Annotated in this window: 53 protein-coding genes and 1 tRNA gene (1 of these 54 cut by a window edge); 23 read left to right on the plus strand and 31 right to left on the minus strand. The window is 69.4% G+C overall.

All coding sequences use genetic code 11. The features are described 5' to 3' along the window. Positions 1 to 289, plus strand: the 3' end of a protein-coding gene (locus IE660_RS11605) for a hypothetical protein (RefSeq protein ID WP_203568513.1). 383 nt of this gene lie to the left of the window's left edge; 289 of the gene's 672 nt are visible here — the last part of the coding sequence; its start codon lies beyond the left edge, outside the window; the stop codon is at positions 287 to 289. Between the two features lie 3 nt (positions 290 to 292). Here the strand turns inward: IE660_RS11605 and IE660_RS11610 are convergent, their stop codons facing one another. Further along, a complete protein-coding gene (locus tag IE660_RS11610; RefSeq protein ID WP_203568514.1) occupies positions 293 to 3,694 on the minus strand; it encodes a pyruvate carboxylase in 3,402 nt (1,133 codons plus the stop codon). A gap of 57 nt (positions 3,695 to 3,751) precedes the next feature. Continuing rightward, on the minus strand, positions 3,752 to 5,299 hold the full coding sequence (locus IE660_RS11615; protein ID WP_203568515.1) for an NCS2 family permease: 1,548 nt from the start codon (positions 5,297 to 5,299) through the stop codon (positions 3,752 to 3,754). A 91-nt stretch (positions 5,300 to 5,390) separates the two neighbouring features. Here IE660_RS11615 and IE660_RS11620 point away from each other — a divergent pair, with 91 nt between their 5' ends. Continuing rightward, on the plus strand, positions 5,391 to 5,666 hold the full coding sequence (locus IE660_RS11620) for a DUF2530 domain-containing protein (RefSeq protein ID WP_203568516.1): 276 nt from the start codon (positions 5,391 to 5,393) through the stop codon (positions 5,664 to 5,666). Between the two features lie 154 nt (positions 5,667 to 5,820). On the opposite strand, the gene IE660_RS11625 is transcribed toward IE660_RS11620, so the two are convergent. Together IE660_RS11625 and IE660_RS11630 are read right to left on the minus strand one after the other, a co-directional pair. Continuing rightward, the gene (locus IE660_RS11625) at positions 5,821 to 6,630 is read right to left on the minus strand and encodes a DUF3027 domain-containing protein (RefSeq protein WP_203568517.1); all 810 of its coding nucleotides are present in this window, start codon (positions 6,628 to 6,630) and stop codon (positions 5,821 to 5,823) included. Then, entirely contained in the window at positions 6,627 to 7,016 is a 390-nt protein-coding gene (locus IE660_RS11630) for a cold-shock protein (RefSeq protein ID WP_203568518.1), read from the minus strand. The genes IE660_RS11625 and IE660_RS11630 overlap by 4 nt, the downstream gene beginning before the upstream one ends. A 149-nt stretch (positions 7,017 to 7,165) precedes the next feature. Between IE660_RS11630 and IE660_RS11635 the strand changes: the two genes are divergently transcribed. Then, the gene (locus IE660_RS11635) at positions 7,166 to 8,560 is read left to right on the plus strand and encodes an MFS transporter (protein WP_203568519.1); all 1,395 of its coding nucleotides are present in this window, start codon (positions 7,166 to 7,168) and stop codon (positions 8,558 to 8,560) included. Positions 8,561 to 8,585: 25 nt separating this feature from the next. On the opposite strand, the gene nagB is transcribed toward IE660_RS11635, so the two are convergent. Beyond that, positions 8,586 to 9,374 carry a glucosamine-6-phosphate deaminase gene (gene nagB, locus IE660_RS11640; RefSeq protein WP_203568520.1) on the minus strand — a complete coding sequence of 263 codons (789 nt, stop codon included), beginning with the start codon at positions 9,372 to 9,374 and terminating at the stop codon, positions 8,586 to 8,588. 127 nt (positions 9,375 to 9,501) lie between these two features. Between nagB and IE660_RS11645 the strand changes: the two genes are divergently transcribed. The 3 genes from IE660_RS11645 to IE660_RS11655 are packed head-to-tail and all read left to right on the plus strand — an operon-like array spanning position 9,502 to position 14,076. Beyond that, positions 9,502 to 10,302: a hypothetical protein gene (locus IE660_RS11645; protein ID WP_203568521.1), complete on the plus strand. Its 801-nt coding sequence runs from the start codon at positions 9,502 to 9,504 to the stop codon at positions 10,300 to 10,302. Positions 10,303 to 10,352: 50 nt separating this feature from the next. Continuing rightward, positions 10,353 to 12,389, plus strand: a complete 2,037-nt coding sequence (locus IE660_RS16440) for a helicase-associated domain-containing protein (RefSeq protein ID WP_203568522.1) — start codon at positions 10,353 to 10,355, stop codon at positions 12,387 to 12,389. Between the two features lie 40 nt (positions 12,390 to 12,429). After that, entirely contained in the window at positions 12,430 to 14,076 is a 1,647-nt protein-coding gene (locus IE660_RS11655; RefSeq protein WP_203568523.1) for a DNA repair helicase XPB, read from the plus strand. Here the strand turns inward: IE660_RS11655 and IE660_RS11660 are convergent. Further along, positions 14,042 to 14,635 (minus strand): NUDIX hydrolase, encoded by a 594-nt coding sequence (locus IE660_RS11660; RefSeq protein ID WP_203568524.1) that lies wholly within the window; start codon positions 14,633 to 14,635, stop codon positions 14,042 to 14,044. The two genes, IE660_RS11655 and IE660_RS11660, sit on opposite strands and share 35 nt — an antisense overlap. A gap of 13 nt (positions 14,636 to 14,648) precedes the next feature. Further along, the gene (locus tag IE660_RS11665; RefSeq protein WP_203568525.1) at positions 14,649 to 15,164 is read right to left on the minus strand and encodes a ferritin; all 516 of its coding nucleotides are present in this window, start codon (positions 15,162 to 15,164) and stop codon (positions 14,649 to 14,651) included. Between the two features lie 39 nt (positions 15,165 to 15,203). Between IE660_RS11665 and IE660_RS11670 the strand changes: the two genes are divergently transcribed. Further along, the gene (locus tag IE660_RS11670) at positions 15,204 to 15,506 is read left to right on the plus strand and encodes a MarR family winged helix-turn-helix transcriptional regulator (protein WP_203568526.1); all 303 of its coding nucleotides are present in this window, start codon (positions 15,204 to 15,206) and stop codon (positions 15,504 to 15,506) included. A 133-nt stretch (positions 15,507 to 15,639) separates the two neighbouring features. Here IE660_RS11670 and IE660_RS11675 read toward each other — a convergent pair whose 3' ends face one another. After that, positions 15,640 to 16,221, minus strand: coding sequence for a DUF1349 domain-containing protein (locus IE660_RS11675; RefSeq protein ID WP_203568527.1), 582 nt, complete (start codon positions 16,219 to 16,221; stop codon positions 15,640 to 15,642). A gap of 36 nt (positions 16,222 to 16,257) precedes the next feature. Beyond that, positions 16,258 to 16,944 carry a PhzF family phenazine biosynthesis protein gene (locus tag IE660_RS11680; protein WP_203568528.1) on the minus strand — a complete coding sequence of 229 codons (687 nt, stop codon included), beginning with the start codon at positions 16,942 to 16,944 and terminating at the stop codon, positions 16,258 to 16,260. A gap of 65 nt (positions 16,945 to 17,009) precedes the next feature. On the opposite strand from IE660_RS11680, the gene IE660_RS11685 reads away from it, so the two are divergent. Beyond that, complete coding sequence (locus IE660_RS11685; RefSeq protein WP_203568529.1) at positions 17,010 to 18,557, plus strand: ATP-dependent DNA ligase; 1,548 nt, start codon at positions 17,010 to 17,012, stop codon at positions 18,555 to 18,557. Here IE660_RS11685 and IE660_RS11690 read toward each other — a convergent pair. Continuing rightward, positions 18,540 to 19,970, minus strand: coding sequence for an MFS transporter (locus IE660_RS11690; protein WP_203568530.1), 1,431 nt, complete (start codon positions 19,968 to 19,970; stop codon positions 18,540 to 18,542). The genes IE660_RS11685 and IE660_RS11690 overlap by 18 nt on opposite strands. Next, entirely contained in the window at positions 19,967 to 21,388 is a 1,422-nt protein-coding gene (locus IE660_RS11695; RefSeq protein WP_203568531.1) for a glycoside hydrolase family 5 protein, read from the minus strand. Before IE660_RS11695 ends, IE660_RS11690 begins: the two co-directional genes overlap by 4 nt. 39 nt (positions 21,389 to 21,427) lie before the next feature. Here IE660_RS11695 and IE660_RS11700 point away from each other — a divergent pair, with 39 nt between their 5' ends. Beyond that, the gene (locus tag IE660_RS11700; RefSeq protein WP_203568532.1) at positions 21,428 to 22,333 is read left to right on the plus strand and encodes a polysaccharide deacetylase family protein; all 906 of its coding nucleotides are present in this window, start codon (positions 21,428 to 21,430) and stop codon (positions 22,331 to 22,333) included. 90 nt (positions 22,334 to 22,423) lie between these two features. After that, positions 22,424 to 24,478: a HelD family protein gene (locus tag IE660_RS11705; RefSeq protein ID WP_203568533.1), complete on the plus strand. Its 2,055-nt coding sequence runs from the start codon at positions 22,424 to 22,426 to the stop codon at positions 24,476 to 24,478. Here the strand turns inward: IE660_RS11705 and IE660_RS11710 are convergent. From IE660_RS11710 to IE660_RS11730, 5 genes are all read right to left on the minus strand, one after another. After that, on the minus strand, positions 24,435 to 25,352 hold the full coding sequence (locus tag IE660_RS11710; protein WP_203568534.1) for a phosphotransferase family protein: 918 nt from the start codon (positions 25,350 to 25,352) through the stop codon (positions 24,435 to 24,437). The genes IE660_RS11705 and IE660_RS11710 overlap by 44 nt on opposite strands. Then, a complete protein-coding gene (locus IE660_RS11715) occupies positions 25,349 to 26,188 on the minus strand; it encodes an ABC transporter permease (RefSeq protein ID WP_203568535.1) in 840 nt (279 codons plus the stop codon). Before IE660_RS11715 ends, IE660_RS11710 begins: the two co-directional genes overlap by 4 nt. After that, positions 26,185 to 27,036: an ABC transporter permease gene (locus tag IE660_RS11720; protein ID WP_235997781.1), complete on the minus strand. Its 852-nt coding sequence runs from the start codon at positions 27,034 to 27,036 to the stop codon at positions 26,185 to 26,187. Before IE660_RS11720 ends, IE660_RS11715 begins: the two co-directional genes overlap by 4 nt. Beyond that, positions 27,029 to 27,961 carry an ABC transporter ATP-binding protein gene (locus IE660_RS11725; protein WP_456237016.1) on the minus strand — a complete coding sequence of 311 codons (933 nt, stop codon included), beginning with the start codon at positions 27,959 to 27,961 and terminating at the stop codon, positions 27,029 to 27,031. Before IE660_RS11725 ends, IE660_RS11720 begins: the two co-directional genes overlap by 8 nt. A 68-nt stretch (positions 27,962 to 28,029) precedes the next feature. Further along, the gene (locus tag IE660_RS11730) at positions 28,030 to 28,737 is read right to left on the minus strand and encodes a copper homeostasis protein CutC (protein ID WP_203568537.1); all 708 of its coding nucleotides are present in this window, start codon (positions 28,735 to 28,737) and stop codon (positions 28,030 to 28,032) included. Positions 28,738 to 28,827: 90 nt separating this feature from the next. Between IE660_RS11730 and IE660_RS11735 the strand changes: the two genes are divergently transcribed. Beyond that, the gene (locus IE660_RS11735) at positions 28,828 to 29,298 is read left to right on the plus strand and encodes a hypothetical protein (protein WP_203568538.1); all 471 of its coding nucleotides are present in this window, start codon (positions 28,828 to 28,830) and stop codon (positions 29,296 to 29,298) included. A gap of 3 nt (positions 29,299 to 29,301) precedes the next feature. On the opposite strand, the gene IE660_RS11740 is transcribed toward IE660_RS11735, so the two are convergent. The 4 genes from IE660_RS11740 to groL form a co-directional block, all read right to left on the minus strand. Further along, complete coding sequence (locus IE660_RS11740) at positions 29,302 to 29,916, minus strand: YbaB/EbfC family nucleoid-associated protein (protein WP_203568539.1); 615 nt, start codon at positions 29,914 to 29,916, stop codon at positions 29,302 to 29,304. A gap of 104 nt (positions 29,917 to 30,020) precedes the next feature. Next, entirely contained in the window at positions 30,021 to 30,731 is a 711-nt protein-coding gene (locus IE660_RS11745; RefSeq protein ID WP_203568540.1) for a hypothetical protein, read from the minus strand. A 12-nt stretch (positions 30,732 to 30,743) separates the two neighbouring features. Continuing rightward, positions 30,744 to 31,025 carry a type VII secretion target gene (locus IE660_RS11750; protein WP_203568541.1) on the minus strand — a complete coding sequence of 94 codons (282 nt, stop codon included), beginning with the start codon at positions 31,023 to 31,025 and terminating at the stop codon, positions 30,744 to 30,746. 156 nt (positions 31,026 to 31,181) lie between these two features. Then, positions 31,182 to 32,804, minus strand: a complete 1,623-nt coding sequence (gene groL, locus IE660_RS11755; protein WP_203568542.1) for a chaperonin GroEL — start codon at positions 32,802 to 32,804, stop codon at positions 31,182 to 31,184. A gap of 207 nt (positions 32,805 to 33,011) precedes the next feature. On the opposite strand from groL, the gene IE660_RS11760 reads away from it, so the two are divergent. Further along, entirely contained in the window at positions 33,012 to 33,551 is a 540-nt protein-coding gene (locus IE660_RS11760; protein ID WP_203568543.1) for a hypothetical protein, read from the plus strand. On the opposite strand, the gene IE660_RS11765 is transcribed toward IE660_RS11760, so the two are convergent. Continuing rightward, a complete protein-coding gene (locus tag IE660_RS11765; RefSeq protein WP_235997783.1) occupies positions 33,472 to 33,759 on the minus strand; it encodes a DUF3263 domain-containing protein in 288 nt (95 codons plus the stop codon). The genes IE660_RS11760 and IE660_RS11765 overlap by 80 nt on opposite strands. An 83-nt stretch (positions 33,760 to 33,842) precedes the next feature. On the opposite strand from IE660_RS11765, the gene IE660_RS11770 reads away from it, so the two are divergent. Together IE660_RS11770 and manA are read left to right on the plus strand one after the other, a co-directional pair. Next, positions 33,843 to 34,931, plus strand: a complete 1,089-nt coding sequence (locus IE660_RS11770; protein WP_203568545.1) for a Gfo/Idh/MocA family protein — start codon at positions 33,843 to 33,845, stop codon at positions 34,929 to 34,931. Continuing rightward, positions 34,928 to 36,115, plus strand: coding sequence for a mannose-6-phosphate isomerase, class I (gene manA, locus IE660_RS11775; protein ID WP_203568546.1), 1,188 nt, complete (start codon positions 34,928 to 34,930; stop codon positions 36,113 to 36,115). The genes IE660_RS11770 and manA overlap by 4 nt, the downstream gene beginning before the upstream one ends. A gap of 1 nt (position 36,116) precedes the next feature. Here manA and IE660_RS11780 read toward each other — a convergent pair whose 3' ends face one another. Beyond that, entirely contained in the window at positions 36,117 to 37,139 is a 1,023-nt protein-coding gene (locus IE660_RS11780) for a hydroxyacid dehydrogenase (protein WP_203568547.1), read from the minus strand. A 110-nt stretch (positions 37,140 to 37,249) separates the two neighbouring features. Here IE660_RS11780 and IE660_RS11785 point away from each other — a divergent pair. Beyond that, positions 37,250 to 37,322 (plus strand) — tRNA-Thr (locus IE660_RS11785). A gap of 1 nt (position 37,323) precedes the next feature. Next, positions 37,324 to 37,947 (plus strand): class I SAM-dependent methyltransferase, encoded by a 624-nt coding sequence (locus tag IE660_RS11790; protein ID WP_328701941.1) that lies wholly within the window; start codon positions 37,324 to 37,326, stop codon positions 37,945 to 37,947. 13 nt (positions 37,948 to 37,960) lie between these two features. Here the strand turns inward: IE660_RS11790 and IE660_RS11795 are convergent, their stop codons facing one another. Continuing rightward, entirely contained in the window at positions 37,961 to 38,620 is a 660-nt protein-coding gene (locus IE660_RS11795) for a response regulator (RefSeq protein WP_203568548.1), read from the minus strand. After that, the gene (locus IE660_RS11800) at positions 38,614 to 39,867 is read right to left on the minus strand and encodes a sensor histidine kinase (protein WP_203568549.1); all 1,254 of its coding nucleotides are present in this window, start codon (positions 39,865 to 39,867) and stop codon (positions 38,614 to 38,616) included. The genes IE660_RS11795 and IE660_RS11800 overlap by 7 nt, the downstream gene beginning before the upstream one ends. A gap of 140 nt (positions 39,868 to 40,007) precedes the next feature. Here IE660_RS11800 and IE660_RS11805 point away from each other — a divergent pair, with 140 nt between their 5' ends. Both IE660_RS11805 and IE660_RS11810 read left to right on the plus strand, forming a co-directional pair. After that, positions 40,008 to 40,730 (plus strand): ABC transporter ATP-binding protein, encoded by a 723-nt coding sequence (locus tag IE660_RS11805; protein WP_203568550.1) that lies wholly within the window; start codon positions 40,008 to 40,010, stop codon positions 40,728 to 40,730. Continuing rightward, entirely contained in the window at positions 40,727 to 41,635 is a 909-nt protein-coding gene (locus tag IE660_RS11810) for a hypothetical protein (protein ID WP_203568551.1), read from the plus strand. Before IE660_RS11805 ends, IE660_RS11810 begins: the two co-directional genes overlap by 4 nt. 91 nt (positions 41,636 to 41,726) lie before the next feature. Here IE660_RS11810 and IE660_RS11815 read toward each other — a convergent pair whose 3' ends face one another. Genes IE660_RS11815 through tdh form a run of 5 tightly spaced genes read right to left on the minus strand, consistent with a single transcriptional unit; the run spans position 41,727 to position 46,326 of the window. Further along, positions 41,727 to 42,431 (minus strand): DUF4336 domain-containing protein, encoded by a 705-nt coding sequence (locus IE660_RS11815; RefSeq protein WP_203568552.1) that lies wholly within the window; start codon positions 42,429 to 42,431, stop codon positions 41,727 to 41,729. Beyond that, complete coding sequence (locus tag IE660_RS11820) at positions 42,428 to 43,189, minus strand: DedA family protein (protein ID WP_407929018.1); 762 nt, start codon at positions 43,187 to 43,189, stop codon at positions 42,428 to 42,430. The genes IE660_RS11815 and IE660_RS11820 overlap by 4 nt, the downstream gene beginning before the upstream one ends. A gap of 41 nt (positions 43,190 to 43,230) precedes the next feature. After that, a complete protein-coding gene (locus IE660_RS11825) occupies positions 43,231 to 44,061 on the minus strand; it encodes a shikimate dehydrogenase family protein (RefSeq protein WP_203568553.1) in 831 nt (276 codons plus the stop codon). Next, positions 44,058 to 45,251 carry a glycine C-acetyltransferase gene (locus tag IE660_RS11830; protein ID WP_203568591.1) on the minus strand — a complete coding sequence of 398 codons (1,194 nt, stop codon included), beginning with the start codon at positions 45,249 to 45,251 and terminating at the stop codon, positions 44,058 to 44,060. Before IE660_RS11830 ends, IE660_RS11825 begins: the two co-directional genes overlap by 4 nt. Continuing rightward, positions 45,244 to 46,326, minus strand: a complete 1,083-nt coding sequence (tdh, locus tag IE660_RS11835; RefSeq protein WP_203568554.1) for an L-threonine 3-dehydrogenase — start codon at positions 46,324 to 46,326, stop codon at positions 45,244 to 45,246. Before tdh ends, IE660_RS11830 begins: the two co-directional genes overlap by 8 nt. A gap of 468 nt (positions 46,327 to 46,794) precedes the next feature. Between tdh and IE660_RS11840 the strand changes: the two genes are divergently transcribed. The 5 genes from IE660_RS11840 to tviB are packed head-to-tail and all read left to right on the plus strand — an operon-like array spanning position 46,795 to position 52,254. Then, positions 46,795 to 48,555: a polysaccharide biosynthesis protein gene (locus tag IE660_RS11840; RefSeq protein WP_203568555.1), complete on the plus strand. Its 1,761-nt coding sequence runs from the start codon at positions 46,795 to 46,797 to the stop codon at positions 48,553 to 48,555. Next, a complete protein-coding gene (locus IE660_RS11845; RefSeq protein WP_203568556.1) occupies positions 48,552 to 49,709 on the plus strand; it encodes a DegT/DnrJ/EryC1/StrS family aminotransferase in 1,158 nt (385 codons plus the stop codon). The genes IE660_RS11840 and IE660_RS11845 overlap by 4 nt, the downstream gene beginning before the upstream one ends. Beyond that, entirely contained in the window at positions 49,696 to 50,328 is a 633-nt protein-coding gene (locus tag IE660_RS11850) for a sugar transferase (RefSeq protein WP_203568592.1), read from the plus strand. Before IE660_RS11845 ends, IE660_RS11850 begins: the two co-directional genes overlap by 14 nt. Beyond that, a complete protein-coding gene (locus IE660_RS11855; RefSeq protein WP_203568557.1) occupies positions 50,321 to 50,989 on the plus strand; it encodes a NeuD/PglB/VioB family sugar acetyltransferase in 669 nt (222 codons plus the stop codon). The genes IE660_RS11850 and IE660_RS11855 overlap by 8 nt, the downstream gene beginning before the upstream one ends. 20 nt (positions 50,990 to 51,009) lie before the next feature. After that, positions 51,010 to 52,254, plus strand: a complete 1,245-nt coding sequence (tviB, locus tag IE660_RS11860; protein WP_328701942.1) for a Vi polysaccharide biosynthesis UDP-N-acetylglucosamine C-6 dehydrogenase TviB — start codon at positions 51,010 to 51,012, stop codon at positions 52,252 to 52,254. A gap of 18 nt (positions 52,255 to 52,272) precedes the next feature. On the opposite strand, the gene IE660_RS11865 is transcribed toward tviB, so the two are convergent. Further along, positions 52,273 to 53,418, minus strand: coding sequence for a glycosyltransferase family 4 protein (locus IE660_RS11865; RefSeq protein ID WP_203568559.1), 1,146 nt, complete (start codon positions 53,416 to 53,418; stop codon positions 52,273 to 52,275). Positions 53,419 to 53,710: 292 nt separating this feature from the next. Further along, on the minus strand, positions 53,711 to 54,737 hold a 1,027-nt coding region (locus IE660_RS11870), incomplete at its 5' end, for a polysaccharide pyruvyl transferase family protein (RefSeq protein ID WP_203568560.1).

Raw genomic sequence — 54,737 nt, forward strand, 5'->3', positions numbered from 1 at the left:
CGGCATGCCGTCGCGCTACGGGCTGCGCAAGCTGATGGCCGACGACCCGCAACTCACCATCCGCCCCGGCACCGGCATGCGGGTGGGTTACTCCAAGAACCAGCACGTGCTGGCCACGCTGGCCAGCCTCGAGCAGGTCGTCGACGAGGTGGACGAGTCGCACCGCCCGATCGCCCAGGGACTGCGTGACTTCCTCGCCGACATCCCGCGCTGGACCGCCGAGGCGACCGAGCTCAACCGCCCCGCACCCGACCTGTTCGTGGTCTGGCGCGACGACATCAGGGGCTGAACCTCAGCCCCCGATCACCACGATCAGGTCGCCGCCCTCGCACTGCCGGGTGCCGACCAGCACGGTGCGCTCGACCGTGCCGGCCTTGGGCGCGTTGATCGAGGCCTCCATCTTCATCGCCTCGATCGTGGCCACCTGCTGGCCCGCCTCGACGCGGTCGCCCTCGTTCACCACGACGGTGACCGCACCGGCGAACGGGGCGGAGACGTGGCCGGGGTTGGTGATGTCGGCGCGCTCAGCCGCCTGCACCTCGGCCTTGATCGAGCGGTCGCGCACCCGCACCGGCCGCAACTGTCCGTTGAGGGTGCACATCACCGTGCGCTTGGCCTTCTTGTCGGGCTCCGAGATCGCCTCGAGCGCGGCGATCAGGGTGACGCCCTTGTCGATGGTGACCAGCGACTCCTCCCCCGGCTTCATGCCGAACAGGTAGGGAATCGTCGGCATCTGCGACAGGTCGCCGAACTCCTCGCGGGCGGCTTGGAACTCCTTGGTCGGTCCGGGGAACAGCAACCGGTTCAGGGTCTCCTGGCGGGTGCGTCCGGGCTGCTCGAGCAGGACGAGGTCAGCCTCGTCCACCTCGGTGAGCCGGGGCGGCTGACGGCGTCCGACCAGGGCCTTCGAACGGAACGGCTCGGGCCAGCCACCCGCCGGTGAGCCGAGTTCACCGTTGAGGAAGCCGATCACCGAGTCGGGGATGTCGAAACGCTGCGGGTCGGCCTCGAACTCGGCCGGGTCGGCGTCGACAGCGACCAGGTGCAGGGCCAGGTCGCCGACGACCTTCGAACTCGGGGTGACCTTGGTGGGGCGTCCCAGGATCTTGTCCGCGGCGGCGTACATCTGCTCGATCTGCTCGAACCGGTCGGCCAGACCCAGGGCGATCGCCTGCTGGCGAAGGTTCGACAACTGCCCGCCGGGGATCTCGTGGGTGTAGACCCGTCCGGTGGGGCTGGGCAGGCCGGACTCGAACGGCGCGTACACCCGGCGCACCGCCTCCCAGTAGGGCTCGAGGTCGGCGACGTGGCGGGCATTGAGTCGGGTCTGGCGCGGGCCGTGCTGCAGGGCCATCACCAGCGACGAGGCCGAGGGCTGGCTGGTCGTCCCCGACATCGGCGCAGCAGCCACGTCGACCGCGTCGACGCCGGCATCGATCGCCCGCAGCAGGGTGGCCAACTGCCCCCCGGCGGTGTCGTGGGTGTGCAGGTGCAGCGGAAGGTCGAACCGCTCGCGCAGGGCGCTGACCAGGGTGCGCGCGGCAGGGGCGCGCAACAGTCCGGCCATGTCCTTGATCGCCAGCACGTGCGCCCCGGCCTCGACGATCCGTTCGGCCAGACGCAGGTAGTGGTCGAGGGTGTAGATCTTCTCGTCCGGGTCTGACAGGTCAGAGGTGTAGCACAGCGCCACTTCGGCGACCGTGGTGCCCGTCTCGAGCACGGCCTCGATCGCCGGACGCATCTGGTCGACGTCGTTGAGGGCGTCGAAGATCCGGAACACGTCGACCCCGGTGGCGGCGGCCTCGTGGACGAAGGCCCGGGTCACCTCGGTGGGGTAGGGGGTGTAGCCGACGGTGTTGCGACCACGCAGCAGCATCTGCAGCGCCTGGTTGGGCATCGCCTCGCGCAGCCTGGCCAGCCGCTCCCAAGGGTCCTCGCCGAGGAAGCGCAGGGCGACATCGAAGGTGGCACCGCCCCAGCACTCCACCGACAGCAGCTCGGGCGCCATCCGCGCCAGGTGCGGGGCGACGATGGCCTGGTCGCGGGTGCGCACCCGGGTGGCCAGCAACGACTGGTGGGCGTCGCGGAAGGTGGTGTCGGTGACCTCGACGTGGTCGGAGTCGCGCAACCACCGGGCCCAGCCGGCCGGGCCGAGCTGTTCGAGCCGCTGTCGCGAACCGTCGGGGACGGGCCCGCTGATGTCGAAGTCGGGCAGCTTGGCCTCGGGTTCGAGGGTGGTGCGCGCCTCACCGTTGGGCTTGTTGACGGTGACGTCGGCCAACCAGCGCATGAGCTTGGTGCCGCGGTCCGACGGGGCCCGTGAGGTGAGCAGGTGGGGACGCTCGTCGATGAACGAGGTGGAGATGTCTCCGGCCTCGAAGTCAGGGTCGTCGAGCACGGCTCGCAGGAACGGGATGTTGGTGCTCACCCCGCGAACTCGGAACTCGGCCAGTGCCCGGCGGGCGCGCGACAGCGCCATGTGGTGGTCGCGTCCGCGGGCGGTGAGCTTGACCAGCAACGAGTCGAAGTGGCCGCTGACCTCGACACCGGTCGAGACGGTGCCGCCGTCGAGGCGAATGCCGGCACCCGAGGCGGACCGGTAGGCGGTGATCAGCCCGGTGTCGGGACGGAAACCGTTGGAGGGGTCCTCGGTGGTGATTCGGCACTGCATGGCCATGCCGCGGATGGCGACCGTCTCCTGCGACAGCCCGAGGTCGGTCAGCGTCTCGCCGCTGGCGATCCTCATCTGGGACTGGACGAGGTCGACGTCGGTGATCTCCTCGGTGACGGTGTGCTCGACCTGGATGCGCGGGTTCATCTCGATGAAGACGTGTTGACCGGCGCGGGGTCCCTCGGTCTCGACCAGGAACTCGACGGTGCCCGCGCAGGAGTAGTTGATCGAGCGGGCGAAGTTGACCGCGTCGCGGGTCAGCGCCTCGCGCAGTTCGTCGGAGATGTGCGGTGCGGGCGCGATCTCGACCACCTTCTGGTGGCGGCGCTGGATCGAGCAGTCCCGCTCGAACAGGTGCATGACGTTGCCCTGCTGGTCGGCCAGGATCTGCACCTCGATGTGGCGGGGACGAGCCACCGCCTGCTCGATGAAGACGGTCGGGTCGCCGAAGGCGGTGGTCGCCTCGCGCATGGCAGCGTTGAGCGATTCGGGCAACTGTTCGGCGGTGTCGACCCGGCGCATTCCTCGTCCGCCACCGCCGGCGACGGCTTTGACGAACACCGGGAAACCGATCTCGTCGGCCGCGGCGACCAGGGCATCGACATCGGTCGAGGGGGCGCTGGAGGCCAAGGTGGGCAGCCCGGCCGCCCGAGCGGCCTCGATCGCGCGCACCTTGTTGCCGGCCAGTTCGAGCACACTGGCCGGGGGCCCGACGAAGACCAGGCCGTTGGCGGCGCAGGCCTCGGCCAGGTTGGGGTTCTCGCTCAGGAAGCCGTAGCCGGGGTAGACAGCGTCCGCCCCGGCCAGCTTCGCGGCCCGGATGATCTCGTCGATGTCGAGGTAGGCCCGCACCGGGTGGCCCACCTCACCGATCTGGTAGGCCTCATCCGCCTTGATCCGGTGCACCGCCTTGCGGTCCTCATAAGGGAAAACGGCCACGGTCCGGCATCCGAGCTCATAGGCAGCTCGGAATGCACGGACCGCGATCTCGCCGCGGTTGGCCACCAGAACCTTCGCAAACATGGTCGAACTCTAGTGGCATGCGCAGCGGGCGCTCGACCTCAGCCAGACGGGCGGACCTCAGTCGAGCAGGCTGAACAGGATGCCCTGGGCGAAGTAGACGACGAACAGGATCGCCACCGCCCACAGCAACGGGTGCACCTGCTTGGCCTTGCCGAGCAGCAGCTTGATGAAGACCCAGAGCACGAACCCGGCACCGATGCCGACGGTGATCGAGTAGGTGAAGGGCATCAGCACGATGGTGAGGAACGCGGGGATGCCGTCCTCGACGTCGTCCCAGTCGACGTGGATGACCTGGCTCATCATCAGGAAGCCGACGAAGGCCAGCACCGGGCCGGCGGCCTCGGAGGGGACGATGTTGACGATCGGGGCGAGGAAGATGGCCAGCAGGAAGGCGATACCGGCCACGACCGAGCTGAAGCCGGTCCGGGCGCCCTCGCCGACGCCGGCTGCCGACTCGATGTAGGAGGTGTTGGACGAGACCGAGCCCAGACCACCGGCGACCGCGCCGAGCGAGTCGACCAGCAGGATCTCCTTCAGGTGCGGCGGGTTGCCGGCCTTGTTGAGCAGCCCGGCCTCAGAGCCGACCGCGACCACGGTGCCCATGGTGTCGAAGAAGTCAGCCAGCAGCAGCGAGAAGACCAGCAGCAGCAGGCCGAGGAAGATGGTGATGCTGAACCGGCCGTCGGGGGCGAAGGCGCCGAACATGTCGATCTTGCCGAGCAGGCCCAGGTTCGGGGTGACGAAGTCCTTGGCCTCGGGCAGCGTGGGCACGTTGAGCATCCAGCCCGTGGGGTTCTCGGCACCGATCTTGGGGCCGATGTGGAAGATCCGCTCGACGATCAGGCCGACCACCGAGGCGGTCAGGATGGCGATCAGCATGGCGCCCTTGATCTTGCGGACGTACAGCCCGATCAGCAGCAGGAAGCCGAAGATGCAGACCGCGATCGGCCAGCCCTGCAGCGAGCCGTTGACCCCGAAGCTCAGCAGTGGCGAGCCGGGGCGCACGATGCCTGCGTCGGCGAGACCGACCAGGGTGATGAACAGGCCGATGCCGATCGAGATGGCGGTGCGCAGTGCCGGTGGGACGGCACGAAAGATCGCCGACCGCACACCGGTGAGCACCAAGACGGTGATCAGGATGCCCTCCCAGACCACCAGCCCCATGGCCTGCGGCCAGGTCATCTGCGGGGCGATGGTGTAGGCGAGCAGCGCGTTGAGGCCCAGACCAGTGGCCAGAGCGACGGGGAAGCGTCCCCAGACACCCATCAGGATGGTGAGCACACCGGCGACCAGCGCCGTGGCCGCGCCGACCATCAGCTTGGTCTCGTCGATCGCCTCGTTGTTCAGCTGGGTCTTGGCGGCGTCGAGGAACATCGGCTGCCCGTTGAGCAGGTTGCCGTTCTTGTCGGTGGCCGTGCCGATGATCAGCGGGTTGAGCACGAGGATGTAGGCCATCGTCAGGAAGGTGACGAGGCCGCCTCGGATCTCGCGCGAGCGGTTCGAGCCGCGGGCGGTGATGTGGAACCAACGGTCGAGGCCGTCGAGGGACTGCACGGGGGCACCGGGGGGCGGAGCCGGTGCCGCCTTGGGGGAGTTCTGGACCATGGGCGACATGCTAGGGCCAGTGCGCAGCCTCGACGACAGCGGACTACCTGTCAGACGCGGACGGCCCTGCTGGGCTCCTAGACTGGGCCTCGTGCCCGAGACCCACCACCAACTGACGCAGGCTCCTGTCCAGCCCCTGGACGTCGACGGCGTCGGCATCGCCGGCATCGGCACGGCACTGTTCGCCGTGGCCACGGTGGTGTTGTGGTTCGGACGAGGCTCCTGGTTGGACGAGGGCCGTGGCTGGTGGTTCTGGGTCGGGCTGGCCGGCACCATGCTGGGGCTGGCCGGTGTCGCCTACACCCGCTGGCGAGTGGCGCGGCGTCGCAACCAGCCACCGGCACGAACGGACGACGACCTCAGCTGACGCGGGTGGGACGGACTCGTCGAGTGTCGCTGAACGCCAGCGCGAGCAACGCCATCAGTGCGAGCAGGCTGGTCAGGGTGTTGGCGCTGGTGACGGCGACCTTCACGTTGCTGTTCGCCCGCGAGCCTGGCTGACGCTCAGTCGAACCGACCCTTCAGTCGAACAGCGCGTCGTCGGTGCTGATGGTGTCGTGCACCGGGTCGTCCAACTCGATGCCGCGTTCCTCGGCGGCGACGTCGGAGTGCCCCCCACAGCCGTGGTCGATGCTGACCACGTGCCCGTCGGAGGGTGAGAACTCGTTGGTGCAGGCACCGAAGGTCGTGCCGAGCCCACCCTGCAGGCGGACGAAGTACCCGCAGGTGCGACACGGCGCTGGAGCCTGGCGGGCCAGCGGCACCTCGGGGCCACCGTTCCCGTGCAACCAGCGGTCGGCCGCCAGCTCTCGTCCCTCACGCGACAGCACCCGCTCGCGGCCCAGCCCGAGCTCAGCCACCACGACACGGGTCATCGCGGCCTCGGCGGGGTCGGTGTCGGGGGCCTGGTCGGCGCCGGTGAAGCCCGGCTCAAGACGCGGGTCGTTGTCAGGGGTCGGCAGCAGCACCCCGGGAGCGAGGTCCCCCGCTTGGATGCGGTCGGTCCACGGCACCCACGGGCGGGCCAGCAGCGCGTCGGCGCTGGGCAGCAGGACGACCTCGTTGACCGTCGGGATCCGGGCACGGGACGCCCGGACCAGGGTGACCGCCCAGCGCCAGTCGACGTAGGCCGGGTGCGGGCAGGCGAACAGGTGGGTGACCACCCGGTCGCCCTCGACCACGACGCCGAGGTGCTCGCCGACGCCGAAGTCGGCGGCAGCCTCCTCGGCGGCCTGACGGGCGAGGTCGACGGCGGCCGCCGTCACCGCGTCCGCCTTGGCTGCTCGCGCCGATCTGGTGGTGCTGGGGGTGGTGAGGCTGGGGGTACTCAACTCGACAGGTCCAGTTCGTCAGCGACCGCTCGAAGCACCTGGGCGATCTTGCCGGCGTGCTTGGCGTCAGGGTGGCGGCCGTGGCGGTAGCCGTTGCCGACGCTGTCGAGCATCTTGATCAGGTCCTCGATCAGCGGGGCCATGGCGTCGGGCTTCTTGCGCAGCGACTTGGCCACCGAGGGCGGGGCATCGATCAGCTGGATCGACAGCGCCTGCTCGCCGCGGCGGCCGGTGGCGACGCCGAACTCGACCTTCTGCCCCGGCTTGAGGGTTGTTACGCCGGGCGGCAGCGCACTGGAGGGGATGTGGACATCCCCGCCGTCCTCCTTGGTGAGGAAACCGAACCCCTTCTCCGCGTCGTAGAAACGCACCTTGCCGATGGGCACCAGAACTCTCCTGTGTCAGCCGGTCACCCGGCAGCGGTCGTCCGACAAGCCTATCGGCCGCACCCGGGCATTCCCAACAGATTCGTCGAGGCTCGCACGAGATCGGACGACTCCGGCCGGTCCCTTCCACTAGCGTGGCTCTCGTAGCCATGACTGCATCCACCCTCCCCCCTGCCCCACCCGCCACTGCACGCGTCCCCCTGTGGCGTCGCGGCGTCCTCGGCAACCCCGGATACCCCCGCTACGTCATCGCGATGATGCAGGGCGCCACCGGGTGGTGGATCAGCCGCATCGCCCAGGACTGGCTGCTGCTCGAACTCACCGGAGACCTGACCGCCATGGGCCTGGCCACCTCGCTGCAGTTCCTGCCGCTGCTGGTCTTCGGTCTCTACGGCGGCGTGCTGGCCGACAAGTTCAACGTACGCACCCTGCTGGTGCTGTCACAGGTCGGCATGGTGGCGGTCAGCGCCACCTTGGCGGTGCTGGCCATCAGCGGGACGATCCTGCCGTGGCACATCTTCGTCGCCGCCGGCCTGACCGGCATGATGCAGGTGATCGAGCAGCCCGCCCGTGCCTCGACCATCGCCCAGCTCGCCGGTCCGCACATCGGGCAGGCCCTGTCACTCAACTCCATCGCCTTCCAGTTGGCCGGCTTCTGGGGCCCCGGCCTGAGCGCGGCCGTCGTGGCCTCGCTGGGCCCGGGGTGGGCGTTCGCCGCCAACGGCCTGGGCTGCGCGATCACCATCGCCCTGCTGTGGCGCATCCCCACCAAGGACCCCGAGCCCACCGCGGCCCGAACCGTGAGCCTGCGCCGGGGGTTGGCCTCGATGCGCGACACCACCGAGATCGGCTGGACCATGGTGCTGGCGGCCATCCTCGCCCTGCTCGCGTTGAACATGCCGCTGATCTACGCCGACATGGCCAACCGTCAGTTCGGCACCGGGGTCGAGGGCTACTCGCTGTTCAACTCGGTCGGCGCCGTGGGTTGCATCGTCGGCGCCCTGGTCTCGGCGCGGGTGTCGACCAAGCCTCGGCTGCGATGGCTGACCGCCCTGCTGGCCGCTCTCGCGGTCATCCTGCTGGCAGCCTCGATGAGCCCGGGATGGATGGTGTTCGCCGCCATGGTGGCCGCGCTGAGCGCGGTCTCGCTGACCTTCCAGTTGCTGTCGAACGCCCTGGTGCAGCTCGCAGTCGACCCAGAGGCCCGCGGCCGGGTGATGGGCCTGTACACCCTGATCGTCTTCGGCGGCATGTCGCTGGCCGGACCACTGGTCGGTGCGGTGGTGCAGCGCATCGGTGGGCGCGACACCCTGGTCATCATCGGCGGGCTGCTGCTGATCATGACGATGGTCACCGCGATGCTGATCGCCCGGTTTGCCGGGCAGCGACTGACCCTGAGCAGGCAGGGCGTCACCATCTCGGAGCCCGCAGTGCCTCGCCACGTGCGGCTCGCCGAGCACGCGCTCAGCGACGCCGAGCGGGCTCGCGCGCGTGCCGAGGAGTCCCTGCAACGCGCAGAGCGCTTCCAGGCCGAGACCGACTGAAGCGATCCGTCGAACCGCCAGGTGCCTAGCCGTCGGCGCGGTGGTGCGCCGGCAGCCGGTCCCAGGTGTCGCGGTAGTAGTCGGCCAGCGCCAGACGACCGGCAGCGGCCTCGTCCACGATGACGCTGGCGCGTCGGTGGAACTGCAGCACCGACGCTGGCCACATCGCCGAGACCGGGCCCTCGACGGCCTGGGCCACCGCTTCGGCCTTGCCCTCCCCCATGGCCACCAGGACGATGGTGCGCGCCTCCATGATCGTGCCCAGACCTTGGGTGACGCAGTGGACCGGCACCGGGACGCCGTTGGTGAAGAAGCGTTGGTTGGCGACGCGGGTGGTCTCGGCCAGGGTCTTCATCCGGGTGCGTGAGGTGAACGAACTGGTGGGTTCGTTGAAGCCGATGTGGCCGTTGGCGCCAATGCCCAGGATCTGGGCGTCGATGCCGCCGGCGGCGACGATCGCCTGCTCGTAGTCCTCGCAGGCCGCGATCAGGTCGTCGGCCATGCCGTCGGGCACGTGCACCCGTGACGGGTCCATCCGCAGCGGTTCGGTGACCGTGGCCTTGATGGTGGCGGCGTACGACTGGGGATGGTCGGCGGGCAGCCCGACGTACTCGTCGAGGGCGAAGGCGTGGGCGCGGCTGAGGTCGAGTTCACCGGCATCGATCCGGCGGGCCAGGTCGGCGTAGATCGTCAGCGGTGACGACCCGGTGGCCACCCCCAGGACGGGCTCGTCCCGGCCCGCGATCGCGTCGACGATGCGCTCCGCAGCGATCCTGGCGACGTCCTCGCCGCTGGAGCAGATGATGACCTCCACTGCGACCTCCTTGGTGTGGCTTGGCCCCAACGCCCCGACCGTAGCCGCACCGGCAGCGGGCGGCCACGGATATGGCCCGAACCGCGCAGCCGGGATGCATGCCCTGAGACGTCCTAGACTGGTCGGCATGGCTGACTGGCGCGATGGGGCTGAGTACGCACCCCTCGAACGACCGGACGGCTTCGCGACCCCCCGCGCCGAACCGTTGGAGACACCGCCGCCACGCCTCGACCTGGCCGCTGGCGCCCCGCTGCAGCACCCGGCCACCTTCCAGCCCAACCCCACGCCCGTTCCTCCGCTGGAGGCGCTGGTGCCGGCGACCGGCCCGAGTCGCGACCCCATGGTCGCGTTCGACAGCGCGTCCGAGCACATCAGCGACGGCTCCGCAGCCTGGGGCGCCGCCCACGCCCAGGCCGGTCCGACGTTCAACCCGCGCGCCCCGATGGCGGTCAGCACCTGGCAGCCCGACCAGCCCTTCGGTGCACCCAGCGGCAGCCCCGCCCAGTTCGCCCCCCCGACCGGCACCCCGGTCGCGCCCGCGATCGGTGCCCCAGCGCCGGGCACCTTCGGCCCACCCGCCCCTGGCGGACGACTGCAGTCGTCCAATCCCACCCTCAACCAAGCCCTCTCGGTGATCAGGTCGGTCGGCTGGCCGCTGTTCGCGGTGCTGGCCGCTGGGGTGCTGATTCGTCCGCTGTCAGGGTTGTTGTTGATCGCGGCGATCGTCCTGACCACGCGCACCAAGGTGGCCCGCAACCGGTTGCAGCAGATCCACGGAATCGCCGCCTCGGTGGCGCTGATCGGCGGCCTGTTCCTCAACCAGACCCGAGACCCGCTCGACGCGATCAACATCTGGTCGCAGGTGTGCTGCATGGTGCTGCTGGTGCTCACCTACCTGTTCGCCTCCCAGGCGAAGCGCCCCTCCTGACCCGGGCCGGACGCACCGTGACCGAGGGCGCGCCCCGATCGATTGCCGACGTGATCCGAGGCCTGGACGCCGAGGCACTGACCGCGCTGTTGCGGGCACGGCCCGACCTGGCCCACCCCCGCCCCTCCTCGACCGGTGAGGTCGCCGAACGCGCCACCTCACCCGCCTCAGTGAGACTCGCGCTGGAGGGTCTGGACCGTTGGCAGCGCCGAGTGGCGACCGGCGCTGCCGCGTTCGACACCATCTCTGTGCGCCACCTGGCTGCGTTGCTCGAGGCAGACCGCGGGGCGGTCGCGAGGGCGGTGGCAGCCCTGCGTGCCCGAGCGCTGCTCTGGGGGCCTGACACCAAGCTGCGGCTGGTCTCCGCCGCCAGGATCGCGCTGGGCCCACACCCCGCCGGCTTGGCACCTGACTCACCGACCCCGCTGTCGTCCGACCAGGTGGCCACCCTGCTGGCCGAGGTGGACGACGAGGAACGCGCCGTGCTCGACCGGCTCACCTGGGACTGCCCGGTCGGTCGCGTCAGCAACGCCACCCGCACCCTCGACCTCGCCCAAGCCCAGTCACCGGTCGAACGGCTGCTGGCGAGGCGCCTGCTGCGGCCCAGCGACGACGACCACGTGGTGCTGCCGCGCGAGGTCAGCCTGGCGGTGCGCGAGGGGCGACTGTTCCAGCAGCGCGTGGACGACCGTCCGCCCGACTGGCCGGTCGGCACCTCGTCCCCGCTGGCAGAGGACGCAGGGCTCGGCACCGCAGTGCACCTGGCGGCGACCGCGGTGCTGCTCGCCGACGAACTGGGAGCGATGGCTCCTCGCCCGTTGGCCACCGGCGGCATCAGTCGGCGAGACCAGGCCACCCTGGCCGAGGTGGTGGGCGACGCGGGTCTGGCAGAGCTGCTGGTCGCGCTGCTGGGCCGGCTGCGACTGATCACTTCGTCGGCCTCGGCGTGGCTGCCCACCACCCGCTTCGACACCTGGGCTGCCGCTGATGGCTTCAGCCGGTGGGCGAGCCTGGTCGAGGCGTGGGTGGAACTCGCCGACCACGACCGGATCCGTCGCGCCGGCGTCGACGAACTGCGCTCGGCCCCGGCTGGGATGGTGGTCGATGCGGCCACGCTCACCGAGCGGGTGCTGTGGCGTCATCCCCACCTCGCGGTCGACGAGGTCGCGCGGGTGGCGACCGCGGTGCTGCAGGACGCCGACCGGTTGGGGCTGTCGGCACTGGGCGTGCGCACCAGCCTGTGGGAGGCCACCGAGGACCCGGGCTTCCCGGCGGCCGGCACCCAGTTCCTGGTGCAGTCCGACCTGACCGCGGTCTCCCCCGGCCCGTTGACCCTCGAGGTGGCCCGCACGCTGGCCCTGGTCACCGAACGGGAGTCGCCCGGGCCTGCGAGTGTGCACCGCTTCACGCCAGCGTCGGTGCGCCGCGCCCTGGACGCCGGTTGGTCGGTCGAGCAGCTGAGGGTCTGGCTGGACGAGCACTCGTCCACCACGCTCCCCCAGCCACTGGCCTACCTGCTCGACGACGTCGCCCGCCAGCACGGCCGTATCAGGGTGCGGGCCACCAGCAGCGTGGTCAGAGTGGACGACGAGGCGGTCGCTGAGGCCCTGGTTCGACATCCTCGGGCCGCCGAGCTCGGTGTGGTCAGGCTGGCCCCGACCGTCTTGGCCTCCGACGCCGAACCGGAGGAGCTGGTGCTCGCCCTGCGCGAGCTGGGCCATGCCCCGATCGCCGAGGGACGCACCGGCGAACCCCTGCACCGTCCACCGGCGCGGCGACTGCCCACGCCGGGGGTGGCACCTCGTCCCAGCACACCGTCGACCGACCAGTTGCGGGCGCTGGTCAACACCCTGCACGCCGGCCAGGGGGCCAGCCGGGCCCAGGCCGACCTCGTCGAAGTACTGGCCTCGGGTCAGCGCGACGCGTCCTGGCTCGACCTGGACTACGTCGACGACCAGGGCCGCCAGCGCAGTGCCACGGTGCGGGTGCTCACCCTGGCCGGCGGGCAGGTGCGGCTGGTGCGCCGCGGTGCGGGGCAGCTGGTCGTGCCGGTCAGCCGGGTGGTGCGCGCCCAGCCGATCGGTTGACCGACACCTGCCGCGGCGGGCAGGGGCATACTGGGCGACGATGAATCCCAACGGACCCCTGATCGTCCAGTCCGACCGCACCCTGTTGCTCGAGGTCGACCACCCCGAGGCGGACGCCTGCCGGATCGCGATCGCCCCCTTCGCAGAACTCGAGCGCGCCCCTGAGCACGTGCACACCTACCGGATCACCCCACTCGGGTTGTGGAATGCCTGCGCCGCCGGGCACGACGCCGAGGAGGTGGTCGACGCGCTGCTGAGCTGGTCGCGCTACCCGGTGCCCTCGTCGCTGCTGCTCGACATCACCGAGACCATCGGCCGCTACGGCCGGCTGCGGATCGAGAAGCACCCCACCCACGGGCTGGTGATGGTCTCGACCGACAAGGCGGTGCTCACCGAGGTGCTCCGCTCCTTGGCGGTCAAGGGGCTGGTCGGGGCCAGGATCGACGACGAGACCGTGGTGGTGCACCCCAGCGAGCGCGGCCACCTCAAGCAGGTGCTGCTCAAGTTGGGCTGGCCGGCCGACGACCTGGCCGGGTTCGTCCGCGGTGAGGAGCACCCGATCGCGCTCGAGCAGGACGGCTGGAAACTCAGGCCCTATCAGACCCAGGCGGCGGACTCGTTCTGGCACGGCGGGTCGGGTGTGGTGGTGCTGCCCTGCGGGGCGGGCAAGACCGTGGTTGGCGCGGCGGCAATGGCCCACGCGCAGGCCACCACGCTGATCCTGGTCACCAACACCGTCGCCGCCCGGCAGTGGAAGGACGAGTTGGTGCGTCGCACCAGCCTGAGCCCCGACGAGATCGGCGAGTACTCCGGGTCTCGCAAGGAGATTCGTCCGGTGACCATCGCCACCTACCAAGTGGTGACCACCAAGCGCGGCGGCCAACACACCCACCTGGAGTTGTTCAACGCCCGCGACTGGGGGCTGGTGATCTACGACGAGGTGCACCTGCTGCCAGCGCCGGTGTTCCGGATGACCGCCGACCTGCAGGCCAGGCGGCGGCTCGGGCTGACCGCCACCCTGGTGCGCGAGGACGGCCGCGAGGGCGACGTGTTCTCCCTGATCGGACCGAAGCGCTACGACGCGCCGTGGCGTGACATCGAGGCGCAGGGATGGATCGCGCCCGCCGACTGCGTCGAGGTGCGGGTGACGTTGACCGATGACGAGCGGCTGGCCTACGCGGTGGCCGATCCCGACGTGCGTTACCGGCTGGCCTCGACGGCGGAGTCGAAGAACCAGGTGGTGCTCGACCTGGTCGAACGCCACCGAGGCACCCCGACGCTGGTGATCGGCCAGTACGTCGACCAGTTGCACGACCTGGCTGAACGCACCGGGGCGGCGCTGATCACCGGTGAGACCACCACCCGCCAGCGCGAACGCACCTACCAGTCCTTCCGTGACGGCGAGATCGACCTGCTGGTGGTGAGCAAGGTGGCGAACTTCTCGATCGACCTGCCCTCGGCCGAGGTGGCGATCCAAGTGTCTGGGGCATTCGGCTCACGCCAGGAGGAGGCGCAGCGTTTGGGCAGGATCCTTCGTCCCAAGGACGGGTTGGTGGCCCGGTTCTACGCGCTGGTCAGCCGCGACACCGTCGATGCCGAGTTCGCCCAGCACCGCCAGCGCTTCCTGGCCGAGCAGGGCTATGCCTACCGAATCATCGATTCCGAGAATCTGGATGAGCTGGACTGATTCGACTGGCCCAGGTGGCATCCACCGGCACGGTCGACTCGTCCACCTCGCCCCACTCGAGGCAGGACGAGTCGTCGGCGGTCACCAACTCGGCCAGCTGAGCCGGCCAGACCTCACGCTTGCCGAGGTCATCCAGGGCGAACCAGCCGTGGCCGAGCAGGGTGAGCTTCTCGAGTTCGGTGAACCCTGAGGTGTCGACCTCGAACTCGTCCAGCCGCACCCGGTAGAACCACTCCTCCTGCACCAGCACTTGGTCGGAGTAGCCGTGAATGACCACCCGGTGGGCGAGCGGACCCTCGAGGTCGGCGTCGTCGACGACCAGCCCGGTCTCCTCGCGCAGTTCGCGGCGGGCGGCCTCGCGCGGGGTCTCACCGGGGTCGAGTCCGCCGCCTGGGGTGACCCACCACTGCGAGCCGGGCAGGCCGGGGTCGGTGTCGGCGAACAGCAGGACGCGGCCGGCCGGGGAGACGACGACCACGCGGGCGGCCCGGCGCTGTTTGCGCGGACGGTCCTGCGGCGCCAGGCACACCCCGGTGCGGGTGCGGAAGGGTTCGCTCACCTGGGTGGGATGGTCACTCGGCCTCGGTGCCCTCGCTGGTGCGTGCGCCCAGCTCGGCGTCCAGGCGCAGCAGGCCGGGGCCGTCGTCACCGATCATCTTGATCCGGCCGATGATCTCGCTGACGGTGGCCTCCTCCTCGAGTTGCTCGTCGATGAACCAGGTCAGCAGCGGGCGGGCGTCGAGGTCGCCGGCCTTGTCACAGGAGCGGTAGAGCTCGCGGATCGACTCCGAGACCAGCTCTTCGTGGGCCAGGGCGGCCTCGAACACGTCGAGGGCGGTGGCCGACTTCTCCACCTTGGGGGCAGCGATCGCCTTGATCGAGGGGTTGCCGTCGCGGTCGACGACGTGCTTGATGAACTTGTTCGCGTGCACGAGTTCCTCATCGGCCTGGGCGCGCAGCCAGTGCGCCATGCCGGGCAGGTCGAGTGAGTCGACCTGGATGGCGAGCTGCTGGTAGGTGATCGCGGCACCGAACTCCAGGGTGATCTGGTCGTCGAACAGCGGGGCAAGTTCTGCAGGCATCTTCATGCTCACCGACGCTAGCGCGCAGCTCGGACGTTTTCGCGGATGGGCTCAACTGGCTCAGCTGGCCAGGGCGAGCGGCAGCACCTGCGCGGGAGTACCCCGGTCGGCCACCCGTCCGTGGTCGAGGACGAGCACCTCGTCGGCACCCTCAAGGGACTGGCGATCCGCAGCCCCGACCCCGACGACCGACGCGCGATCAGGGTGCACGTCACTGACCAGGGGCGCGCGGTGCTCGAGCAGGCCGACCGGGCGCGCGACCTCGTCCACGAAGAGGTCTTCGCCGCACTGGACGAGTCAGAGCGCGCTCACCTGCAGTCCCTGCTCAACAAGCTCGACGAGCACTGATCCCGTCACGGCGACAAGCCACGCGCTGAGGCACACCTTGGTGCGTCGAGCACAGGCAATTGCGTGTGCTTCAGGCAACAGGTTGTGCTTCAGCGCCCATGGCAGCCGCCCTGAGCGCCCATCGCGGCAGCTCTCAGTGCAGCGAGGCGTCGGCGTCGCCGCGCGACCAGCTGACCATGCGCACCGTCAGCCCGGCGCGGCTGGGCGCCGCCACCAGGGGCCCCGCCGAGGTCTCGTACTCGCCGGGCCAGTGCGCCAACCGCACCAGGTGCAGCGCGTCCCCGTCGCGGGCCGCGCGAACGGTCAGGCTGTCGGGTCCACGCGAGACCCGTACTCGGACGCGGTGCCCCAACCAGGTCGGCACCGGAGCCACCGACCAGTCACTGAACTCGTGGGTGACCACCGATCCGACTTGCAGCGCGCCGTCGGCGAACTCCACCCCCGCCTTGACCCAGCGGTTCGAGTCGGCCACCACGAAGATCCCGGCCTGGTCGAACTCTTCGGAGAAGTCGGCCTCGAAGACCACCTCCATCGACTCCCCCACCGCCAGCGGTGCGACCAGCCCGTGCTCGGAGTCGTGGACGAAGCCGTAGCTGGTCGTGCGCCACGCGTCCGACTCCTCCACCGCGGTCACCAGCAGCGAGCCGTCCAGGTCGACCTCGGCCGACACCGGTTCGTGGGTCCAGCGGCCTTCGTCCCAGTTCACAGTCTGCATGGGGCCATCCTGCCCCGACCTCGGCCTCAGCGCTGGTCAGACCGACAGTCTGGCCACCGCCGCAGCCGTCAGTTCGGCGTCGCGCACGGCCCGCCCGCTGAGCCGCACCAGCCCACCGTCGGTCGGCGCAACGGCGATCCTCGAACCGACGCCCTGGAGGATCTGCAGTTCTCGTCCCAGTGCGGCGGCCAGCACCACGGCCGCGGACCCAGTGGCCTCGTCCTCGTCGATGCCCAGGTGCCGGGCGAAGAACCTGGCCCTGACCCGGCCGGCCGGCTCGTCCAGCCACGACCACAGGTAGTCGGCGCGCGGGTTGGTGCCCGGCTCGGACGAGTCGACCTGTGCGGGGGTCGCCAGTTGCAGCAGGTTCACCTCGGGGCACGTGGCCGGGTTGGCCGTCACCGTCGCCCCACTCAGCGTGGCCTCGACCGGCACCGGGCCAGCGTCAGTGTGCAGGGCCTGGACGCCTCTTCCGTTGACGTGCAGCAGCCACGCCGCACCCACCGTGGGGTGTCCCGCGAAGGCCAGTCGCGTGGTGGGGGTGTGGATCCGCAGCGAGCCGCACTCGGCGTCGTCGATGAAGATCGTCTCGGAGAACCCGAGTGCGGCAGCAATGGTCTGTGCCTGCTCGTGCCCGATCGATGCACTGTCGTGCACCACACCGAGGGGGTTGCCGTGGGCTCCGGAGGCGTCGGTGAAGACGCGCAGCACCTCGATGTCCATCCCGGCAGCCTAGGAGTCCACTCACCGCGAGCACCAATCGAGGGTTCCTGCGACAAGCTGGGCACATGCTGCTGAACGAGGTCGTCGCCACATCGGGTCAGGTCGCGTCGACCCGTTCGCGCAAGCAGAAGATCGCCCTGCTGGCTGCCTGCCTGACCAGCGCCCATGCCCAGGGCGCCGACCTCGAGGTGATCGCCAGTTGGCTCGCCGGTCGCCTGCGCCAGCGCCGCACCGGGGTGGGCTGGCGATCGGTGCACGACCTTCCCGCGCCCGCAGCCTCGCCCACATTGACCACCGCTCAGGTCGAAGACACCTTCGCCGCCCTCGGGGCCGTGGCCGGCCAAGGCTCACGGACGAGTAGGAGCGGCGCCGTCGAGCAGCTGTTCAGCGCTGCCACGGACGACGAACAGCAGTGGCTGCGTGGCATCATCACCGGCGAGGTGCGCCAGGGCGCGCTCGACGCCCTGGTGCAGGAGGCGTTGGCGGTGGCCACCGCCGCGCCGCTGGTGACGGTGCGGCGCGCGGCGATGCTGGCCGGTGGCACGCCCCCGGTGGCCGAGCTCGCCTTCAGCGGCGGCGCACCGGCACTCGCACAGGTCGCGCTCACCCCCGGCCGACCGGTGCTGCCGATGCTCGCCTCGAGTGCCCCCGATCTGGCGACCGCACTGGACCGGCTGTCCCCCACCGGCCACGAGCAGGTGGCGGTCGACGCCAAGCTCGACGGCATCCGCCTGCAGGCCCACAAGCACGCCGGTCAGGTGGTGCTGGCCACCCGCAGCCTCGACGTGATCACCGACCGGCTGCCCGAGGTGGTGGCAGTGGTCGAGGCGCTGCCCGCCGATGACCTCGTCCTCGACGGTGAGGCGCTGTGGATGGACGAGGCCGGTCGTCCGCGCGCCTTCCAGGAGACCGCCTCGCGCACCGCGCAGAGCGACGGGGGCGCGGTCACCCCGTTCTTCTTCGACCTGCTGCACCTCGACGGCGTTGACCTGCTCGACCGCCCTGCCCACGAGCGCTGGGCCGCCCTGGAGCGCCTCGTCCCGGAACGGTTCCGCGTCGAGCGACTGGTCACCGCCGACCCGGACGAGGCCGCGTCCTTCCAGTGGCGTGTGCTCGCCGAGGGGCACGAGGGCGTGGTGGTCAAGGACGTGGAGGCACCCTACGACGCCGGGCGCCGGGGCTCGTCCTGGATCAAGGTCAAGCCGGTGCACACCCTCGACCTGGTGGTGCTGGCGGTCGAGCAGGGTTCGGGACGCCGCCGCGGCTGGCTGTCGAACATCCACCTCGGCGCCCGCAGTGCGGCCACCGGTGAGTTCGTCATGGTGGGCAAGACCTTCAAGGGCATGACCGACCAGATGTTGGCCTGGCAGACCCAGCGTTTCACCGAGTTGGCGACCGGCCCGACCGACGGCTGGGTGGTGCCGGTGCGTCCTGAACAGGTGGTCGAGATCGCCCTCGACGGCATCCAGCGCTCCACCCGCTACCCCGGCGGGGTCGCGCTGCGGTTCGCCCGGGTCGTCGGCTACCGCGACGACAAGACCGTCGACCAGGTCGACACCATCGAGGCGATCCGCGAGCAGTTCTGGGGACGAGCCTCAGCCGGCGACGCCTGAGGCCGGACGCACCGGGGTCTCCAGACCACCTTCGCGGCGCCCCCGGCTCCACTGGCTGAGTTCCTCCTCGAGCCGTCGTCCGTACGGCAGGAACAGCAGCGGCACCAGGCCGACCAGGCAGAAGGCGATCGGCACCAGGGCGGTCGCCACCCGGATGCCCAACTGTGCGGTCTCGCCCTGCAACCCGCCGCCCTCGACAAAGCCGAACCGGCTGAGGATCGCCATGTAGAGCACCAACTGCACCCCCGACAGCGGCGCCGACAACAGCGCCCGGATCGAGGCGAACAGCCCGGTCTTGCGGGTGCCCGACTGGCGCTCGTTGTCGTCGACCAGACAGGCATCCAGCGCCACCCCAGCCATCGACATCACGTGCCGGCCGGCCATGATCGCCACGTAGCAGCCCAGCACCACCCACCAGGTCGAGGCGAAGAACAGCGCGGCGAAGCCCAGCATGTAGGGCACCGACCCCACCCAGATCGAGGTGCGTCCGCCCAGGCGCTTGACCACCCTCGCCAGCAGCGGAAGCACCGCCAACACGATCAGCATCGATCCGGAGTCGGCGACGGTGGCCTGCCAGCCCTGCGCCCGGATCACGTGGTCCATGAAGTAGAGGAAGCCGGTGAAGTAGATGCCCATCGGGGCCATCGCCAGCAACTGGTAGCCGAACCAGGCCCAGAACGCGCGCATCCGCACGATCGACAGCACGTCCTGCTTGAGTTCGGCCCGGCTGATCGTTCCGCCGTTGTCGCCGTGTTCGTACAGGTGATCGGGATCGGGCAGTCGCCAGACCGCGATCGCGTAGACGGCGGCGTTGACCGCGACCACACCGGTGAGCAGCAGGGCCATCACGGTGTGGTCGTTGACGAGGTCACCGACCAGCAACTGGGTGGCGACCACCGTGGCCAGGAAGCTGATCGCGTTGCCGATCCAGGTGCGGACGACCTCGACGTCGACCCGGTCCTGCCGGGTGGGGGCGACCAGGTAGAACCAACTCGTGGCCGAGATCAGGTAGAACGTGGCGGCGACGTCGAAGATGAACAACTCGGCCAGGAACACCAGGAACAAGGTGTTCTGGCTCCAGTCGGGTTGGCTCCAGGCCATCGCCACCAGGCCGAGCACCATGAACGGGACGGTGCGCCGCATCACCGGGACGAACTTGCCGCGTCCGGGCTTGTGGCGCATCTTGTCGAGCAGCACCCCGAAGACGGGGTCGTTCAGCACGTTCCACAGGTTGAACCAGAAGTAGACCCAACCCACCTTGTCGGCGCCCAGTCCGAGGACGTCGGTGTAGAACTTCACGTAGACGTTGTGGATGATGACGCTGCTCATCCACATGGCAGGCAGGGGTGCGGCCACCCGTGCCCGCTGCCGCAGGGTGAGCCGGCCCTGCTCGGCGACGACGCCGGCGGTCACCACCGTGCCCGGAGTTCGAGGCTTCCCGTGCGTGGCTCGACGGTGACCTGTCGACCGTCGAGGACGAGCGGCACGGCCGCCCCCTGGTCGTCGGTGACCGTCACCTCGGCGCCCGGTTCGGCGAGCCAGAAAGCCGACTCGGCCTCACCGGCCCCGGTCCAGCGCGCGGTGAAGGTGCCGTTGTCGCTGCCGAAGTGGTCGATCGTGCCGTCGACGGCCCTCGGACGAGACCTGCGCAACACCCGGGCGGCCTCGGTGTCGGCGAAGTCGCGTTCCCAGCACCAGTAGGTGTGCGACCAGCCGAACCGGTCGAACAGGTCGAGCAGGTGCGTACCGTGGTCGGTGACCCCGACGTGGCGGCCGAAGGCACCCCACTCCCCCACGATCACCGGCACCTGCCAACGCTGCTGGGCCTCCTGCGCCCGGGTGAAGATGGTCTCGGCACGAGTGTTGCTGGCCAGCGGCACGGCGTCGGTGTCGACCACCAGGTCGTAGCCGTGCGGGGAGTAGACCACCTGGTCACCGCCCACCTCGACCAATGAGGGCACCCCGGTGTTGGAGAAGTAGGTGTGCTCGCGCAGCAGCAGGCGGGCGAACCCGGCTGCACGCACCGCCCACCAGACCCGGTCGTAGAAGCCTTGGACGACCTCGTCGAACGGCTGCAGCGCGGGCGCCACCTGGTCGCCGACCGCGCGGTGCACGGCAACGTCGTCGAGGTGGGCCAACTGCTCCAGCTTGCCCTCGTCACTGCCCCAGGACGCCATGACGTCGTCCAGGTCCTGGCCGGTGGCGGCGGCCACGGCGCCGAGCAGGTGCCCGGCCAGCAGCGGCGCCTCGCTGCCCGGGGTGGGCTCGTTGAGCACGTCGATGCCGATCACGGCGGGATGGTTGCCGAAGCGAGCCAGCAGTTCGAGCCAGAACTCGGTCAGGTGGTCCTGCAGGCCGCGCCCGGCGACCTCAGCGTTCGACCAGAAGGCGTCGAGCGACTCGTGCACCGCCGGCGAGCGCAGGTAGCCGTCGCTCCACAGTTCCGCAGCGTCGAAGGTCTGCTCGGTCAGGGTGGCCCACTGCGGGGCCCCGTCGCTGAACTGCTGGGAGTACAGGTCCTGGTGGGCATCGAGGACGACGACCATCCCCCGGGCATGCAACTCGTCCAACTGCTCGCCCAGCCAGGCCAGGTAGGGCTCGTCCCACACCCCCGGTGCGGGTGCCGCGGCAGCCCAGATCACTGCGAGCCTGACAAGGTTGATGCCCAACTCCCCAGCGAGGAAGTCGAGGTCGGTGCTCGTCCAGTCACCACGGAACGACGGGTCTCCCGCCCGCGCCCCGGTGTCACCCTTCCTGACCAGGTTGATGCCGTGGAACAGCACCTGTCGTCCGAGTTCGTCGCGCAGCACCGTGGCGTCGGTGACCAGCATTGTCTCCCCCTCGTTCGCCCTGGATGGAATCATGGCAGCATGCACTCAACCCTGCAGCGACTTGGCCTTTCTCCCTCCACCCGGGCGGTGGTGCTGCACGCCGACGACGTCGGCATGTGCCACGCGACCATCCCTGCCGCCATCGAACTGTTCGCCTGCGGCGGCATCTCGTCGGCCTCGCTGATGGCTCCCTGCCCCTGGGCCAAGGTCGCCGCCGAGCAACTGCTCGAGGCTGACGCCCCCGACCTGGGCGCCCACTGGACACTGACCAGCGAGTGGCCGGCCTACCGGTGGCCACCGCTCACCAGTGACCCGAGCCTGCTCGACGACGAGGGACGACTGCCGCGCACCGTCGAGCAGGCGCGGGCCAATGCCACCACCGAGGCGGTGCGGGCAGAGTTGGCCGCGCAGGTCGACCTGCTCAAGGGATGGGGGTTGACCGTGACCCACGCCGACACCCACATGGGCACCCTGGCTGCCCCGCGACTGCAGCCGGTCGCGCTCGAGGTCGGCCTCGATCACCAACTGTGGCCGCTGACGGTGGCTTTCGACGAGCAGCAGTGGCACGACCGCGGACTCGACGAACAGTCGGCCACCGCCGCCGCTGACCACATCCGTCGCCTGGCCGACCAGGGGCTGCCGATGATCGACCACATCCGCAGCCTTCCACTGGAGCACGCCGACGACCACCTGGGCATCGCCGAGCAGACCCTGCGTGAGCTGCAGCCCGGCATCACCCACTTCCTGTTCCATCCGGTCGTCGACACTCCCGAGGTGCGCGCCGCCACCCCCGACTGGGCTGGCCGGGTCGCCAACTTCGAGGCGATGCGCGACCCGCGCATCCAGACCGTGATCGACCAGGAGGACTTGGTCGTGCTGCCCTACTCGGCGCTGCAGGGGCTGCTGCCGGGTGGCGCCGGTGACCCGGTGGGCGTAGAGTCCTGATCCCTCCCAGAACCCGCGCCCGACGCGGGTCGCCCGGTCGGGTGCACCCGCCGGGCAGCAGCTTCGTCCCACACCTGCCGGGAGACCGCCATGCCTGATGCCGTGATCGCCGCCGAACGCGCCCACCTCGAACGAGCCCGCGAGGCGTTGGCCGGCATGCGCAGCGACACCGCCGACTGGCGCACGGCCAGCGCGGGTGACCACGTCTCGACCCAGATCCTCAAGCAGATGCTGTTCCGGCGGATGAAGTCGCTGCAGGACGACCCGACCGTGCCGCTGTTCTTCGGACGGATCGACTACCGCGCCGACCTCGGGGCCGACGAGGACGAGACCTGCCACATCGGACGCCGGCATGTCGCGGCCTCACTCGGCGGTGACCCGCTGGTGATGGACTGGCGGGCGCCGATGGCGCTGCCGTTCTACCGGGCGCGCCCCGACGACCCGATGGGCATCGGACTGCGCCGTCGGTTCGGCTTCCACCACGGCCAGATCACCGCCTACGAGGACGAGTCCCTGACCTCGGGCGCCGCGGGGCACTCCACGATCCTCGAGGACGAGATCGAGCGTCCGCGCACGGGACCGATGCGCGACATCGTCGCCACCATCCAACCTGACCAGGACGTGCTGGTGCGCACCCCGCTGGAGCAGTCGATGGCGATCCAAGGGGCGCCCGGCACGGGCAAGACCGCCGTCGGACTGCATCGAGCCGCGTACCTGCTCTACGCCCACCGCCAGCAACTGTCGCGCACCGGGGTCATGGTGATCGGTCCCAACGATGCCTTCCTGGGCTACATCGGCGACGTACTGCCCGCGCTCGGCGAGATCGACGCCACCCAGGAGACGGTCGAGTCGCTGGTCAGCGCCGCCACTGGCCTGAGCGTCAAGGGTGCCGACGAGCCGGCGGTCGGCGTGCTCAAGGGCGATCCGCGGATGGCGACCCTGCTGCACCGGGCGCTGTGGTCACATGTCGGCGAACCGAGCGAGATGCTGGTCGTCCCGGTCGGGCACCGGCAGGTGCGCGTGCCCACCCACCAGGTCGTCGAGGCCGTCCACGGTGTGGTCGAGCGCGGGGTGCGTTACGAGGCCGGCCGGGTGATGGTGCCGCAACGGCTGGCCCACCAGGTGCTGCTGCGCCTCGAGGTGGCCGGTGAGACCACCGACGACCGGGTGCAGGCGGCGGTCGCCCGAACCCCGGCGGTCAAGGCCATGGCCAAGCAGTTGTGGCCGGCGGTCAAGGCCACCACGTTGGTGCACCAACTGCTCAGCGATGCCGGCTTCCTCGCCACCCACGCCGACGGGCTGCTCGAGGCGGGAGAGCAGTCGCTGCTGATCGGCACCAAGCCGCCCCGCAGTCCAGGCTCACGTCGCTGGACCCTGGCCGACCTGGTGCTCGTCGACGAGGTGGTCGACCTGCTCACCCGCACCCCGAGCCTGGGGCACGTGATCGTGGACGAGGCGCAGGACCTCTCGGCGATGATGCTGCGGGCTGCCGGACGCCGCGCGACCACCGGATCAGTCACGCTGCTCGGTGACCTGGCCCAGGCCACCACGCCGTGGGGGCTGCGCGACTGGACCGCAGCCCTGTCGCACATCGGGCACACCGACGCGGTGGTCAACGAACTGGTCGAGGGTTTCCGGGTGCCCGGTGACGTGATCAAGTTCGCGGCCCGGTTGCTGCCCAGTATCGCGCCCGATCTGACCCTGCCACGCTCGGTGCGTCGTAACCGGGGCGACCTGGTGGTGCGCCGCGCCGACCCCCTGTCCGAGGTGGGGCCGGTGGCCGCAGAACTGCTGGAGCGTGAGGGCACGCTGGGTGTGATCGTGCCGCCGTCGTGGGTGGACGAGGTGTCGGATCGCCTCGACCGGGCGCAGGTGCCGCACAGCGTCCTGGGGCGCGAGCGAGCTGCAGGGCCCAACGAGTCCGACGTGCTCCCGAGCGAACTGATCACCCGGGTCGAGGTGGTCGACTCCCAGCTGGCCAAGGGTCTGGAGTTCGACCACGTGCTGCTGCTGGAACCCGCCACGATGGCCGAGGCCGAACCAGACGAGGTGACCGGGCTGCGCCGGCTCTACGTCTGCCTGACCCGAGCCGTGAGCAGCCTCACCGTGCTGCACTCCGTCGACCTGCCGGCCGCGCTGCGTTGACCGTCGCGGTCGCACGCGAGACATAGTGCTCCAGCAGGTCGGCCCGGCGATCCAGCGACCACCGCACGAGGTCGACCGCCTGAAGAAGCCGCATCCTGGCCAGGGTCTGGTCCAGGTCGTCACCCTCGACACCGAAGGGTGCGGCGAAGTCGCCTGCGGCATGCCGGAAGTGACCCTCCTGCAGGTGCATCAGGTCCGCCCATGGCACTGGACCCGCCGCCGCCGACCCCCAGTCGAGCAGCACCAGCTCGCCGTCGTCTGCGACCAGCACGTTGCCGGGATTGAGGTCGCCGTGGCACAGGCCGTGGACGAGCTCCACCTCTGCCAGTGTGGCGAACTGTTCGTCCAACCACCCCGTGTCGTCGGCGCCGTAGACGCCCAACCCGCGCAGAGCGTCGCCGGGGGCCAGTGCGGCCCGGTTGTAGGTGACGTGCTGCTGCCAGGCCGAGGGCAGGTCTCGTCCGAACCGGGAGAACAGGTGCTCGGGGGCGCTATCTAGGTCGATGGTGGCCAGCCGGGTCGCATACTCCCCCAGGCGCTGCCACAGCTCGGGTGAGGCCGGGTCGGGGTGGTGTCCCCGCGCCCGCTCGTGGACGATGTGCGGCACGCCGTCGACTTCGCCGACCGCCACCACCCCGGGCGTGGGTACACCGACGCCTCGCGCCGCCTCGGCGCACCAGGCCTCCTTGACGAACTCCCCGACATCGCTGACCGTGCCGCGCAACGGGTCGCGGGCGAACCGGACGACCACCTCGTCGGTGGCGTACACGTGGTTGGTGACACCCGTGCTCTCGAGCGGGGCGAACGACCCGCCCAAGCCGTGGGCCTCGGCCACGGCGGCGACCATCCCGGCCGGGTCGAGTCGTCCGCTCATCGCAGGAACAGCTTTCGCATTCGCACGGTGGTCACCCACAGACCGAGGGCTGTCATCGCGGTGAAGTAGGTGGCGTGCCCCAGCGTGGCCCAGGTCAGGTGACCGACCGCGAGATGGCGCATCAGCTCGACCCCGTGCCACAGCGGCAGCGCCTGGATGAACAACTGCACGGCGCTCGGGTAGACGCTGATCGGGTACAGCGTCGCCGAGAACAGGAACATCGGCAGCATCGCGAACATGATCAGGTCGAGTTGCTGGAAGCGCTGCGCGAAGCTGGTCACGCCCATGCCGACCGCGGCGAAACCGAAGGCGATCAGCACCGCCGCCGGCACCATCAACAACGCCCACCACGAGGTGGCCAGCCCGAGCGCTGCCATCACGGCGAGGAAGGCGACCGCGTACAGCAGACCCCGGAACAGCGCCAGCATGATCTCGCCCAGCGCCACGTCGAGCGGGCCGAGTGAGGTCTGCAGCATGGCCTGGTAGAGCTTGCCGAAATTGAGCTTGAAGAACACGTTCATCGTCGAGTCGTAGATGGCGCCGTTCATGGCCGAGGTGGCCAGCATGGCCGGGGCGATGTAGGCGGCGTAGCTCACCTTCGCCCCGCCCGGGCCCTCGACCTCACCGACCAAGGCGCCAAGGCCCCAGCCCATCGCCAGCAGGTACAACACCGGCTCGAAGAAGCCGGAGATGATGATGCCCCAGTTCTGTGTCTTGATCGCCTGCCAGCCCCGCTCGAGCACCGCGACCATGTTCCCTGACCAGATCCCCGGGGCCGGGCGCGGGCGGGCCAGCCGCTCGACGGCCAGTTGGGTGGGTGACAGTTCGCGGCTCATCGGGTCAACCTGCGGGTGTAGAAGCGGCATGACAGCGCTGCCCCGACGACCGCCATGGTGACCAGCACCAGCACGTGGACGACCACCAGCCAGGCCGGTTCGCGCAGGCCGTAGCTGGCCCAGCGGGCGAGCTGGGTGCCGTGCCAGACCGGGGAGATCCAGCCGATCCACTGCAGGTAGGTCGGCATGGTCGACAGAGGGAAGTAGGTGCCCGAGAACAGCATCATCGGCATCACGATGAACCGCTGGACGAAGTTGAACGCCATCCCGTCGCGCTTGAGGGTGGCGGCGTAGGCCTGCAGGGGTGCACCGAAGGCGACCGCGGACAGCGCTGCGATCGGCACCGTCAGCCACGACCAGGGGCTGCTCGTGGCCCCGAACGCCAGCATGAACAACCAGAACACGATCGCCTGCGCGACGAAGCGCAGCGTCACCGCCAGCAGGTGCCCCAACGAGATCTGCGCTGGGGTCACCGGGGTCGCGGCCGGGCCGTAGTAGGTGCGCCTCCACCGGAAGCCGGCCATCACCGGGTAGGTCAACTCCCCCGAGGCGGCAGCCACGATGGTGGCGACCATGACCGCCGGCGCGACGAAGACCAGGTAACTCACCCCGTCGACGGTCTGGCCGTTGGCGCTGACCAGCGCGCCCAGTCCGACCCCGAGCGCGACCAGGTAGAACAGCGGCTGACCCACGCCGACCGCGACCACCGTCCACAGGTAGGCCCGCATCGACCGCAGCGAGGTCTCGGCGTAGTACCAGACCCCGAAGCGGCGGGCCCGGCCGGCCAACTCGGTCGGCTCACCGGCCCGCCCGGACGCCGCCAGGCGTGAGACGTCGATGTCAGTCAACGAGGGTCCTCCCGGTGAGTCGGAGGAACACGTCCTCCAGCGACGAGCGACGCACCAGCGAGGTGACCGGGTGCAGGCCGGCGCCGCTGACCCGTTCGAGGGTGGCCTCACCGTCGGCGCTGTAGAGCAGGATGCGGTCGGGCAGCACCTCGATGCGCTCGGCCAGGCCCTCGAGTTGGGCCACCACCTGCGCGTTGCGCTGCGACCCGAACCGCAGTTCCAGCACCTCACGGGTGGAGTACTGGCGAATCAGTTGCGCCGGCGACCCCTCGGCCATGATCGTGCCCTTGTCGATGACGATCAGCCGGTCGCACAACTGCTCGGCCTCATCCATGAAGTGGGTGGTGACGATCAGGGTGACACCAGCCTCCTTGAGCCTGAACAGCCGGTCCCACAGCGTGTGCCTGGCCTGCGGGTCGAGGCCGGTGGTCGGTTCGTCCAGCAGCAGCACCTCGGGCTCGTTGACCAGACCCCGGGCGATGGTGAGCCGGCGCTTCATGCCACCAGAGAGATCATCGACGCGAGCACTGGCCTTGTCAGTGAGCTGGGCGAACTCGAGCAACTCGGCCGACTTGGGCACCAGGTACGACCGGGGCAAGCCGAAGTAGCGCCCGTACATGATCAGGTTCTCGCGCACCTTGAGGTCGTCGTCGAGGTTGTCCTGCTGCGGGACGACCCCCAGGTGCGCCCTGACCTGGGGTCCTTGGGTCTCGGGGTCGAGACCGACCACCGACAACTCGCCTGCGGTGCGCCCCAACGTGCCGCCGATCATCCGCATGGTGGTGGACTTGCCGGCACCGTTGGGCCCGAGCAGACCGAACGACTCGCCACGGCGCACGTCGAAGTCGATGCCGTCGACGGCCACGAAGTCTCCGTACGCCTTGGTCAGTCCGCGCGCCCGGATCACCAGTTCCTCTGAGGTCACCACCGCAGCGTACGGGGCGCAGCTGACACTCTCCTGCCGAGTCGCGTTGGCCTGACCGCCGCCCACGTTCAGTGGGGACGGTGGGCAGCGACCTCGTCGTCGATCAGGGTGCGCCACGAGTGCACGAGTCCGGCGTCCACGTAGGCCTTGTACGAGCCCTGCGGACGAGCCGGAGTCCCGATGTGGAAGGCCCGCACGCCCGCGCGGACCAGCCAGGGTACGTGGTCGGGCTTGAGACCCCCACCGGCCATCACCAGGTCGGCAGCACCAGGCACCTCCCGGCAGACCGACAACACCTCGTCCAGACCGTGACCCAGACCCCGTGACGAGCCAGCGGTCAGCACCTGGTCCACTCCCGGCAGTGTAGGGACGACCTGCCAGGCCTTGCGGTAGTCGAACGCCCAGTCGATGGCACGGTGGAAGGTCCACGGGGCGTCGATGTCGGCCACCATCGCCTCGCAGGTGCCCCGGTCGACTTCGTTGAGGGCGTTGAGGAAGCCCAGGACGACCCCGTCAGCGCCTGCGGAGAGGTAGCTGCGAATCAGCCCGATCAACCGGGTGGCCTCACCGCCGTCGGTCGACCAGCCCTCGCGCAGGTGGATCATCGGCCGGATCTGGATCGAGACCAGGGAGCGCACCTTCTCGACCATGGCCGGTTCGGGCGAGGTGCCCTCGTGGTCCATCGATCCGAGCAGCTCCACCCGATCGGCGCCACCCTCTTCGGCACGCCTGGCGTCGTGCTCGTGCAGCGCGATGACCTCCAGCAGTCCTGACATGTCACCAGTGTGGACGAGATGGGCTCGGGACTCGCCGGGACTCGCTGCACCAAGCGATGGCTAGCATGAAGTGCATCCGGGAGGAGCGCCATGAAGCAGGGCCAACTGGTGTGGGTGGCGGTGACGATCATCGCGGTGGTCGCGCTCGTCGTTGCTTTGGCGACCTACTCCGCAAGGTCGGGCAGGGGTGGTCTGCACCTGCGAACGGGCGACGACCTGTCTGCGGCCATCGCCGAGATGGCGAAACGGTCCGGGTGCAACCGGGCGGTCGAGGTGACGGTGAACAAGCTCGGCGTCACCGCGCTGTTCGACTGCGACAGTCGGCTAGTGCGGCACCTGGCCAGGGACGGATCGATGGTGTCCAACAACGAGGGCAGCTCCGCCGGACGAGCCACCTTCGACACGAGCGCACTGGCCTGGCGGAATGCATGGCACCGGGTCGCCGAGAGTTCACACAGCGATGCCTCCATCACCGTCACGGCGGCAACCTCCGAGCAGGCGCAGGTGCACCTGCAGGAAGGCGGCAGAGTGAAGCCGCTGACAACGGACTTCAGGGGCTGAACCTCACCAGGGCAATTGGTCGCGGAACTCTTGGGCGCTTCCGGCAGCGCCGTCGAGGATGATCGAGTCGTTCAGCTGTCCTTGGGCGACCGACCGGGCGTCAAGCGCTTGACGCCATGCCTCGAGCACCGTGTCGGCAAACGTGAGGTTGTCGACGTCACGCAGACCAAACCTGTCCACCTCAAGGTGTGAGAACTCTCCGCTGCCGGTCACGTGGACGGTCACCAAGCCATCGGCGCTGCGGCCGGTCCAGTCGGTGGCGACGATGCGGTCAGCGCCTTCGGCGACCTCGAGCAGGCCCTGACGCAACGCATCCAGTTCGGCGGGCAGATCCGCCACAGCGTTCTGAACGTGACTCCGCGCATCCCCAGTGTCCGGGGGCAGGTCGGGAAACTCAACACCGAGAACCTCGGTGAAGCCACGCTTGACGCGCTCCACCCCCAGTTCACGCGCCGCCCGCTGGGCGGCGCGTATCGCGTCCGACAGCGGCTCGGGCTTGGTCACCAGGTGCGGTTCGACGGCAAGTCCGAGCACCTGACCGACGGGGTTCTCGACCATGCGCACCCCGTCGGCCTGTCCCTCGTCGCCCTGCTGCTGGATCTCGGACAACTGCTCCATACGTCGCTGGAGTCGCTCGATCGCCTCCCTGACGCCGTCAATGTCCTCGGACGCCCCGGCGCGTCGGATCTGTTCGACCAGGTCATTGAGCGATGCGCTGCTCATCAGGCCTTCTTGGTGTAGTTGGCGAGGGCGTCGACCTCACCCTGCAGCGTGGGGATGGCGGCAGGGGGCGGCGTCAGCACGTTGCCGGTTCGCTGGATCGGGTTGGTGTACAACGCCGATGCCAGGAATCCTGCTTGGCGGTTGATGCCGCTCGACTGCCTTCCCATGGTCGACAGGAACTCGATCAACATGCCGACCACGGCGACGACGAACGTGCCCCAGGCAACCACGGCGGGCCAGATGATGCCCGGGGCCGCCGGCGGCACCGCCCACGCCGCCGCCATCCCGATGCACATGGCGATCGTCGCGCCCAACAGGCTCTTGATCAGAGTGGCCTCGGCCGCACCCACGTTCTCCATCACGGTCGCGAGTTGCTGGGCCAACGGACCCAGCTGCTCGAGCACCGGTGCGAGGGTCTCCGTCCAGAACTCGTCCAGCGCCACGGCAGCGGGACCCTCCCAGTACTCCTGGAACTGATTGAGTGGGCTGACCATCTGCTGTCCAGCGGCGACCACCCCAAGCTGGATGTCCAGGTACTGCTGCGCGGTCTTGCCGAACGCGAATGGACTGGCCACAGCCGTCAGGATCACGGCGGCGTCGATGGCTGCCACAGCGACACCGGCTCCCACAGGCATCGACAGGCCCACGGCCACCTTGACGGCTCCACCGAGAACGGCCGCGGTCGCAACCGTCGTCAGGTCCACTGCCATTGTCCGATCCTCTCAGCCCTGCTGCTCTTCGTAGGTCTGGTACAGCTTCCCCGCTGCGGTGATCGACTCCCCCAGCTTCGAGAAGCAGGTGGCCATGGCCGTCACCGCGTCCAGCAACTGCTCGCGAGCCCCTTCCACCGCACCACGAGTCCCCAGCCCGAGGAGCGGCCACTCCTGCCAGCCCATCTCGGCCTGCTCGATCAGCGGCTTGACGGTGTCGTTGAACATGGTGGCCTCGTCGGTGAGCTTCTTGCCGAGGGCTTGTAGCTTCTCGGTCTCGACTGAGATCGTCATGGGCCCCTCCTTCAGTCCAAGCTTGGCATCCGGCCGGGCCATCCCAGGCAGCGCCCGCATCCAGATGAGTAGCGCGACTCACTTGCCGGAGTGCGCCGCGAGGGGCGGCCCTCCTGGTGGAGGACCGCCCCTCGTGTGAGCGTGTCTGGCGTGGACTCAGAAGTCCATGCCGCCCATGCCGCCGTCACCGGCCGGAGCGGCCGGGGCCTTCTCGGGCTTGTCGGCGATCACGGCCTCGGTGGTGAGGAACAGCGCGGCGATCGACGCGGCGTTCTGCAGGGCCGCGCGGGTCACCTTGGTCGGGTCGGGGATGCCGGCCTCGAGCATGTTGACGTACTCGCCGGTCGCGGCGTTCAGGCCCTCGCCGGCACCCAGGCCGGCCACCTTCTCGACCACGACGCCACCCTCCAGGCCCGCGTTGACCGCGATCTGGCGCAGCGGGGCGTTGCAGGCGGTGAAGACGATCCGGGCACCAGTCGCCTCGTCGCCCTCGAGACCTTCGACCTTGGCGCTCTTGGCAGCCTGCACCAGCGCGACGCCTCCGCCGGGCACGATGCCCTCCTCGACGGCAGCCTTCGCGTTGCGCACGGCGTCCTCGATGCGGTGCTTGCGCTCCTTGAGCTCGACCTCGGTGGCCGCGCCGACCTTGATGACGGCCACGCCACCGGCCAGCTTGGCCAGACGCTCCTGCAGCTTCTCGCGGTCGTAGTCGGAGTCGGTCTTCTCGATCTCCTTGCGGATCTGGCTGACCCGACCGGCGAGCTGGTCGGCGTCGCCGGCACCGTCGATGATGGTGCACTCGTCCTTGGTGACGATGACCGAGCGGGCCTTGCCGAGCAGCTCGAGGGTCACGCCGTCGAGCGACAGGCCGACCTCCTCGCTGATCACCTGGCCACCGGTGAGGATGGCGATGTCAGTGAGCATGGCCTTGCGGCGGTCACCGAAGCCGGGAGCCTTGACCGCGATCGACTTGAAGGTGCCGCGGATCTTGTTGACGATCAGGCCGGCGAGGGCCTCACCGTCGACGTCCTCGGCGATCACCAGCAGCGGCTTGGCGGTCTGCATGACCTTCTCCAGCACCGGCAGCAGGTCCTTGAGCGAGCTGATCTTGGAGTTGGCGATCAGCACGTAGGGGTCGTCCAGGACGGCCTCCATGCGCTCGGCGTCGGTGACGAAGTAGGGCGAGATGTAGCCCTTGTCGAACCGCATGCCCTCGGTGAGCTCGAGGTCGATGCCGAAGGTGTTCGACTCTTCGACGGTGATGACGCCTTCCTTGCCGACCTTGTCCATCGCCTCGGCGATGATCTCGCCGACCGACGCGTCGCCGGCCGAGATCGAGGCGGTGGCAGCGATCTGCTCCTTGGTCTCGACCTGGGTGGCCTGCTTGGTCAGCTCGTCCGAGATGGCGGCGACAGCGGTCTCGATGCCGCGCTTGAGCGACATCGGGTTCGCGCCGGCGGTCACGTTGCGCAGACCCTCGCGCACCATGGCCTGGGCCAGGACGGTGGCGGTGGTGGTGCCGTCGCCAGCGACGTCGTCGGTCTTCTTGGCGACCTCCTTGACCAGCTCGGCCCCGATCTTCTCGTACGGGTCCTCGAGCTCGATCTCCTTGGCGATCGAGACACCGTCGTTGGTGATGGTGGGCGAGCCCCACTTCTTCTCCAGGACGACGTTGCGGCCCTTCGGGCCGAGCGTGACCTTCACCGCGTCGGCGAGGACGTTCATGCCCCGCTCGAGCCCGCGGCGGGCCTCGACGTTGAATTCAATGAGCTTTGCCATGGTTGTTGGGGAATCCTCCCGCGTCGTGGAATCGGAACGTCGGAGGTGGTGCCCGCGACGGCAGATCCATGGGGATCGCCCACACCCGACGTGGCACTCTGACGCTGCGAGTGCCAACATCAGTTTTAGCACTCACCACCGTCGAGTGCAAAGGACGAGGGGCTGGCCTCGCCCCTGCAGACGGGGACCACGTGGAAGGATGACGCCGTGAACGTGATGGTCCGGGTGCGCAACCTCGCCAACTGGTGCAACCTGTCGACCCCACTGGGCCTGTTGGTCGCCCGGCTCGGGGGTGCGCGGGTCGCCCGCGGCGCCAACGGCACCTGGCTCGCCGACGGTTACCGCTCCTCGTTCCCGGTGGCCGGGGCGTTCGCTGTCGGCTCGGTGCTGATCACCGCCCACCCGTCCTGGGAGCGGCTCGAAGCGGCGCGTCCGGGCACGTTGGCCCACGAGGAGAACCACAGCTGGCAGTGGGCCTACATGCTGGGGCTGCCGTTCCTGCCGGCCTACGCCGCCAGCATGGGCTGGTCGTGGCTGCGCACCGGCGACCGGGCGTCCGGCAACTTCTTCGAGCGCGCTGCCGACCTCGAACTGGGCGGTTACGTCGAGGCGCAGGCTCGTCCGTTCAGTGCCGCCCTGGCCGACCTACGGGGACGAGCGCGAGGGCTCAGCGGGATCCGTGCTGGACGAGCCGCGACGCCGAACGGGCATCGCGACGCAAGTCACGCTGACGACGCAGGCGCTTGACCAGCAGTGCGTCGTGGGCCATCGCAGCCGGGTTGTCGAGCAGGGCATTCAGGATCTGGTGGTAGCGGGTCGACGACAACTCGAAGCGCTCGCGGATCTCGTCGTCCTTCGACCGGCTGGCAGCCCACCAGGAGCGCTCGAAGTCGAGGATCTCGGCCTCGCGCTCGCTGAGCGCGGCGGGGTTGACCTCGTTGTGCGCGACTGACATGCCAGCCATCCTAACTGCTGAATCACACCGATGTCATTCCCCCGGTCTTGCCGACCCGAGGCGCGCACGATTGACTGGGAACCATGACCACGACGCCAGGTTCGACGCCTGCGCAGGCACCCCCGTCGCCTGCCGCGGAGCCGGTGCCGAGCGATCGTCCGGTGCGTTGGGGCTTCCTCACCGCGTCGCGGATCGCCAACAAGTGGGCCAACGCCCTCAACCTGCTGACCGGCGAGGCCGACCTGATCGCGGTCGCCTCGCGCGACACCGAGAAGGCAGCCAGTTTCGCGGCGCAGCACGGGGTCAGCGAGGTCGCCGATGACTACCGCAGCCTGGTCACCCGCGACGACATCGACGTGGTCTACGTGTCGTCGCCGCACTCCCACCACCTCGAGCACGCGCTGCTGGCCATCGAGGCCGGCAAGCCGGTGCTGGTCGAGAAGCCGGCCACGCCGACTATGGGCGACAGCCTGCGCCTGATCGAGGCCGCTGCCGACCGCGGGGTCTTCCTGATGGAGGCGATGTGGACGCGCTGCAACCCGATCATCCTGCAGGCCCGTGACCTGATCAGCCGTGGGGTGCTCGGTGATCCGCGGCTGTTCCAGGCCTCGTACCCGGTGCGCTTCGTGGCCCCCGACGAGCACCGGATCTTCAACCCCGACCTGGCCGGGGGCGCGATCCTCGACCTGGGCGTCTACCCGGCCCACCTCGCCCATGCCCTGCTGGGTCGACCCGACCGCGTCGGCGCCTTCGGCACGTTGACCCACACCGGCGTCGACAACACCTCGGTCGCCGAACTCACGTGGCAGTCGTCGAAGGGCACCTGCTTGGGCACCCTGGTCACCAGCCTCGAGGGTGAAGGGCTGCAGCGGCTCGAACTGGTGGGCACCGCGGGCACCCTGGCCATCGAGAACTTCGTCAAGCCCGACCGAATGACGTTCACCCCGCACGGTGGCCAACCCCAGCAGTTCGTCACCAGCTACCCGCCCGGTGGGTACACCTTCCAGGCCCAGGAGGTGCACCGCAGCCTGCGTCTGGGGCGCACCGAGAGCGAGTTGGTGCCCTGGCAGTCGACCCTCGACGTGGCGTGGCTGCTGGAACACTGGATCGACGGCGTCCGCCGCAGCGCCGACGACTCCCACCCCGACACTGCGAGCGAGGACGACGCGTGATCGAGATCACCGGCACCATCCAGCCCTACCACTGGGGGTCGCACGACGCCATCCCTGCCCTGCTGGGCACCTCGGCCACCAGCGAGCCCCAGGCCGAGTACTGGCTCGGTGCCCATCCGGCGGCGCCGAGTCCGCTGGTCGAGCAGGACGGCGACCTGGCCCAGTGGTTGAGCAACACCCCGGACGCACTCGGCAACCGCAGCAGGGACGCCTTCGGAGACCGGCTGCCGTTCCTGCTCAAGTTGCTGTCGGCTGCCGAACCGCTGAGCCTGCAGGCCCACCCCACCCGCGAGCAGGCCGAGCAGGGCCATGCTCGAGAAGAGGCCGCCGGGATCGCCGTCGACGACCCGAAGCGGATCTACCGCGACACCTGGCCCAAGCCCGAGATGATGGTCGCGCTGACCCGAGTCGACGCTCTGTGCGGGTTCCGCGACCCGGCCGAGTCGACGGCACTGTTCGAGGCACTGTCACTGCCGGCGGAGTTCGCCGCCGTCATCGGGCCGCTGGTGCAGCGTGGCGGAGAGGCCGGGATCGCGGAGGTGTTCCTCGACGCGCTGAGCTCCTCGTCCGACCGGCGCACCTGGACCAACGAACTGGTCGCCGCCGCTGTGCGCCGCCAGGACGACGAAGGACCGGTGGGTGAGTTCGCCCGCACCGCCGTCGAACTGGACGCCCACCATCCCTCCGACCCGGGCATCATCGCCGCCCTGCTGCTCAACCGGGTGAGCCTGGCCCCCGGCGAGGCACTGTTCCTCGATGCGGGCAACCTGCACGCCTACCTGCACGGCACCGGCGTCGAGATCATGGCCAACTCCGACAACGTGCTGCGCGGGGCCCTGACCTCCAAGCACATCGACGTGGACGAACTGGTCCGCGTGGTCAACTTCAGCCCCAGCACGCCGTCCTTGGTCGAGGTGGACCAGGAGTCGCCGGGCATCTGGCGCTACCGCACCCCGGCGCCCGAGTTCGCGCTGTGGCAACTCACGCCCGACGGCTCGTCCTCGCTGTTCTCGCCGGCACCCGACCTGGCTCGGATCGCGATCGTGCTGCAGGGCCACGTGGTGGCGAGCTCGTCCTCGGGCACGGTCGAGTTGGTGCAGGGCCGCTCGGTCTTCCTGCCCGCCGGCGAGGGTGTGCAGTTCGACGGCAACGGCACCGCCTTCCTGGCCGCTGCCGGCGTCTGACTCAGGCCAGGCGGTCGTAGAGCTCGCGGGTGACCTCACCCTCGAGGACGACGGTGGTCGGGTCGTCGGACGAGAGCAGCGCTGCCGCGTTGCGCAGCGCGAGGTCACCCATCCGTGCCAGCTCGTTGCCCTGCGATCCTGCGATGTGCGGGGTCAGGAAGACATTGGGCAGCCCGTACAGCACCGAGTCATCGGGCAACGGTTCGAACGGGTCGGTGGTGTCGATCACAGCCCAGATCCGTCCCGACACCAGCTCGGACTCCAGCGCCGCGTGGTCGACCAGTCCGCCACGGGCGGTGTTGATGAAGGTGGCCCCGTCGGGCAGCAGCGCCAACTCGCGCGCCGTGATCATGCCGCGGGTCGAGTCGAGCAGTGGCGCGTGCAGCGAGACCACGTCGCAACCGGCCAGCAGCTCGTCCAGTTCGACCTTGGTGACGCCGAGACGACCGGCCTCCTCGGCCGTCAGGTAGGGGTCGGCGACCCACACCTCGAGGTCGGTGGAACGGTGCAGGTGCTCGATGACCAGTCGTCCGATGGTCGAGGCGCCGACCAGACCGACCCGGCGCCGGTAGGTACCCGAGGTGGAGAAGTCGCGGTGGTGGTCGACAGAGTGCCCGGGGCGGTACTCGACGTTGGCGCGGAAGACCTGCTTGCAGGCCAGGATGATCATCGCCAACGCGAACTCCCCCACCGGCACGGCGTTGGCAGCCGCAGCCGTGGTGACCCTCACGCCACGCTCGTAGACGACCGGGTAGATGATCGCGCGGACGGTGCCGGCCGAGTGGCAGATGCCGCGCAGCCGGGGCATCCGGCGCAGCACGTCGGCATCGATCCGAGGGGCGCCCCATCCGGTGACCACCACCTCGACCTCGGCCAGTTCGTCGTCGCCGACCTCGTCCCACGACCTGACCACCTGCTCGGGCTCGACCCGCGCGAGGTCGAGCGGCGCCAGCATCTCGGGCCGGAACAGCTGGTCGGTGAAGCGGGGGGTCATGGCGAAACGTACGCGGGAAAGCGTATTCATGGGTGGCATCCTAGGGGGCTTGCACGACTGGCCCGGGAGTGGGTGCGGTGCAGCGGGTTCGCGGCACCGCTTGGCTGGCGGCACAATGGTGGACGCGACCGAGGTCGCACGCCTCCTTAGCTCAGCGGCCAGAGCATCTGTCTTGTAAACAGAGGGTCGCGGGTTCGACTCCCGCAGGGGGCTCGTGAGTCAAGACCAGTCCCGCCCCGAGAAATCACAGTGGCAGCGAATCATCGAGGCCGACCCCGACCACTCGCACCGCTACGTGCAGCGGTTCAAGACGATGGCCGCCAACGGTGCCGACCTGCACGGTGAGACCCGTTTCGTCGACGCCATGGTGCCGCGCGGGTCGCGCATCCTGGACGCCGGCTGCGGGCCCGGTCGGGTGGGTGGCGAACTGCACCGCCGTGGTCACGTGGTGGTCGGTGTCGACGTCGACCCGGTGCTGATCGAGGCCGCCGAAATGGACGAGCCGGGCCCGACCTGGCTGGTCGGCGACCTGGCCGAACTCGACCTGCCCGCGCGTGGGGTGGCCGAGCCGTTCGACGTGATCGTGTGCGCCGGCAACGTGATCACCTTCCTGGCCGCCAGCACCCGGCGTGACGTGCTGGCCGCGTTCGCCGCGCACCTGGCACCCGAGGGACGAGCGGTGGTCGGCTTCGGTGCGGGCCGCGGCTACGAGTTCGCCGAGTTCGTCCAGGACGCGCACGCCTCAGGACTGGCCCTGCAGGTGGCGCTGTCGACCTGGGACCTTCGCCCCTTCGAGGAGGACTCGAACTTCCTGGTGGCGATCTTCGGACGCGCCTGAGTCAGCGAAAGGGTCAGTCGAGCTCGGCGTTGTGCACGCGGATGGCGATCTGCACCCGGTTGCTGGCCCCGAACTTCTCCAGGATCTTGGTGACGTGGGCCTTGACCGTGGCCAGGCTCATGTACTGGGTCTTGGCGATGTCGGCGTTGGTCATGCCCTGACCGATCGCCATCGCGACCTCGCGTTCGCGTTCGGTGAGCGAGTCCAGGTCGGCGCGCGCCTGGTCGAGCCGGGACGACGCCGCGCCCCGGGTGGCGACGGCGATCACCTGCGAGATCACCGACGGTGACAGCGACTGCTCCCCCTCGGCGACCTGACGGATCGACTCGACCATCCGCGGCGGTGGGGTGTCCTTGAGCAGGAACCCTGACGCCCCGACACCCAGTGCCCGAAGCACCATGTCGTCGGCGTCGAAGGTGGTCAGCATGACGACCTTGGGCGCCCCGGGCAGGGCGAGTACCTGCTCGGCTGCGGCCAGCCCGTTCATGCGGGGCATGCGGATGTCCATCAGCACCACGTCGGGGGCGTGCTGTTGGACGAGCCCCACAGCCTCGTCACCATCGCTGCCCTCGGCCACGACCTGAATGTCGTCCTGGCCGCCCAGGATGAGCCGCAGACCGGCCCGCACCAGCGGGTCGTCGTCGATCAGCAGCACCTGGATGGGTTTCACCATGGCAGCCAGACTGTCAGTTCGAAGGTGCCATCGTCGAGAACCGCATGGCGGATGCGTCCACCTGTGATCTGGGCGCGTTCGCGCAGCCCGAGCAGGCCCACGCCCGAGCCCGGAACGGCGAGGGCATCACCCCTGCGCAGGCTGCGGTCGAGGGGGTTGCGACCGGTGATCGTGAGTCCGCGTCCAGGACCACCTGCCAGGTCGAGGGTCAGCTTGGCGTTGGGGGCATGCTTGCGGGCATTGGTGATCGCCTCCTGCACCACCCGGTAGGCGTGCCGCCCGGTCAGCGAGGGCAGCAACTCCGGGTGCTCGACGCTGTCCTTCACCTCGATTCGCTGTCCGCCCGAGCGGGCTTCGTCGAGCAGTTCGCCCAGTTGCTGCAGGGTGGGTTGGGGCTTCTCCGGGGGGAGCGAGACCGTGGGCTCGTCCCCGCGCAGCGAGCCGAGCACACCGCGCAACTCCGACAGCGAGGCGTGGGCGTTCTCCTGGATGACCTGGGCGATCGCGCGGGTCTCGTCGCTGCTGAGGTCGTCGCGGTAGGCCAGCGCACCGGCGTGCATGCTGACCAGGCTCATCCGGTGCGCGAGCACGTCGTGCATCTCCCGAGCGATCCGGTTGCGCTCCGATGCCTGCCCCTGCATCACCCGCAGTTCCTGCTCGCGCTCGGCGGTCTCGGCCCGCTCACGCAGCGTGGTCAGCAGGTCGCGGCGCGCTCCGATGTAGTAGCCGATGGCGATCAGCACCATGGTGAACAGCAGGGCCAACGTCGTGGTCAGCACGTAGTACGAGGGGGGAAGGTCCTCGGCAGCCGGGGCGAGGAAGGCGCCGCCGATGAAGTGGCGTAGCACCATGTCGGCGAACAGCCCCGAACCGGTGAACACCACCGCGACCAGGGCGACGTCGCGCGCCCTGCGCCTGGTGGCCAGGTGGATGAAGGCCCAGATCGCGGGCATTGCTGCGGTCGAGACCACCCCGCTCAGCAGTCCGTAGACCAAGGCGAGGGCGAGCGGGTGGCGGTGACGGGCCCGCATCCACACGATCATGGCCAGCCCGATCAGGGCGTCGAGCACGATCCAGGGCGGCGAGATGGCGGGCGACTGCCCGTCGGCCGGCATGACGAACGAGACGAAGGCCACCGTGGTCAGGGTCAGGAACCACGACAGCACGCAGACCACATAGCCTGCGATCGTCTGCCAGCCGGCGGCCCGAACGTCGGCACGCCACCGCCGCCACAGTCCCCCCACCATGCAGCCAGCCTAGTGAGCCCCAAGCAGTGGCGACATGGACGCAGGTTTGGGACCACCCCGACTTTGGTCGAGGACTGCGGGGGGCGACTCAGCCCTGTGACGGTGGCGCCGACCCGGGTGGCTTGACCAGCATGAGTCCCATGATCACTGTCACCAACCTGACCAAGCGCTACGGCGACGTGCTCGCCGTTGACAACGTGTCATTCCAGGCCCCTCCTGGATCGGTCACCGGCTTCCTCGGCCCGAACGGTGCCGGCAAGTCGACCACGATGCGCTGCGCCGTCGAGCTCACCCCGGCCACCTCGGGCGAGGTCACGATCCTCGGCCAGCGCTACCGCGACCTGCCCAACCCGGCCGCCCGGGTCGGCATCCTGCTGGACGCCTCGGCCCAGCACGCCGGCCGCACCGGCCGCGAGGTGCTCACGCTGGGGGCCATGACCCTCGGCGCCCCGAAGGCTCGCGTCGACGAGGTCCTGCAACTGGTCGGGCTGACCCCCAAGGAGGCCAAGGCTCGGGTCGGCACCTACTCGCTCGGCATGCGCCAGCGCCTGGGCATCGGGCACGCCCTGCTCGGCAACCCCGAGGTGCTGATCCTGGACGAGCCGGCCAACGGTCTCGACCCCCACGGCATCCACTGGATGCGCGGTCTGCTGCGCGGCTTCGCCGACGCCGGCGGCACCGTGCTGCTGAGCTCGCACCTGCTGCACGAGGTGCAGTTGATCGCCGACCGCATCGTCATGATCGGCCGCGGCCGGATCGTGGCCGACGGCACCGTGGACGAGCTGATCGCCGACCACGGCAACCTCGAGGACATGTTCCTCGAGCGCACCGCCACGACCTCTCGCGAAGGGTTCGCGGCGTGACCGCCGACCTGACCCCGACCCATCCCTCCGACCAGACAGGTACTGAGATGACTTCCACCCAGCCCGTCGCGGCTGACCCCATGGCCCACCCACTCACCCAGATGGCGGCTCGTCCCGCCCCGAAGGTCGAACTGCTCAAGCCCACCACCGTCTTCGACCGCGTCGGCTTCGGCTCCCTGGTCAAGGTCGAGATGCGCAAGTTCCTCGACACCCGCGCCGGCGCCTGGCTGCTCGGCATCGGGCTGGCCAGCGCGGTGGGCATCGCCCTGATCTGCGCTGTCTTCTACCGCCAACTGACCGAGATCACCGGCACGTCGTGGACGATGCTGGCCGGCTTCGTCGGCTTCGGTGTGCAGTTGCTGGTGCCGGTGATGGTGATCCTGATGTTCACCACCGAGTGGACCCAGCGCACCACGCTGACCACCTTCAGCCTCGAACCCCGCCGTGGCCGCGTCGTGGCCGCCAAGGGCGTCGTGGCCGTGGCCGTGGCGCTGGCACTGTGGCTCTTCCAGTACGGCATGGCTGCCGTCGGTTCGGCCATCGGCGGCGCCGTCCACCACATCGACGTCGACTGGTCGATGGACTGGAAGATCCTGGCCGGTTCGCTGGCCGCCTACATCATGTCGATGGCGATGGCTGCCGGGTTCGGCATGCTGTTCATGAACACCGCCGCCGCGATCGTCACCTACATGGCGCTGCCGATGGTGGTCTCGACCCTGGGCCTGGCCGGATCCAAGGTGCAGGCCGTGCTCAACTGGGTCGACCTCAGCACGGCATCGGTGCCCCTGCTGCTGGGCGAGTGGAAGGCCAACGACGGGTGGCAGCTGCTCACCGCATCGCTGATCTGGGTGGTGCTCCCGGTCGTGCTCGGCACGTGGCGCTACCTGCGCACCGAGGCCAAGTGACGCTTGGCACGACGCGCCCGCTGCGGTGACTGGCCGCGTCCCGAACCCCCGACGGTGTCCCCCACCGTCGGGGGTTCGTCATGTCCGGGTATCAGCCGTCGTCCAGCAACCAGGCGAACGCGTGCCGCACCAGCGCGTGGGCGTCCTCCCGGATGACCGGTCCGTGGGCCAGCACCACGGTGTCGAAGTCCCAACCGAGCACCTGCTCGGCGAAGGCTCGAGCGGCGTCCTTGTCGCGGGTGAGGGCCCTGATGTCGCGCGGCACACCACCGGGCTGGGCGATGCCGCCAAGGTGGACCAGGGCGTTGACCAGAGGGCGTCCGGGGTGGTGGTCGTGGGACTGCAGGATGTCCTCCAGCAGCAGGGTCCGCGAGGGCCGATGGCGGAAGGCCAGCTCGGTGAATCCGGGAGCGCGGTAGCAGGCCTGGTCGAGCTGGCCGGCCCAGTCGGTCGGTGGCTGATCGGTGAGCGTGGTCGCCGGCAGTCGGCGTCGTCCCAGGGTGAACGGACCCATCGGGCTCGACCACAGCCGGGCGTCGGGGAACAGCTGGTGCCAGCGCTCCAGTCGCCAGTGGTGCCGCGGGGTGGGGGCCAGCAGGTGGTGCACCGGACCCAGGGCAGCGACCTCGGTGAGCTGCTCGAAGGTGGCCGCGATCGGTGAACTGATCCACAGACCGCCGTCGTCGAGGCGGGCGATCGACATCCGGGTCGGGTAGGGCACCACCAGCAGGTCGACCGCGACCGGCCCGTCCATCACCCACAGGTCGGCGCCGACGGGTTCGAGGGCAGCAGTCACGACGCGGCGGGCTTCTTGCGCTGGCTCCAGAAGACCTGGGCGAAGATGAACACCAGCAGGCCGATGGCCACCCAGTTGGCGATCTTGGCGTACTGCTTGAGCAGCTCGACCGCGGGCTCCCCCACCGCCCAGCCGAAGGCGAAGTAGCCCAGCAGCCAGACCGTGGAGGCCACGAAGTCGAGCGCCATGAACTTCTTCCAGCTCATGCCCGAGGCGCCGGCCAGCACGAAGATCACCTGCATCAGCGGCAGCGGGATCGGCACGTAGGCCACGAAGATGCCGACCCAGCCCATCTTGTGGGCCCAGCGCTCGGCGCGTTCGTAGTTGCGGGCGGCGCGGGTCGATCGTCCGGCCCAGACCTCGATCATGCCGCGACCCCACAGCTTGCCGGCCCACCAGAACACCCAGTCGAACTTGATGCTCATCAGCGAGCCGAGCACGAACGCCCACGGCCACCAGCTGGGGGCCAAGTTCTGTGACGCCAGCGCACCGGTGGCGGCCGCGCCCGTCCGCGACCCGGTCAGGGCTAACAGCAGCGGCGGGTCGAGTCCGAGCAGCCAGCCGCGCAGCGGCAGCATCGCCAGCCCGAACAGGCCCATGAAGATGATCCAGCCCATGGCCTGCTTGTCGGCCTTGGTGGGCTTGTGCTTCCAGGGCATGCCAGCCTCTTCCCACCACTCCTTGGGGCGGGGCTCGTCCTTGCCCACCGCCTCGGCGGCGGTCGGCATCGGCTCAGGCAGCTCGGTCACGAGGCCCAAGGGTAGCCGCGCAACGCGTCATCCTCACGCCGCGAGGTGCATCAGGTCGACGACGATGACGGGACGACCTGGCCCGTCGAGGCTCCCAGCATGAAGTCGGCCATCAGGTCCTGGACCGCCTCGACCATGTGGCCGCCAGTGGCGGTGCCGCAACCGCGCTGCCGCGCGGCGGCGATGAAGGCGGTCGTCCCGTGGCCGGAGATCACGTCCCCCACGAACGCGTCCGGCGACAGCCTGGTGACGTCGACCGGCAGGGGGTCGCCGTCGTCCATCCCCAGCGGGGTGGCGTTGAAGACCAGGTCGAACCCGGTGGGGTCGGCATCGCCGGCCCGCGCGCGTCCGGTGCCGACACCGGCGAGCAGACCGAGCAGGGTTCCCACGCGGGCATCGTCGGTGTCGTGGACGACCAGCTCACCCACCCCGACCTCGAGCAGCGCGATGGCGATGGCGCTGCCCGCTCCCCCGGCACCGACCAGCAGGGCGCGTCGTCCCTCGATGGTCGCGCCATGGTCGCGTTGGGCCTTGACGAAGGCCAGACCGTCGAGCATGTCGCCGTGCCAGCTGCCGTCGGGGTTGCGGCGGATCACGCTGACCACCTCGAGCAGCCGTGCGGTCTCGGTGCTGGTGGAGCAGTGGGCGAACGCCGCCTGCTTGTGCGGCATGGTGACCAGCAGGCCGTCCACGTTGGGCATGGCCGCCAGCGCGGCCATCGCCTGGTCGAGGGTGCCTTCCGGCACCTGCAGCGGAACGCAGACACCGTTGTGACCCCGACTCGCGAAGGTGGCGGTTAGCCACACCGGCGACTCCACGAACCTGATCGGGTCGCCGATGATCGGGTAGACCCGCGAGGCCCCGTTGACTGGACTCGTCATGCGGTCAGGATACGCGCCCTCTCGAAGGCCTCGACCGCCTTCTCAAGGTCTGCCCGGGAGTGGCCGGCCGACATCTGGGTGCGGATCCGGGCCTGCCCTCGCGGCACCACCGGGAAGCTGAAGGCCCGCACGTAGACCCCTTCGCCCAGGATCAGGTCGGCCATCCGGGCTGCCTTGGCGGCATCACCGACCATCACCGGGACGATCGCGTGGTCGCTCTCGGGGATCTCGAAGCCGCGGAAGGTCATCTCAGCGCGGAACCACGCGGTGTTGTCGTTGAGCGTGTCGAGCAGGTCGCTCGAGGTGGCCAGCAGGTCGAGCGCGGCGATGGCCGAGGCGGTGATCGCCGGTGCCAGCGAGTTCGAGAACAGGTAGGGACGAGACCGCTGCCGCAGCATCTCGACGATCTCGGCGCGAGCGCTGGTGTAGCCACCCGAGGCGCCGCCCAGGGCCTTGCCCAAGGTGCCGGTGATGATGTCGACCCGGTCCTGCACGCCGAAGCGCTCCGGGGTGCCGGCGCCGGTGGGTCCGACGAAACCGACGGCGTGGGAGTCGTCGACCATGACGAGGGCGTCGTGCTCGTCGGCCAGGGTGCAGATGTCGTCGAGCGGGGCGACGTAGCCGTCCATCGAGAAGACGCCGTCGGTGGCGATCACCCGGTAGCGGGCGTCCTTGGCTGCGACCAACTGGTCGCGCAGGTCGTCCATGTCACGGTTCCGGTAGCGGTGCCGGGCGGCCTTGCTCAGCCGCACACCGTCGATGATCGAGGCGTGGTTGAGCTCGTCGGAGATGATCGCGTCCTCGGCACCGCACAGCACCTCGAACAACCCGCCGTTGGCGTCGAAGCACGACGAGTAGAGGATCGTGTCTCGGTGCTGGGCGCCCTCGCCGTAGAGGAAGCCGGTCAGACGCTGCTCGAGTTGCTGGTGCAGGGTCTGGGTGCCGCAGATGAAGCGCACCGAGGCCATGCCGAAGCCCCACTGGTCGAGCGCCTGCTTGGCAGCGTCGATCAGCACCGGCGAGTTGGCCAGGCCGAGGTAGTTGTTGGCGCACAGGTTGATCGCCTCGGCGGGGAAACCGTCGGCGCCGACGCCGATGTGGGCGGCCTGGGCGGTGGTCAGCGGCGCCTCGTCCTTGTAGAGCCCGTCGGCGCGCAGTTGGTCGAGTTGGGCGCGCAGGTCGTCACGCAGGCGGTCGTTCATGTCGTCGTCCTCTCGTTGCTGGGGGTGGGGGTGGCCAGTCGTCCCAGCTCATGACCACCTTGCCGGAGCCGCCGGACGCGGCGGCGGCGAAGGCGGCCTCGTGCTCGGTGTGGCTGAACCGGTCGGTGATCACCCCGGAGATGTCCAGGCCCGACTGCAGCAGCACGCTCATCGCGTACCAGGTCTCGAAGATCTCGCGGCCGTAGACGCCGCGGATGGTGAGCATCGAGAAGACCACCTTGGCCAGGTCGAGGCTGATCTCCTGGCTGGGGATGCCGAGCATGGCGATCTTGCCGCCATGGGTCATGTTGGCGATCATCTCGCGCAGTGCCGGGCCGGCGCCGCTCATCTCCAGGCCGATGTCGAAGCCCTCGCGCAGGTTGAGGTGGTCCCAGACGTCCTTGACCCGTTCGCGGGCCACGTTGATGGTGGTGTCGATGCCCAGGCTGGTGGCCAGGGCCAGCCGCTCGTCCGACAGGTCGGTGATCACGACGTGGCGGGCGCCGGCGTGCTTGGCGACCAGGGCGGCCATGATGCCGATCGGGCCGGCGCCGGAGACCAGCACGTCCTCACCGAGGCAGTTGAACTGCAGGGCGGTGTGCACCGCGTTGCCGAACGGGTCGAAGATCGCGGCGACATCGGGATCGACGTCGTGGCGGTGTACCCAGACGTTGCCGGCGGGCACCGCGATGTACTCGGCGAAGGCGCCGTCGATCTGGACGCCGATGCCGCGGGTCTTGATGCACAGGTGGCGGTTGCCCGCCAAGCAGGCGCGGCAGCGTCCGCAGACGTAGTGGCCCTCGACCGAGACGAACATGCCGACCTCGAGGTCTTCGACGGCTGCCCCCACCTCGACGATGTCACCGCACAGTTCGTGGCCGACGATCAGCGGGGTGGTGATGTTGGCCTGGGCCCAGCCGTCCCAGTTGGCGATGTGCAGGTCGGTTCCGCAGATGCCGGTGCGGCGCACCTTGATCAGCACGTCGGTGGGACGCACGGTCGGCATCGGCACCTCGACCAGCTCGAGTCCGGGCTCGGGACGAGTCTTGACCAACGCCTTCACGACCACTCCTCAGTGAGTTCCTGCTGCGACCCCGCACCACAGCCGGGTGCGACTTCCGCGGCCCATCTTGGGCCACCGGGGTCGGGCACGCGAAGAATCGCACCACGGCAGCGCGCACTCGCTCACACCGGGGTGGCGGATCGCCGTGCCCCTGCCCACCGGGCTGCTCCGCCCCACCCACCCGCGACTCCATCCCGCCGCCCGGGCGGCCGACCGCGTGACACGTCACCGCGGCACAGCATCAGCTCTTCCGCAATGCGCTTCAGCCAGCCTTCAGAAATTGCCTCGGACGACAATCTGATTGCGTTACCACTTTGCACCTGGGTGAATCTTGGGTGGAGACTCCGCCCTCCTTTGGGGGACCTGTGCCCGCAATGTGAACCCCGGATTCGGCAATGGCGCACCAGCTTCGTACGATGAAGCGTCGATCGGTTGACGCCAGCCGATATTCGAGCCGGGGGGCACCGCGTGAGGGCATTCGTTGGCAAGGACGTGCGCGTCCAGCGCGCCCTGTTGGCCGCCTGGGACCTGGGCGCCTGGTTCATCGCCACGCTGGCTCTTGCCGCTGCCCGCTACGACTTCAGCCTGAACGCCGTCCAGTGGCAGGCCGCGCTGGCCTACGTGCTCCTGGTGAGCGTGGCCCAGCTGGTGGGGGCCTGGTGGATGAAGCTCTACCGCGGCCACTCCCGGATCGGCTCCTTCGAAGAGGCCTCGGCGCTGGCGGTGTTGGCGATCGTCATCGGCTTCAGCATCGGCACCGCGTTCATCGCGGTCGTCCCCGACTTCCCGCGCGGCATCGCCCTCACCGTTCCCATGGGCGCATTGACGGTGATGGCGGCGGGTCGCTTCGTCGCCCGCGCCTATTTGACCCGGGCCAGCCGCCGCAAGGCCAGTGCCTCCGACGAGCGCGTGCTCATCTACGGCGCCGGGAATGCCGGGCGCCAGCTCGGACGACTCCTCGTCGGCGATCCCGACGCCCCCTACTCGGTGGTCGGCTACATCGACGACGACCCGTTCAACCGCCACCTGCACCTCACCGCCGGCCGGGTGATCGGGCGCCGCGGCGACCTCGTCCGGTTGGCCGAACTCCATGACGTCAAGACCGTGATCCTCGCCATTCCCAGCGCGCCGACGAGTTTCCTGCGCGACCTGGTGGACGAGCTGGAGGGTTCGGGCCTGAAGCTGCTGGTGCTGCCCTCGGTGCGCGAGATGGTGGGTGGTCGGGTGAGCCTGGGTCACCTGCACGAGGTGGACGTGGCCGACCTGCTGGGTCGTGGCCAGGTCGACACCGACCTCACCCAGGTCTCGCAGTACCTCAACGGCAGGGTGGTGCTGATCACCGGCGCCGGCGGGTCGATCGGCTCCGAGCTGGCCCGCCAGGTGCACCGGCTGGGTCCCTCGAAGCTGGTGCTGCTCGACCGGGACGAGTCGGGCCTGCACGCGGTGCAGTTGTCGATCTACGGTCAGGGTCTGCTCGACACCCGCGACATGGTGCTGTGCGACATCCGCGATGCCGAGAGCGTGCGCCGGGTCTTCGGTGAGCATCGTCCCGAGGTGGTCTTCCACGCGGCCGCGCTCAAGCACCTGCCGATGCTCGAGATGTACCCCGAGGAGGGGTTCAAGACCAACGTGCTGGGCACCCTCAACGTGCTCGAGGCCGCCCGCCAGTACGGGGTGCGCCACGTGGTGAACATCTCCACCGACAAGGCCGCCGACCCGACCAGCGTGCTGGGCAAGACCAAGCGGACCGCCGAGGAGCTCACCGCCTGGTTCGCCGAGCAGGGCGCCGGCGGCTACCTGTCGGTGCGGTTCGGCAACGTGCTGGGCTCGCGCGGCTCGGTGCTGCACGCCTTCCGCGCCCAGATCGAGGCGGGTGGCCCGGTGACGGTGGTGCACCCTGAGATCACCCGCTACTTCATGACCATCCCCGAGGCCTGCCAGCTGGTCATCCAGGCCGGCGCCATCGGCGAGCCCGGTGCCGTGTGCGTGCTCGACATGGGCGAGCCGGTGAAGATCCTCGACGTCGCCCAGCGGCTGATCCGCCAGTCGGGCAAGGACGTCGAGATCGTCTTCACCGGGCTGCGCCACGGCGAGAAGCTGCACGAGGTGCTGTTCAGCTCCGAGGAGCGGGCCGAACGCGTCGGCCACCCCTTGATCAGCCAGGTATCCGTCCAGCCCTTGGCACCGGACTCGGTCGAGGGACGCGTGCTGGCACGCTCGATCGCATGAGCGGACGGATCTACCTCTCGTCGCCCGACGTGGGCGAGGCCGAGGAGGCCGCGCTGGTGCGTGCCATCCGCTCTGGCTGGGTCGCCCCGCTGGGGCCCGAGGTCGACGCCTTCGAGGACGAGCTGGCCCAGCTCAGCGGTCGTGAGCACGCGGTCGCGCTGAGTTCGGGCACCGCTGCCCTGCACCTGGGGCTCCTGACGCTCGGGGTCGGGCCCGGCGACCTGGTGCTGACCGCGTCGATGACCTTCGCCGCCACCGCCAACGCGATCACCTACACCGGTGCGCAGCCGGTGTTCGTCGACAGTGATGAGTCCGGCAACCTCAACCCCGACCTGCTCGAGCACGCCTTGGCCGACCTGGCCGCCCAGGGTCGCCGGGTGGCGGCACTGGTTCCGGTGGACCTGCTGGGCAAGGTGGCCGACCACGCCCGGATCGGCGAGCTGGCCGACCGGCACGGCGTGCCGGTGCTCTCAGATGCGGCCGAGTCACTGGGCGCGACCCGCGACGGTCGGTCGTCGGGGGCGTTCGGACGCGCTGCCGCCGTGTCGTTCAACGGCAACAAGATCATCACCACCTCGGGCGGCGGTGCGCTGCTCACCGACGACGAGGCGCTGGCCACCCGGGTGCGCCACCTGGCCACCCAGGCCCGCCAGCCGGTGGTGCACTACGAACACACCGAGGTCGGCTACAACTACCGGCTGTCGAACCTGCTGGCCGCCTTGGGACGAGCGCAGCTGGCCCGGCTGGACGAGATGATCGCGCGCCGTCGTGAGCACCGCCGCCGCTACGCCGAGTTGTTCGCCGACGTCCCCGGCGTGACGATTTTCGGGGAGCCGTCACAGGACGAGTCCACCGGCACCCGCGACAACGTGTGGCTCACCTCGGTGCTGGTCGACCCCGGGGTCGCCCCGTTCACCGCCGAACAGCTGCGGCTGGCGCTGGCCGAGCACGACATCGAGGCCCGTCCGCTGTGGAAGCCGATGCACCTGCAGCCGGTGTTCGCCGGCGCCCCGTCTTGCGTTGATGGCACCAGCGAGCGTCTGTTCCGCACCGGGGTGTCGCTGCCCAGCGGGTCGGCGCTCACCGACGCCCAGGTCGAGCGGGTCCACGAGGTACTCACGAACTTCCTGGCAGGTGCCCGTGCCAGCGTCTGAACGCGACGACGCGGTCAAGCGCGCCCTGGACGTCGCCGTGAGCGCCGTCGGTCTGGTCGTCACCCTGCCGGTGCAACTGGCCATCGCCGTCGCGCTCTGGGCGGTGCAGGGACGCCCGGTGCTGTTCCGCCAGCCCAGGCCCGGCCTGCACGGTGAGGTCTTCGAGCTGGTGAAGTTCCGCACGATGCGCGAACCCGACGCCACTTACGTCACGGACGCCGAGCGACTGACCCGGGTCGGCCGGTTCCTGCGCTCGACCAGCCTGGACGAGCTGCCGACCCTGTGGAATGTACTCAGGGGCGAGATGAGTCTGGTGGGGCCACGGCCGCTGCTGGTGGAGTACCTGCCCCGCTACAGCCCCGAGCAGGCGCGCCGGCACGACGTGCGGCCGGGGGTCACCGGGTTGGCGCAGGTCTCGGGGCGCAACGGCTTGAGCTGGGACGAGAAGCTCGCTCTCGATGTGCAGTACGTCGACCGGAGGAGCCTCGGCCTCGATCTGTCGATCCTGCTGCGCACCGTGGCGGCGGTGGCGAGCCGTCGAGGTATCACTCAGGACGGGCACGCCACGATGCAGCCGTTCCAAGGCTCCGGGGCACGAACGGTGGCCGACCATGACTGAGCGGGTGGTGGTGATCGGCGCCTCGGGCTTCGGCCGCGAGTGCCTGGACGCGCTCGAAGCGATGATGGCCGCCGGCGAACGGCTCGAGGTGCTGGGAGTGGTCGACGACAGTCCGTCGGCAGTGAATCTGCGCCGGCTGGCCGAGCGTGACATCCCCTACCTTGGCACCCGCGCCGACTGGCTGGAGAGTGGGACTGACCGCGCCTCGTACGTCGTCGGGATCGGCAACCCCGCGGTGCGTCGCCAGCTGGTGGACGAGTTGGACGCAGCCGGGCTGAGGCCGTTCACCGCCGTGCACCCGTCCGCGACCTTTGGCGCCCGGACGACCCTGGCCGAAGGCGTTGTGGTGTGCGCAGGGGCGGCGATCTCGACCAACGTGCGGCTGGGCCGCCACGTGCACGTGAACCCGAACGTCACGATCGGCCACGACGCCGAGCTGGGCGACTTCGTCTCGGTCAACCCCGCCGCGGTGATCTCGGGTGAGGTCGTGGTTGGCGAGGGCACCTTGGTCGGCGCTGCCGCCACGGTGCTGCAGAATCTGACGGTGGGTGAGCGGGTGGTCGTCGGAGCCGGCGCCGTGGTCACGAGGAACGTGCCACCGGTTGTGGTGGTGAAGGGCGTCCCCGGACGCTGGAGTGAGGAACCTGAATGCAGCGAGTAAATGACGCCCGGATCGCCATCGTGGGTCTCGGCTACGTCGGCCTGCCGTTGGCGGTGGAGTTCGCCAAGCAGTTTGATGTCGTCGGCTTCGACATCAAACCACGGCGGGTGGACGAACTGCGTCAGGGTCACGACCGAACCCTGGAGGTCTCGGACGAGGAACTTGCCCAGGCGGACCGGCTGAGCTTCACCACGGATCCCAGCGACATCGCGGACGCCACGGTCTACATCGTCACGACACCGACACCGATCGACGAGCACAAGCGCCCGGACCTCTCCCCCGTCCTCTCAGCCACCCGGACGATCGCTAGCGTGCTCAAGCCCGGTGACGTGGTCGTCTACGAGTCGACGGTCTACCCGGGCGCCACCGAAGAGGACTGCGTCCCGGTCCTCGAAGAGTTGTCTGGCCTCACGCTCAACGAGGACTTCTACGTCGGCTACAGCCCGGAGCGGATCAACCCCGGCGACAAGGAGCACCGGGTCAGCACGATCGTCAAGGTCACCTCGGGCTCCACGCCGGAGGCCGCCGACTTCGTGGACGAGTTGTATGCCCGCATCATCACGGCCGGCACGCACAAGGCCCCCAGCATCAAGGTGGCAGAGGCCGCGAAGGTCATCGAGAACACCCAACGCGACGTGAACATCGCCCTCATCAATGAACTGGCGATCCTCTTCAACAAGCTCGGAATTGACACCGAAGAGGTCCTGCTGGCCGCGGGATCGAAGTGGAACTTCCTCCCCTTCCGCCCAGGCCTTGTCGGTGGACACTGCATCGGCGTTGATCCCTACTACCTCACCCACAAGGCCCAATCGGTCGGCTACCACCCGGAGATCATCTTGGCCGGACGCCGCCTCAATGACTCCATGGGCGGATACGTGGCCTCGCAGCTCGTGAAGGGGATGACGAAGAAGGGCATCACAGTGCGCGGCGCACGTGCGCTGATCATGGGCCTGACATTCAAGGAGAACACCCCGGACCTCCGTAACACTCGTGTGGTCGACATCATCACCGAGCTCGAGGAGTACGGCATCACCGTCGACGTCCACGACCCGTGGGCGGGCGCCTCTGAGGCAAAGGAGCACTTCGGACTGGACTTGGTGGACGTACCGTCACCGGGAACCTATGACGCCATTATCATTGCCGTGGCGCACGGCGAGTATCGAGACTCGGACCCCGACGTCGTCCACAACTTGGGGCGACCCGAGCACGTCGTGTTCGATCTCAAGCACGTGCTTCCGGCGGGAACAGCGGACATGCGGCTCTGAGCATCCGCAGGCGTCAAGTCAAGCCGTCGGGGCCGCGCGACGATAGAGCGCGACCGTCTGGTCGACCACATGCTCCAGCGTGTACGTGCTCAGAAAGCGTTCGCGGCCCCGGCGCGCTAGGTCAGCACGAAGTTCCGGGTCCGCAGCGAGTTCTAGTAAGGCCGTGGCGAGGGAATCCGCATCGCCTCGGGGGGTCAGTCGTCCCGCCTCCCCGTCAGCCAACACCTCGCGGATGGCCGGTATGTCGCTAGCCACAATCGGCGTACCGACGGCCATCGCCTCTATGAGCACGGAGCCTAAACCCTCGTAGTGCGATGGGAAGACGAAGATGTCTGAGGCGGCCACGAGGTCGGCCACATCCTCGCGGTAGCCCAGCATCCGTACGGCCTCGCCTGTCCCCGTCTCCTCGATCGCGGCACGAAGGTCAGCCGTGGCATTCCCCTCACGACCAGCCACGAGCAGGGTTGCGTCGGGTCGGTCGGCGAGCACCCGGGCGAAGGCGCGGACCAGAAGGGCTTGTGCCTTTGGAGGCTCTTGGCGCGCAGCATTCACGAAGACTAAGCGGCTCGGTTCAAGACCGAGGCCGGCGCGTACGCGGGACCGCCGCTCCTCGCTGCGTTCCCCCAGAGCAGCCGCGGAGCGGCCCCGTGGGACGATCGTGATGCGGTCTCTCCGAACGCCCAAGACGTTTTGGGCTTCCAGGGCCACAGACCCGGTGAGCGCATGGACGTGGGTCACCCGTGAGATTGTCAGCCGGTCCACCGCCCACACGGCTCGACGCTTCAGTGGGGCGGCACCCAGTTCCTGGACGCGGACTCGTGCGTAGTTGGTGCTGACGAGGCTGTTGACGAGCCCGATGCCGCGGGGTGTCGCGAGGCGGCTTAGCAAGCACGAGTCGAACAGGGTGGCGTGGACCACGTCAGGTGCCCGCCAGCGAATCATGTCCCTCAGCTCGGAAGCTTGAGCCAAGCGGCTGCCCGGCCGGAGGACGGTCACGGGAGTCCCCTCCCTCCGGACCAGATTGGCTAGTGGCCCTGACCGCGCGCGCAGGCAGACCACGCTGGACTCGATGCCGCGACGCTGCAATTCAGGAAGCTGTAATCGAAGGGCGTGTTCGGCACCTCCGCCGAAGCCGAGGGAGTCAATGACGTGGAGGATACGCACCCCGCAATTCTGGCAGGGTCCGACAAGGGCGTGGAACCAGCCTTGTTCGGGGAGAGGCCCCAAGGCGCGAGCGATTGCCGCGGAGCCGTCGGGACTACCGACCTGACCGGATGGTTCGCTGGAGGCGTTGGAGTGCTGCCCCTCGACGGGACTCGGCTAGCCTGGCGACCTCCTCTTGCACCACCGGTATAGCTCGGTAAAGCGTCTTGTCGCGACTGGGGCTCGACTCTGGCGCCTCGGTAGATGGAGTGGCCCCACCCTGCTAGAGATCACCCGACACTGGTCCGCGCTCTCAGTGGCGGGCTCTGAGCAGCTCCGTGAGCCGCTCGCTCACTGGTGCAAGGCGGGTGGCTGTGGAGGCCACGGCGCTGCGGATGCGCTCCCGAGTCGCGGCGGGGTGCGCCAACACCTGGTCCACGAGGCCGGGCGCGCGATCGACATCATCGATGGGAACCACCCACTCGGAGGGAAGCCCCACGGACGCGTACACACCCTCCGCCTTGAGAGGAGTGACCGAGACGGCAATCGCCGGCGTCCCTGCCACTAACGCGAAGATGGCCGAGTGGAGCCGGCAGGCGACCGTCAGGACCGAGCCCGCGTAGAGGGCCACCAGTTCCTCGGGCGAAAGGTCGGCGCCCGCGAGCCGGGCGCCGGGCCCGATCAAGGCCACGAGATCGCGGCTGTCGCGGTCGTCCCCGGCCTGATTGATGACGAGGACCGTCTCCACCTCGGGGCGAGCCAGGAGCGCATCGGCGGTGCGGTGCAGGGCTGCGAGGTCGTGGTCACGCCGGTCCCCGCGATTCTTGAGTTGGACGGTCATAGTCGCGAACCCACCGCGGCGGACGCCCGTTCGTAGGCAGACCTCCGCGACGGCCCTGTCGTTCGGGGGAGCCATTCCCAGAACGATATCGGGCACCTCGACCACAGCGGCTTCGCTGGCTCCCAAGTGACGTGCGGCGGCTGCTGACAAGGGGTCGCGGGGGAAGACAAGCTCCATCCGAGAGAGCAGCCAGCGGTTCAGCCACCTAGACCCCCGGTGCTCCTGCGGGCTGATGCTGGTGGGGAACGCGGCGACGGGCACACCCACACGGTGGGCGAACACAAGCGGGAAGACCGTAGACCACATGGACAACAGGTCCCTTGCGCTCTTGCGATCGACGAACACGTAGCCGCCTTTGCTGACCACGACCGCGCTGCGCTTGACCTCGCGAAGCGCTTCGGGCAGACTCCTTGCTCCTGGGCGGGCCAGAAAGTAAAGAGACTTCAACGTTTGCCTCGCCCCACGAAAAGGACCCGGTCGGGCCGCCAGCGGGGCGGGG

This window comes from Aestuariimicrobium ganziense, assembly GCF_015352975.1.
Lineage (GTDB): Bacteria > Actinomycetota > Actinomycetes > Propionibacteriales > Propionibacteriaceae > Aestuariimicrobium > Aestuariimicrobium ganziense.

Excerpts from the sequence above, each read along its gene's own strand:
- IE660_RS11610 (WP_203568514.1), bottom strand. The coding sequence starts at position 3,694 with ATGTTTGCGAAGGTTCTGGTGGCCAACCGCGGCGAGATCGCGGTCCGT.
- IE660_RS11615 (WP_203568515.1), bottom strand. The coding sequence starts at position 5,299 with ATGGTCCAGAACTCCCCCAAGGCGGCACCGGCTCCGCCCCCCGGTGCC.
- IE660_RS11635 (WP_203568519.1), top strand. The coding sequence starts at position 7,166 with ATGACTGCATCCACCCTCCCCCCTGCCCCACCCGCCACTGCACGCGTC.
- IE660_RS11645 (WP_203568521.1), top strand. The coding sequence starts at position 9,502 with ATGGCTGACTGGCGCGATGGGGCTGAGTACGCACCCCTCGAACGACCG.
- IE660_RS11655 (WP_203568523.1), top strand. The coding sequence starts at position 12,430 with ATGAATCCCAACGGACCCCTGATCGTCCAGTCCGACCGCACCCTGTTG.
- IE660_RS11665 (WP_203568525.1), bottom strand. The coding sequence starts at position 15,164 with ATGAAGATGCCTGCAGAACTTGCCCCGCTGTTCGACGACCAGATCACC.
- IE660_RS11670 (WP_203568526.1), top strand. The coding sequence starts at position 15,204 with ATGGGCTCAACTGGCTCAGCTGGCCAGGGCGAGCGGCAGCACCTGCGC.
- IE660_RS11675 (WP_203568527.1), bottom strand. The coding sequence starts at position 16,221 with ATGCAGACTGTGAACTGGGACGAAGGCCGCTGGACCCACGAACCGGTG.
- IE660_RS11680 (WP_203568528.1), bottom strand. The coding sequence starts at position 16,944 with ATGGACATCGAGGTGCTGCGCGTCTTCACCGACGCCTCCGGAGCCCAC.
- IE660_RS11685 (WP_203568529.1), top strand. The coding sequence starts at position 17,010 with ATGCTGCTGAACGAGGTCGTCGCCACATCGGGTCAGGTCGCGTCGACC.
- IE660_RS11695 (WP_203568531.1), bottom strand. The coding sequence starts at position 21,388 with ATGCTGGTCACCGACGCCACGGTGCTGCGCGACGAACTCGGACGACAG.
- IE660_RS11700 (WP_203568532.1), top strand. The coding sequence starts at position 21,428 with ATGCACTCAACCCTGCAGCGACTTGGCCTTTCTCCCTCCACCCGGGCG.
- IE660_RS11705 (WP_203568533.1), top strand. The coding sequence starts at position 22,424 with ATGCCTGATGCCGTGATCGCCGCCGAACGCGCCCACCTCGAACGAGCC.
- IE660_RS11710 (WP_203568534.1), bottom strand. The coding sequence starts at position 25,352 with ATGAGCGGACGACTCGACCCGGCCGGGATGGTCGCCGCCGTGGCCGAG.
- IE660_RS11715 (WP_203568535.1), bottom strand. The coding sequence starts at position 26,188 with ATGAGCCGCGAACTGTCACCCACCCAACTGGCCGTCGAGCGGCTGGCC.
- IE660_RS11730 (WP_203568537.1), bottom strand. The coding sequence starts at position 28,737 with ATGTCAGGACTGCTGGAGGTCATCGCGCTGCACGAGCACGACGCCAGG.
- IE660_RS11735 (WP_203568538.1), top strand. The coding sequence starts at position 28,828 with ATGAAGCAGGGCCAACTGGTGTGGGTGGCGGTGACGATCATCGCGGTG.
- IE660_RS11740 (WP_203568539.1), bottom strand. The coding sequence starts at position 29,916 with ATGGAGCAGTTGTCCGAGATCCAGCAGCAGGGCGACGAGGGACAGGCC.
- IE660_RS11745 (WP_203568540.1), bottom strand. The coding sequence starts at position 30,731 with ATGGCAGTGGACCTGACGACGGTTGCGACCGCGGCCGTTCTCGGTGGA.
- IE660_RS11750 (WP_203568541.1), bottom strand. The coding sequence starts at position 31,025 with ATGACGATCTCAGTCGAGACCGAGAAGCTACAAGCCCTCGGCAAGAAG.
- groL (WP_203568542.1), bottom strand. The coding sequence starts at position 32,804 with ATGGCAAAGCTCATTGAATTCAACGTCGAGGCCCGCCGCGGGCTCGAG.
- IE660_RS11765 (WP_235997783.1), bottom strand. The coding sequence starts at position 33,759 with ATGTCAGTCGCGCACAACGAGGTCAACCCCGCCGCGCTCAGCGAGCGC.
- IE660_RS11770 (WP_203568545.1), top strand. The coding sequence starts at position 33,843 with ATGACCACGACGCCAGGTTCGACGCCTGCGCAGGCACCCCCGTCGCCT.
- IE660_RS11780 (WP_203568547.1), bottom strand. The coding sequence starts at position 37,139 with ATGAATACGCTTTCCCGCGTACGTTTCGCCATGACCCCCCGCTTCACC.
- IE660_RS11795 (WP_203568548.1), bottom strand. The coding sequence starts at position 38,620 with ATGGTGAAACCCATCCAGGTGCTGCTGATCGACGACGACCCGCTGGTG.
- IE660_RS11800 (WP_203568549.1), bottom strand. The coding sequence starts at position 39,867 with ATGGTGGGGGGACTGTGGCGGCGGTGGCGTGCCGACGTTCGGGCCGCC.
- IE660_RS11805 (WP_203568550.1), top strand. The coding sequence starts at position 40,008 with ATGATCACTGTCACCAACCTGACCAAGCGCTACGGCGACGTGCTCGCC.
- IE660_RS11825 (WP_203568553.1), bottom strand. The coding sequence starts at position 44,061 with ATGACGAGTCCAGTCAACGGGGCCTCGCGGGTCTACCCGATCATCGGC.
- IE660_RS11845 (WP_203568556.1), top strand. The coding sequence starts at position 48,552 with ATGAGCGGACGGATCTACCTCTCGTCGCCCGACGTGGGCGAGGCCGAG.
- IE660_RS11855 (WP_203568557.1), top strand. The coding sequence starts at position 50,321 with ATGACTGAGCGGGTGGTGGTGATCGGCGCCTCGGGCTTCGGCCGCGAG.